This is a genomic window from Moorena sp. SIO3I6 (assembly GCF_010672095.1).
Genome location: NZ_JAAHHU010000038.1, coordinates 1 through 54,231, shown reverse-complemented (window position 1 = coordinate 54,231; position 54,231 = coordinate 1). Strand labels below are relative to the sequence as shown.

The 54,231-nt window shown below is 45.1% G+C and carries 47 protein-coding genes and 1 pseudogene; 28 read left to right on the top strand and 20 right to left on the bottom strand.

Annotated features, from left to right (window positions below):
- The first annotated feature begins 132 nt into the window (after positions 1-132).
- The gene (locus F6K49_RS13935) at positions 133-297 is read left to right on the top strand and encodes a hypothetical protein (RefSeq protein ID WP_293097437.1); all 165 of its coding nucleotides are present in this window, start codon (positions 133-135) and stop codon (positions 295-297) included.
- 380 nt (positions 298-677) lie between these two features.
- Here F6K49_RS13935 and F6K49_RS13930 read toward each other — a convergent pair whose 3' ends face one another.
- On the bottom strand, positions 678-971 hold the full coding sequence (locus F6K49_RS13930; RefSeq protein WP_293097429.1) for a hypothetical protein: 294 nt from the start codon (positions 969-971) through the stop codon (positions 678-680).
- Between the two features lie 52 nt (positions 972-1,023).
- Between F6K49_RS13930 and F6K49_RS13925 the strand changes: the two genes are divergently transcribed.
- The 3 genes from F6K49_RS13925 to F6K49_RS13915 all read left to right on the top strand — a co-directional run bounded on the left by F6K49_RS13925 (position 1,024) and on the right by F6K49_RS13915 (position 2,719).
- Entirely contained in the window at positions 1,024-1,407 is a 384-nt protein-coding gene (locus F6K49_RS13925) for a hypothetical protein (RefSeq protein ID WP_293028862.1), read from the top strand.
- Positions 1,408-1,623: 216 nt separating this feature from the next.
- Positions 1,624-2,559 (top strand): D-alanyl-D-alanine carboxypeptidase/D-alanyl-D-alanine-endopeptidase, encoded by a 936-nt coding sequence (gene dacB, locus F6K49_RS13920; protein WP_293028866.1) that lies wholly within the window; start codon positions 1,624-1,626, stop codon positions 2,557-2,559.
- A 16-nt stretch (positions 2,560-2,575) separates the two neighbouring features.
- A complete protein-coding gene (locus tag F6K49_RS13915) occupies positions 2,576-2,719 on the top strand; it encodes a hypothetical protein (protein ID WP_293028869.1) in 144 nt (47 codons plus the stop codon).
- Positions 2,720-2,768: 49 nt separating this feature from the next.
- On the opposite strand, the gene F6K49_RS13910 is transcribed toward F6K49_RS13915, so the two are convergent.
- The gene (locus tag F6K49_RS13910; RefSeq protein ID WP_293028875.1) at positions 2,769-3,581 is read right to left on the bottom strand and encodes an SDR family oxidoreductase; all 813 of its coding nucleotides are present in this window, start codon (positions 3,579-3,581) and stop codon (positions 2,769-2,771) included.
- 233 nt (positions 3,582-3,814) lie between these two features.
- On the opposite strand from F6K49_RS13910, the gene F6K49_RS13905 reads away from it, so the two are divergent.
- Positions 3,815-3,961, top strand: coding sequence for a hypothetical protein (locus F6K49_RS13905; RefSeq protein WP_293097424.1), 147 nt, complete (start codon positions 3,815-3,817; stop codon positions 3,959-3,961).
- Between the two features lie 71 nt (positions 3,962-4,032).
- Here F6K49_RS13905 and F6K49_RS13900 read toward each other — a convergent pair whose 3' ends face one another.
- Positions 4,033-5,622: a B12-binding domain-containing radical SAM protein gene (locus tag F6K49_RS13900; RefSeq protein WP_293025710.1), complete on the bottom strand. Its 1,590-nt coding sequence runs from the start codon at positions 5,620-5,622 to the stop codon at positions 4,033-4,035.
- 411 nt (positions 5,623-6,033) lie between these two features.
- The gene (locus F6K49_RS13895) at positions 6,034-7,752 is read right to left on the bottom strand and encodes an aminotransferase class I/II-fold pyridoxal phosphate-dependent enzyme (RefSeq protein WP_293025712.1); all 1,719 of its coding nucleotides are present in this window, start codon (positions 7,750-7,752) and stop codon (positions 6,034-6,036) included.
- 427 nt (positions 7,753-8,179) lie between these two features.
- Here F6K49_RS13895 and F6K49_RS13890 point away from each other — a divergent pair, with 427 nt between their 5' ends.
- From F6K49_RS13890 to F6K49_RS13860, 7 genes are all read left to right on the top strand, one after another.
- Positions 8,180-10,000, top strand: coding sequence for a fatty acyl-AMP ligase (locus tag F6K49_RS13890; RefSeq protein ID WP_293069077.1), 1,821 nt, complete (start codon positions 8,180-8,182; stop codon positions 9,998-10,000).
- Between the two features lie 262 nt (positions 10,001-10,262).
- A complete protein-coding gene (locus tag F6K49_RS13885; RefSeq protein ID WP_293069034.1) occupies positions 10,263-11,033 on the top strand; it encodes an aspartyl/asparaginyl beta-hydroxylase domain-containing protein in 771 nt (256 codons plus the stop codon).
- Between the two features lie 222 nt (positions 11,034-11,255).
- Positions 11,256-11,681 (top strand): hypothetical protein, encoded by a 426-nt coding sequence (locus tag F6K49_RS13880; RefSeq protein ID WP_293097417.1) that lies wholly within the window; start codon positions 11,256-11,258, stop codon positions 11,679-11,681.
- Positions 11,659-11,895, top strand: coding sequence for a GMC oxidoreductase (locus F6K49_RS13875; protein WP_293097412.1), 237 nt, complete (start codon positions 11,659-11,661; stop codon positions 11,893-11,895). The genes F6K49_RS13880 and F6K49_RS13875 overlap by 23 nt, the downstream gene beginning before the upstream one ends.
- Before the next feature lies 1 nt (position 11,896).
- On the top strand, positions 11,897-12,673 hold the full coding sequence (locus F6K49_RS13870) for an NAD-dependent epimerase/dehydratase family protein (RefSeq protein WP_293069040.1): 777 nt from the start codon (positions 11,897-11,899) through the stop codon (positions 12,671-12,673).
- A 257-nt stretch (positions 12,674-12,930) separates the two neighbouring features.
- Entirely contained in the window at positions 12,931-14,709 is a 1,779-nt protein-coding gene (locus F6K49_RS13865; protein ID WP_293097408.1) for a fatty acyl-AMP ligase, read from the top strand.
- A gap of 268 nt (positions 14,710-14,977) precedes the next feature.
- Positions 14,978-16,405 (top strand): glycosyltransferase family 2 protein, encoded by a 1,428-nt coding sequence (locus tag F6K49_RS13860; protein WP_293097405.1) that lies wholly within the window; start codon positions 14,978-14,980, stop codon positions 16,403-16,405.
- Positions 16,406-16,525: 120 nt separating this feature from the next.
- Here F6K49_RS13860 and hpsO read toward each other — a convergent pair whose 3' ends face one another.
- From hpsO to F6K49_RS13820, 8 genes are all read right to left on the bottom strand, one after another.
- Positions 16,526-17,701 (bottom strand): hormogonium polysaccharide biosynthesis glycosyltransferase HpsO, encoded by a 1,176-nt coding sequence (gene hpsO, locus F6K49_RS13855; RefSeq protein WP_293042633.1) that lies wholly within the window; start codon positions 17,699-17,701, stop codon positions 16,526-16,528.
- On the bottom strand, positions 17,682-18,116 hold the full coding sequence (locus tag F6K49_RS13850) for a hypothetical protein (RefSeq protein ID WP_293069049.1): 435 nt from the start codon (positions 18,114-18,116) through the stop codon (positions 17,682-17,684). The genes hpsO and F6K49_RS13850 overlap by 20 nt, the downstream gene beginning before the upstream one ends.
- A gap of 356 nt (positions 18,117-18,472) precedes the next feature.
- Positions 18,473-19,453, bottom strand: a complete 981-nt coding sequence (hpsN, locus tag F6K49_RS13845; RefSeq protein WP_293097401.1) for a hormogonium polysaccharide biosynthesis glycosyltransferase HpsN — start codon at positions 19,451-19,453, stop codon at positions 18,473-18,475.
- Positions 19,454-19,620: 167 nt separating this feature from the next.
- Complete coding sequence (gene hpsL, locus F6K49_RS13840) at positions 19,621-21,384, bottom strand: hormogonium polysaccharide biosynthesis protein HpsL (RefSeq protein WP_293097398.1); 1,764 nt, start codon at positions 21,382-21,384, stop codon at positions 19,621-19,623.
- 81 nt (positions 21,385-21,465) lie between these two features.
- Positions 21,466-22,209, bottom strand: a complete 744-nt coding sequence (locus F6K49_RS13835; RefSeq protein WP_293097396.1) for a glycosyltransferase family 2 protein — start codon at positions 22,207-22,209, stop codon at positions 21,466-21,468.
- Positions 22,210-22,644: 435 nt separating this feature from the next.
- Positions 22,645-24,117, bottom strand: a complete 1,473-nt coding sequence (gene glmM, locus F6K49_RS13830) for a phosphoglucosamine mutase (RefSeq protein WP_293097393.1) — start codon at positions 24,115-24,117, stop codon at positions 22,645-22,647.
- 383 nt (positions 24,118-24,500) lie between these two features.
- Positions 24,501-24,800, bottom strand: a complete 300-nt coding sequence (locus F6K49_RS13825) for a hypothetical protein (RefSeq protein WP_293097448.1) — start codon at positions 24,798-24,800, stop codon at positions 24,501-24,503.
- Between the two features lie 108 nt (positions 24,801-24,908).
- Positions 24,909-25,502 (bottom strand): DUF3177 family protein, encoded by a 594-nt coding sequence (locus F6K49_RS13820; protein ID WP_293097390.1) that lies wholly within the window; start codon positions 25,500-25,502, stop codon positions 24,909-24,911.
- Positions 25,503-25,529: 27 nt separating this feature from the next.
- Here F6K49_RS13820 and F6K49_RS13815 point away from each other — a divergent pair, with 27 nt between their 5' ends.
- Entirely contained in the window at positions 25,530-25,685 is a 156-nt protein-coding gene (locus F6K49_RS13815; RefSeq protein WP_293097387.1) for a hypothetical protein, read from the top strand.
- Between the two features lie 3 nt (positions 25,686-25,688).
- On the opposite strand, the gene F6K49_RS13810 is transcribed toward F6K49_RS13815, so the two are convergent.
- Entirely contained in the window at positions 25,689-25,913 is a 225-nt protein-coding gene (locus tag F6K49_RS13810; protein ID WP_293097384.1) for a Calvin cycle protein CP12, read from the bottom strand.
- Between the two features lie 957 nt (positions 25,914-26,870).
- Between F6K49_RS13810 and F6K49_RS13805 the strand changes: the two genes are divergently transcribed.
- The gene (locus F6K49_RS13805; RefSeq protein WP_293097381.1) at positions 26,871-28,139 is read left to right on the top strand and encodes an FIST N-terminal domain-containing protein; all 1,269 of its coding nucleotides are present in this window, start codon (positions 26,871-26,873) and stop codon (positions 28,137-28,139) included.
- A 246-nt stretch (positions 28,140-28,385) separates the two neighbouring features.
- On the opposite strand, the gene hisD is transcribed toward F6K49_RS13805, so the two are convergent.
- Positions 28,386-29,711, bottom strand: coding sequence for a histidinol dehydrogenase (gene hisD, locus F6K49_RS13800; protein WP_293097378.1), 1,326 nt, complete (start codon positions 29,709-29,711; stop codon positions 28,386-28,388).
- Between the two features lie 248 nt (positions 29,712-29,959).
- On the opposite strand from hisD, the gene rpsT reads away from it, so the two are divergent.
- The 8 genes and pseudogenes from rpsT to F6K49_RS13760 all read left to right on the top strand — a co-directional run bounded on the left by rpsT (position 29,960) and on the right by F6K49_RS13760 (position 43,317).
- Positions 29,960-30,283 carry a 30S ribosomal protein S20 gene (gene rpsT / locus F6K49_RS13795; protein ID WP_293097375.1) on the top strand — a complete coding sequence of 108 codons (324 nt, stop codon included), beginning with the start codon at positions 29,960-29,962 and terminating at the stop codon, positions 30,281-30,283.
- Between the two features lie 104 nt (positions 30,284-30,387).
- A complete protein-coding gene (locus F6K49_RS13790; protein WP_293097372.1) occupies positions 30,388-31,218 on the top strand; it encodes a TatD family hydrolase in 831 nt (276 codons plus the stop codon).
- 729 nt (positions 31,219-31,947) lie between these two features.
- Positions 31,948-35,352, top strand: coding sequence for a DNA-directed RNA polymerase subunit beta (locus F6K49_RS13785; protein WP_293097369.1), 3,405 nt, complete (start codon positions 31,948-31,950; stop codon positions 35,350-35,352).
- A gap of 46 nt (positions 35,353-35,398) precedes the next feature.
- Positions 35,399-37,276, top strand: coding sequence for a DNA-directed RNA polymerase subunit gamma (locus tag F6K49_RS13780; RefSeq protein ID WP_293025775.1), 1,878 nt, complete (start codon positions 35,399-35,401; stop codon positions 37,274-37,276).
- Between the two features lie 75 nt (positions 37,277-37,351).
- Positions 37,352-37,939 (top strand): IS607 family transposase, encoded by a 588-nt coding sequence (locus F6K49_RS13775; protein WP_293025773.1) that lies wholly within the window; start codon positions 37,352-37,354, stop codon positions 37,937-37,939.
- Positions 37,923-38,204 (top strand): annotated as a pseudogene (locus tag F6K49_RS13770) (helix-turn-helix domain-containing protein); the annotation flags it as partial. The gene F6K49_RS13775 and the pseudogene F6K49_RS13770, both read left to right, overlap by 17 nt.
- A 453-nt stretch (positions 38,205-38,657) precedes the next feature.
- Positions 38,658-42,608: a DNA-directed RNA polymerase subunit beta' gene (locus F6K49_RS13765; RefSeq protein WP_293097366.1), complete on the top strand. Its 3,951-nt coding sequence runs from the start codon at positions 38,658-38,660 to the stop codon at positions 42,606-42,608.
- Positions 42,609-42,897: 289 nt separating this feature from the next.
- The gene (locus F6K49_RS13760) at positions 42,898-43,317 is read left to right on the top strand and encodes a hypothetical protein (protein WP_293097363.1); all 420 of its coding nucleotides are present in this window, start codon (positions 42,898-42,900) and stop codon (positions 43,315-43,317) included.
- 1,114 nt (positions 43,318-44,431) lie between these two features.
- Here F6K49_RS13760 and F6K49_RS13755 read toward each other — a convergent pair.
- Both F6K49_RS13755 and F6K49_RS13750 read right to left on the bottom strand, forming a co-directional pair.
- Positions 44,432-44,596: a hypothetical protein gene (locus F6K49_RS13755; RefSeq protein WP_198954181.1), complete on the bottom strand. Its 165-nt coding sequence runs from the start codon at positions 44,594-44,596 to the stop codon at positions 44,432-44,434.
- Positions 44,597-44,732: 136 nt separating this feature from the next.
- Positions 44,733-45,851: an NF041680 family putative transposase gene (locus F6K49_RS13750; RefSeq protein WP_293097360.1), complete on the bottom strand. Its 1,119-nt coding sequence runs from the start codon at positions 45,849-45,851 to the stop codon at positions 44,733-44,735.
- A 544-nt stretch (positions 45,852-46,395) separates the two neighbouring features.
- On the opposite strand from F6K49_RS13750, the gene F6K49_RS13745 reads away from it, so the two are divergent.
- From F6K49_RS13745 to F6K49_RS13735, 3 genes are read left to right on the top strand one after another with little or no spacing between them, the layout of a single operon-like run.
- A complete protein-coding gene (locus F6K49_RS13745; RefSeq protein WP_293070661.1) occupies positions 46,396-46,536 on the top strand; it encodes a hypothetical protein in 141 nt (46 codons plus the stop codon).
- 9 nt (positions 46,537-46,545) lie between these two features.
- Positions 46,546-46,773, top strand: coding sequence for a hypothetical protein (locus F6K49_RS13740; protein WP_293044126.1), 228 nt, complete (start codon positions 46,546-46,548; stop codon positions 46,771-46,773).
- Positions 46,774-47,388, top strand: coding sequence for an NB-ARC domain-containing protein (locus tag F6K49_RS13735; RefSeq protein WP_366514177.1), 615 nt, complete (start codon positions 46,774-46,776; stop codon positions 47,386-47,388). It abuts the gene before it with no gap.
- Between the two features lie 649 nt (positions 47,389-48,037).
- On the opposite strand, the gene F6K49_RS13730 is transcribed toward F6K49_RS13735, so the two are convergent.
- Together F6K49_RS13730 and trpS are read right to left on the bottom strand one after the other, a co-directional pair.
- Positions 48,038-48,973: a methylenetetrahydrofolate reductase gene (locus tag F6K49_RS13730; protein ID WP_293025763.1), complete on the bottom strand. Its 936-nt coding sequence runs from the start codon at positions 48,971-48,973 to the stop codon at positions 48,038-48,040.
- A 29-nt stretch (positions 48,974-49,002) separates the two neighbouring features.
- On the bottom strand, positions 49,003-50,013 hold the full coding sequence (gene trpS / locus F6K49_RS13725; protein ID WP_293097355.1) for a tryptophan--tRNA ligase: 1,011 nt from the start codon (positions 50,011-50,013) through the stop codon (positions 49,003-49,005).
- A gap of 208 nt (positions 50,014-50,221) precedes the next feature.
- Here trpS and psb28 point away from each other — a divergent pair, with 208 nt between their 5' ends.
- Positions 50,222-50,560 (top strand): photosystem II reaction center protein Psb28, encoded by a 339-nt coding sequence (gene psb28 / locus F6K49_RS13720; protein ID WP_293025759.1) that lies wholly within the window; start codon positions 50,222-50,224, stop codon positions 50,558-50,560.
- A gap of 289 nt (positions 50,561-50,849) precedes the next feature.
- On the opposite strand, the gene F6K49_RS13715 is transcribed toward psb28, so the two are convergent.
- The gene (locus tag F6K49_RS13715; protein WP_293025757.1) at positions 50,850-51,368 is read right to left on the bottom strand and encodes a hypothetical protein; all 519 of its coding nucleotides are present in this window, start codon (positions 51,366-51,368) and stop codon (positions 50,850-50,852) included.
- A gap of 526 nt (positions 51,369-51,894) precedes the next feature.
- Between F6K49_RS13715 and F6K49_RS13710 the strand changes: the two genes are divergently transcribed.
- Both F6K49_RS13710 and F6K49_RS13705 read left to right on the top strand, forming a co-directional pair.
- Entirely contained in the window at positions 51,895-53,082 is a 1,188-nt protein-coding gene (locus F6K49_RS13710; protein ID WP_293025755.1) for a hypothetical protein, read from the top strand.
- A gap of 409 nt (positions 53,083-53,491) precedes the next feature.
- A complete protein-coding gene (locus F6K49_RS13705) occupies positions 53,492-53,881 on the top strand; it encodes a hypothetical protein (RefSeq protein ID WP_293025753.1) in 390 nt (129 codons plus the stop codon).
- A gap of 133 nt (positions 53,882-54,014) precedes the next feature.
- On the opposite strand, the gene F6K49_RS13700 is transcribed toward F6K49_RS13705, so the two are convergent.
- Positions 54,015-54,231, bottom strand: a 217-nt coding sequence (locus tag F6K49_RS13700; RefSeq protein WP_293097352.1) for a M28 family peptidase, incomplete at its 5' end; no start/stop codon positions are given.

The window sequence follows — 54,231 nt, the reverse complement described above, 5'->3', positions numbered from 1 at the left end:
CCATAGCTCGTAATTTTACACTCAATTTATACCGTGACCAAATGTTTAAAAATATGGCACAAGCTCAACGACTTTGTTCTTTTGGTCTAGACACGCTTAAGCAACTTTTTAGAATGAAATAGCCCTGCATTGGTGGAATATGTCTTAATTAGCCAAGACCATCAGCGCCTAGACTGCTTCCGCCGTAATGCCCAGGGAATTTGGACATTGCAATTTTATGATCCAGGTAGTGAAATTAATTTAGAAAGTGTTGATTTTATTACTAGTATTGAGGCTTTGTATGAAGATGTCACCTAAGCATTCAGCGATCAGCGATCAGCAGTCAGCCTAAGCTGGTTTTAATTTAAATTCTATTGTTATGACAGCAGTACAAAATTGATAATCGTAGGGTGGGCAGTGCCTGGTAATGCGATTGGCCTTTCGGCCACGCTACGCGAACGCTATCTGTTATTATCGGTTTCAAGCACTGCCCACCCTACCTAACTATGAAATTAAATAAAGAGCAAATTATCAGGTAATAGTTAACTGCTAAGCTAACAAAAAAACTAACAATTAATTACACATAATTGAGTTCAAAAGTTGCCAGTAAAGTTAATTGTAAATAAATGTAACAAAGTTTAATCAACCCTTGCATTTTTTCGAGTAGTTATGTATAGTATAGAAAGTACAGACTGAAACTAATAACCGCGCTGGATATGCCCGTTAATCATCCCCAGCGCGGCTTTTCTCCCACCTAAATAGGAGCTACTTCCATAATGGCACCAAAAAATCACAATTATCTCTGTGGAATGGGCATCTGTGGAATGGGCATCTTGCCCGTGACCGGAATGGGCATCTGGTGGAATGGACATCTGTGGAATGGGCATCTTGCCCGTAGCCTTGATGGGCATCTGTGGAATGGGCATCTTGCCCGTTCCTTTTTGGCAGCGGACCCGGTGGGTGCCATGGGCATCTTGTTGTGGAACGGGCATCTTGCCTGTGACAATTTTCGGGCGGGCTGTCCCAAAACTGGCTACCGAGAAAATGAGTGCGAGCCCGTCCCTAACCGGTGCAGATGATTTTTGCTGTTTGACTGTGCGAGGTCTAATCCTGAATGCGATTGGCCTTTCGGCCACGCTACGCGAACAACCTGTAACCTTGGCCTTGGCCTTTGGGCCACGCTACGCGAATGGCCACGCTACGCGAACAACCTGTAACCTTGGCCTTGGCCTTTGGGCCACGCTACGCGAATGGCCACGCTACGCGAACAACCTTGGCCTTGGCCTTTGGGCCACGCTACGCGAATGGCCACGCTACGCGAACAACCTTCAACCTTCAACCTTCCCTACCGCAACCCCTTGGGCGAACAACCTTAAAAAAAAATGGATAAATTCATCTAATATTCATAGAAATTTAATCTATTTTTGAATAAAATTCAGGAATATTGAAAGACTAGTTATAGTCTCTCTCGGTAGTATTATAATGTCGGTATTTTCGGTATGATTATTTTTAATTAAGCAACGAAAAATTCTTCAGTTTTGTCAAAGGTATTGTAGGATGTAGTTTGGGATAAAACCCTAAACTACCAAGGCTTTTTTTGATCTGTTAGTGCTTGTTGAACTGTAGCAACACGACTACCTCACTATGACCCAATTGAATTATTGGTTGAAATCCTTAGGAATGCTAACTGTAGCTGTGCTGACTACGGTATCTCCTATTACGTCTAGAAAAGCTAGCGCTAGAACAGTTGCGGACTTAAGGCAAGAGGGAAAATCTCTGGAAATTTCTGTGGTTCCTCCAGAAATAGCTCCTCCCGATTCCATTAAAATCCCTGTTCCTCCTCCGGAAACGAACAAGAATGGCATTTGTCCGGAGTTTCTGCCACCAGTAATTAACTCGATTATCGATCATCCTTCCTTTGCCAGAGGGAAATGGGGGATTGTGGTTGAATCATTATCGGAAGAGAAGGTTTTCTACAGCCACAATGCTAATCAATACTTTATCCCTGCTTCTAACATCAAACTATTAACTACAGCGGCAGCATTAAACAAGCTTCATCCCAATACTCCGATTCGCTCTAAGTCAATGGAAGAATGGGTGAAGATAACGAATCTAAAAAGCAACAATAGTTATGCTGATACCTTATTGCGCTATATTGGCGGGTCAGAAGTAGTGCAGGATGCTTTGGCGGAATTAGGAGTTAACCCTAATAGTTATCGATTGGTAGATGGGTCTGGCTTATCCCGGAAAAATTTAGCGACTCCGGAGGTATTTGTAACCACTCTCAAAGGGATGAGTGATGCTAATAATAATGAAGTTTTCTTCGCTTCTTTACCAGTTGCGGGAGTGAGCGGTACTCTGAAAAATCGGTTGCGTCATCCCTCTACACAAACCAAAGTTCAAGCCAAAACCGGCACCCTCAGAGGAGTGAAAGCTCTGTCTGGATATCTAGAACATCCCGATTACGGAACTATTGTGTTTAGCATCATGGTTAATCAACCATCCCAGTCAGGCAAAGTCTTAGAAAAGGGAATTGATCAGATCGTTCTGCGCTTAACTCAGCTGATGCCTTGTAGTTGATAGAGAGGCTGGGGAGATGGGGAGATGGGGAGATGGGGAGATGGGGAGATGGGGAGATGGGGAGATGGGGAGATTTTTATTAAGGGTAATTATCCGACTCCCGACTCCCGTTCCCCTCCTGGGAGGGGTTAGGGGTGGGTTCCGACTCCCGACTGTCTAATCCTTCAAACTAGTCTTCCCCCTATTCCCTATTCCCTATTCCCTATTCCCTATTCCCTATTCCCTGCAACAATCCGATCAAAATACCAATTCAATCCCGGAGCGAGCAAGCTATGGAACCGGCCTAGTAATCTCATCTCGAATCCTGGCATGATCCCAAACTGCTTTTTCTCAATACCTCGTACAATCTGATTCGCTACAGCAGTTGCACTCCACATCTGGGCACTGCCAGTAATCATCTTAGTTTCCAGGGGCTTGGTTTTATTTTCTGCTTCCAGTTGTGGGGTATCGGTATCGGGAGGATAGACAATAGAAACATGAATACCTTGGGGCTTTAACTCACCGCGCAAGGATTCCGCTAAACCCCGCAAGGCAAATTTACTGGGACAGTAAGGGGTATAGCCATAAATACCAATCAGTCCAGCACCGGAAGATAGCAGTACAATATGACCCTTTTGTTGCTCTACCATGCTGGGTAGTACTGCTTTAATAGCATAGAGGGAACCAAAATAGTTAACTGCCATGGTTTGTTCAAATACCTCTATGGGCAGCTCTTGGAAGTAACCGGGATGAGCAATACCAGCGCTAGTGATTAATAGGTCAGCCGGACCGATTTGGTCAATTGCTTGCTCAATAGCTGCTTCTACCTGTATCTGCTGGGAAACATCAGCAGAAATAGTGATAATTTTTGCTTGCGGATGCCTTCGCATCCCTTCAAGCTCGACTTTAGCCTGCTCTAGCTTAGCTGTATCCCTAGCAATCAAGGTCAGATTAGCTCCCTTCTGGGCTAATAATTTGGCAGTAGCTTTGCCAATCCCACTGGAACCCCCTGTGATAATAGCGTGCTGTTGATTGAAGGTCATGGTTGAATCTATAGGGAACAGGGAGTCGGGAGTCGGGAATCGGGAGTCGGGAGTCGGGAATCGGGAATCGGGAATCGGGGGCGTTGGGTCAGTCTTGGAATGAATAGGAGTAGAGTGGGCATCCTGCCCGCGCGAAAATATTGATAACGGGCAAGATGCCCATTCCGGTCACGGGCAAGATGCCCATTCCACAGATGCCCATTCCACAGATGCCCATTCCGGTCACGGGCAAGATGCCCATTCCACAGATGCCCATTCCACAGATGCCCATTCCACAGATGCCCATTCCGGTCACGGGCAAGATGCCCATTCCACAGATGCCCATTCCGGTCACGGGCAAGATGCCCATTCCACAGATGCCCATTCTACCTGACTCTTAAAATCATTCCATTATTAAGCAACGCCCCCTACTCCCTACTCCCTACTCCCTATTCCCTAAACTAAAAATGAATTATGCGATCGCGGATTCGCTTACCGCCACTTCCTCATTCTTAGCTGGTAAAGGTGCTGGTTTATTCGTCATAAATTCAGCCAGCTGAGCCTCAATTTGGTCACGAACAATTTGGCGATATTCCAGGAAGTGTTCTGCGTAGGCACAAACCACAAAGAAAGAGCCCACAACTTTCGGTTTCTGCTGAATCAGCTTAAACAGACTATTCCAGAAAGTCCAGCGGGTCTTACGAAGAACCCCTTGTCGCCAGCATATGGTCAGTAGCGCCCGGATAATCACCCAATCGATCGGACGAGATACACCATGCCTTGGTAGACCCAGCTTCATAAAGTAGTTGTAGATGCGGTTTAAAAATCGCTCTGGGTCATACAGAGTCCAAAACGCCTCCACATATTCACGAGCAATTTCTTCCACTGGCCGAGTTGGCACAAAATTGATCAAAGTGGTTTGGTTAATATTAGCCCCACCATCGAGAAGTCGTCCTTCTTTTTCAAGGCGATGCCACAGAGCAGTATTAGGCAATGCCTGCAACATACTAAACAAGGCAATAGGAATCGAGGTTTTCTCAATAAACTGGACAATGCGATCGCCTGCGCCAGGTTTTTCCCCATCAAAGCCCATGATAAACCCTGCCATCACCCTGATACCTGCCTGGGTAATTGCATCCACGGATTCACTCAGAGAATCTCGAGTATTTTGGAACTTTTTTGTCAGGGTAAGGCTGTCTTCATCAGGAGTTTCAATGCCTAAAAAGACCTCTTTAAAATTACAATCGACCATCAGGTCCATCAGTTCTTGGTCTTGAGCCAAATCCACTGAAGCTTCTGTGGTGAAGCTAAAAGGATACTCGTGTTCAGCCATCCAGACTTTCATGGCTTTCAGCAGAATCTTGACATTGCGCTTATTGCCAATAAAGTTGTCATCTACTAGAAAAATCCCCCCTTGGAAATTCAGTTCTAAGAGGCGTTCTAGTTCAGCTAACAACTGCTCGGGAGTTTTGGTGCGGGGTTTGCGACCGTAGAGGACAATAATATCGCAGAATTCGCACTGAAATGGACAGCCCCGAGAGAACTGGATTGCCATGGTGTCATAGGCTTCCAGGTCGAGAAGATCAAAACGGGGGATTGGGGTCTCAGTCACATCCGGCTTCTCACCATTAGCACGGAACACCCCTTTAGTCTCGCCCCGTTCAATCGCTGACACAAACATGGGTAGGGTAATTTCCCCTTCATCCAAAATCAAGTAATCTGCCCCAGCCGCTTCAGGCTCGTGGGGTGAGGTAGTCGGGTAAGGACCACCCACGGCTACCTTTTTCCCACGGCGTTTAGCTTCCTGAATGTGCTCAAGGAAATCTTTTTTCTGGACGATCATACCTGAGATAATCACTATCTCAGCCCAATCCCATTCTGCCTCCGTTACCTCAGATACATTGCGGTCAAGCAGTTTAAAGGACCATGTCTGAGGTAATATCGCCGCTACTGTCACCAAACCTAGGGGTGGCATCAGTGCCTTGTGATTCACCAACTCAATGGTTCTCTCCATTGACCAGAAACTTTTGGGAAACAGAGGATATAGCAGTAAAACTCGCATAAGTAGCACCTGAAACGATAGTTAGGTTTTCCGGAATTGATTTATCCGAATTTATCAATTGATCAAAGCTGGCTTAACTTAACCAGAGTTGGAAAGATGTCGTTGGCGGATTACCTGTCAGCCACTAACTATTAGGTTAGGTAAATATTAGGTAGGTAACGGGGTGGGAGACTATTCCCCAGTTAGTTACTAAGGTTTGCTAATATATATAGTCTGATCCCCGAGTTAATTTCCACTCAATCCGCCAACGGGGTTTGTAATCTGTAAGTTGCCAGTTTTCCCTTAGATTTACCTGTCAGTAGTTATACTTAGCACCGGCCTCAACTGAGAGTTACCCCTTGTTAAGGGATCATCAATAAGCTCAGGTTATGACCGTGTGCAGTATAGTTACTATCAGATAGTTACTCTTAGTTACTCTAAGGGTGATATCTGGGTACTATCGTCCTGCTGGAGCTTTGCTACTTCTTGAGCCAGGGTGTTCACCGTAAAGCGAATTTGCTCCTCCGTATGGTTACAGGTGATAAAGAAGCGCAGGCGGGCAGCATTTTGTGGCACCGACGGGTAGAACATAAACGGGACATTGATACCACGCTTAAACAGATTCTGAGAGAGTTGCACCGACTTCAAGGCATCTCCCACAATAATTGGAATCACCGGAGAATCTTTACTCGTCCCTGTGTTGAGTCCCTGTTTCTGGGCTAATTCCAGGAAAAGTTTAGCTCGCTGGTGCAACAGTGCAACTCGCTCTGGTTCTGCCTTGAGTAGCCTTATGGAAGCCAAGACCGAGGCTGCATTAGGGGGGGCTATGCCAACACTATAGACAAATCCGGGGGAGGTATACTTGAGGTATTCTACCACAGCAGCGCAACCAGCAATATAGCCACCGCAGCTAGCAAATGACTTGCTGAGGGTACCCATCCACAAATCTACATCAGCGGGATCAACCCCACAGAACTCACCAACCCCTCGACCATGTTTGCCCAGTACCCCGATGGAGTGAGCTTCATCTACCATCAGGAAAGCTTTGTGGCGTTTCTTGACTGCAATGAACTGAGGCAAGTCGGGAATGTCACCATCAGTACTGTAAACCCCTTCGATCACAATCAGTACCCGTTGATAGTGGTGACGACGCTCCTGGAGTATTTTCTCCAATGCCTGACAGTCATTATGAGGAAAAGCAATAATGCTCGCTCCCGACAGGATGCATCCCTGTAGAATACTGTTGTGGCTCAGAGAATCATGTAAGATTAGGTCGTTTTTGCCAAATAAGTGACTAATAGTAGTTACGTTAGTAGCATGACCGCCCACATAGACGATACTATCCTCAGTACCAATAAACTCAGCAATTTCTTTTTCGAGCTCTCGATGTAACGGTTTTTCCCCTGACAACAGACGGCTAGCACAGGCGGAGGTACCATAACGATCAATGGCATCCTTTGCTGCTTGAGAAATAACTGGGTCACCACACATCCCCAGATAATTATAAGTGGCATAATTAATCAGTTCTCGGCCACCAATCTGTGTGGTATTGTTTACCACCCGTTCTTGGGGGGTAAAGAAAGGATTGTTGACCCCCAGCGCTTTGATTTCCTCCTGTTGCAATTGCAGTTTGCGGTATTCTGGGTATAGGTGGAAATTATGGTATTCCGGTGGGATATCTTGATTGTCTAGCTTTTCTGCATCTTGATTTGGGATTAGACCGTTTTTGGCCGATAATATATGACCATTCGTTTCCGGTATTGACCTCCTTGACGAGGTTTCTAGGTGAGCTTGTGAGTTTCCTGTTGGTTGTTTAGCAACGTATTCCGCCAAATACTCAGCCAATGCCTCAATATTGTCGTGATCCCATAAAAGGGTTGGGGAAAGCCGATGTCCAAGGAAATTCTCCAGCTCTCCGGATAGGTTGACAGCTTCAATCGAATTCAAACCATAATCGGTAAAATCCCGATGAATATCGATTTCTTGGGCATCCAGCTCAAGTACTTCTGCTAGCTTGGACACTAACCAAGTCGCAATGCTTGATGCTGCTTTAGATAATTTTGGGGAACTGACGGTAGATTTGTGATCACTCGTAACCATAGTGGTCGGTGAGCTTTCTTTCCCGTTCCAGACCTGGTTCAACAATTCCATGTTGCACTCCTTCACCACACTAAAAGATTAGATCACCCAACTCCAGTTACTGGCACTGGGTGATCGTCTGCCCTTACCCCTCCATGACTTTTCGATCATTGAGTCTAGTTGTGAACCTTCAACAGCTAACAATGTTCTAAACAGAGATTATGCCTCTATTTCGGTCTAGTTGTCACTCTTGAAGCCAATGAATTGCTATTTTTGGGGTTGACTTGATGGTTATTTTGCCACGAACTACTAAAACTTGTGAAAAATTCTATCAATCAAGTCAAGTCTACCCTCTTGCGCCGATAGCGTTTGACAGGTAAGCTATTTTTCATCTAAAAATCTGTTTCGTAAGATGCAGATTTTGTTGATTGGGTCTGGTAACTTCGCCTCTAGGCTTGGTATGAGGGGAAACAAAGCAGGGATAATTCGCGATCGCATAATGGCAAACCATAAAGCTAAATACTCCAACTTAGTCGATCTCGTGGTCGATAGAGCGCTAAACCAACCTAACCAAATTGCTTACACTTTCCTAGCAGACGGGGAAACAGAATCTGGTCATCTGACCTATCAACAGTTAGATCAACAAGCCAGAGCCATTGCTGCTCAGCTACAGTCTCTAGTTGCCAGGGGCTCCCGTGCCTTATTAGTCTACCCCTATACCGCTGGTTTAGAGTTCATTGCCGCTTTCTTTGGGTGTCTGTATGCCTCAGTTGTAGCAGTGACCGCTAATCCCCCCCGGTCGAAACAGGCTATTGCCCAATTACAGCAGCGGGTCATTTCTTCCCAAGCCACAGTAGCCCTTACTACCACAGACCTCTGGAAAAGAATCCAGCAGCAGTGTGCCTCGAATCCAGAATTAGCCCCAACCTTAACTGAACTGTCCTGGATAGAAACCAACGAAATTTCCCCGTCTCTAGCATCAGACTGGATTGAAACCGAGCGCCCAGATCAGGATAGCTTAGCCTTTCTACAGTACACCTCAGGGTCTACCGGTAAGCCAAAAGGGGTAATGGTGACCCATGGTAATATTCTGTACAACTCAGCCTTGATCTATCAGTGCTTCGAGCATACCCTTAACAGTCAAGGAGTGATCTGGTTACCCTTGTTTCATGATATGGGCTTGATTGGTGGCGTGATCCAGCCCATCTATGGGAGATTTCCCCTTACACTCATGTCACCAGTAGCCTTGATACAGAAACCCGTTTGCTGGCTCCAAGCCATTTCCCGCTATAAAGCCACCACCAGTGGTGGTCCCAATTTTGCCTATGACCTATTGTGTCGCCAGGTCACTCCGGAACAGATGGAAACTCTAGACCTCAGCAGTTGGGAAGTAGCGTTTTCCGGTGCTGAACCGATTCGAGCCGAAACCCTAGAACGGTTTGCCGAGACCTTTGCACCTTGTGGGTTTAGACCAGAAGCATTTTACCCCTGCTACGGTATGGCTGAAACCACATTATTTATTTCCGGGGGATTGAAAGCTAACCCTCCGGTGATTAAGTATGTTGAGCAAGGTGCCCTAGGAGAAAATCAGGTGGTAGCTGCTACGAAAGACCAACAGGGAACACAAAGGATTGTCGGCTGTGGTCAGCCCTGGTTAGATGATCACGTGGTAATTGTTGACCCGGAAACCCTAATAGAGTGTCCAGAGAATAAAGTCGGCGAAATTTGGGTATCTGGTAATGGTGTCGGCAAGGGCTATTGGAATCAACCAGAGGAAACAGAACGGACATTTGGTGCCTATATAAAAGACACCGGCACTGGACCATTTCTGCGTACTGGAGACTTAGGATTCCTACAAGATGGGGAACTGTTTATCACCGGTCGCCTCAAAGAATTGATGATCCTCTGGGGAAACAACCGCTATCCCCAGCATATTGAAGCAACTGTTGAGAAGAGTCATCCAGCTCTGCGACCCAATGCTAGTGCAGCGTTTTCCGTAGATTTAGAAGGGGAAGAACGATTAGTTATTGCTCAAGAGATAAAGCGGAATTACCTTAGACACTTAGTGGTTGATGAAGTAGTGGCAGCCATTCGTCAAGCAGTAGCCCAAGAGCATATTGCTGATGTTTATGGGATTGTGCTGCTCAAAACCGGAAGTATTCCCAAGACCTCTAGTGGGAAGATTAAACGTCGGGAATGTCGGCTGCGATTTCTTGATGGAACTTTAGAAGCAGTAGGTGAATGGCGACAGAGTCAACAACAGCCCCGTAGTATTACCGATCTGTTGAGTCAGTTGAATGTTGGTGGCTCAGAATCCTAACGTTATTATTGGGATGATTTAGGGATCCGTCTAGGAATTGTCATAATTTTTGATGCCATATTACCTACTCCCAGATCCGCTGCTCCCTATTCCCAGATCCGCTGTTCCCTATTCCCTTTGCTATTAAATGTGTTAAAGATTACTAATTACCAGTTACTAATTGCGACCATCACTAGCAATTTATGAATTTTTTTAGCAACCAGTCAAAAAAATAATTATGTATGGTAAAATATACCTCTAAGCGCAGCTAATTTAATTAACTATGAAACGTTATTTAGAGGCTCTTAGGGAAAAAGCCAGAAATTTCCTGATCTATGGTATTGGGAAAACACTTATCTACAAGTTGGAAAAGCTAATTACTAATTATTCATTAATTGGTAATTCAACCTTCTTTGAGCCTGACCAATTTAATTGGGTGGAAGAGTTAGAATCTCAATCGATGAGGATTCGCCAAGAGCTCGATCAAGTCTTGAAATATAGAGATAGTCTACCCACCTTCCAAGATATTTCCCCAGACCAGGGAGATTATCTCAGCACAGATAATCGCTGGAAAACCTATGGCTTTTATGGCTATGGAATTAAATCTAAACAAAATTGTAAAAACTGTCCGGAAACCACTCGTATTATCGAAAAAATTCCAGGTATGAAAACGGCATTTTTTTCAATCCTATTACCTGGGAAGCATATCCCTGAACACAGGGGACCTTATAAAGGGGTAATCAGATGTCTTCTAGGATTACGTGTTCCTGAACCAAAGGAAAATTGTCGGATTCGTGTTGGTAACGACATTCGCTATTGGGAAGAAGGAAAAGCGATGATATTTGATGATACCTTCCCCCATGAGGTATGGAATGAAACCGATGGAATCCGGGTGGTTTTATTTCTAGATATTGTTAGACCCCTCCGTTTTCCTGCTTCATGGATTAATCTATTATTTATTAAACTAATTGCTTGGTCACCCTACGTTCAAGATGCTATGGCTAATCAGAAAAAATGGGAAAAACGCTTAGATAAGGTGTTTGCTGGCTCTTGAAGAAATAGGGAATAGGGAATAGGGAATAGGGAATAGGGAATAGCGATGCATCGCTTTTATCGTACTTCCTGAATCAAGACTGCAGAGGTAAAAATAATTTTTTACCTTTTCTTTGTTACCTTTTCTTTCTTTCCTGCTCCCTACGAGGTACACAGGTTTTTTCCCCTCTTACCTTTGATATCCTAAATCTTATGTCGTAGTGGTCAGGTTGGCAGAAATTATATGTACCATTTCGGTGCTTTGGCGGCTGGGTTGTTTAGCAAACCTACCGGTGGCGCAGATACCTTCATCAAGCAGTTAGGGTTCACGGATCTTTATTTTGGTTCAGGGGATTTTCCCCATAAGCTCGGGTATTCCCAAACCGTGCCAATCCCTGGGCATCTGAGCATACAAGAAAATTTACCGGTACCAATTCCAGATGCGATCGCAAAATTCCTACTCAAACGGAAGCTGGCGATGACAGGATTTGTCGAAGACTTGCCCCAACCGGAAAATAGGGTAGAGGTTAGCAACACAGGAGCGATCCATCTATTCCACAAATTTCATCCTTACGATATTTACCGCTCCCGTTACTATATGTATGGGCCAGCTCAAGAAAGTGATGGGCCATGCTGGGGTAGTATTCATGTTTGGTGCCACCGGGGATAAAGATGATCGTCACACAGCCCATCAAGTGGGCACCACACGTTTTGGTACCGATTCCAAAACATCAGTGCTTGACCCATACTGCCGTTTGCACGATCATGACAATGTATTTGTTGTGGATGGTGGATTTATGCCAACCTCTTTGGGGGTTAGTCCTGCTTTAACCATAGTAGCTAATGCACTGCGAGTGGCAGATTATATTAACGAGACTTGTTAGCATGAAAACTGTTGTAATCACAGGAATTTCCGGCACCCTCGGCAGTGCGTTAGGTCAAGAGTACATCAATCGTGGTTGGCAAGTAGTTGGTGTAACCCGTCAAGAAACCCTCGAAGGTAACTATTTCAATACATTGTGTGTGTCTCAACAACAAACCCTTGAAGATGCCCAAAAGTTGCTTGAGTATGACCCCGATGTGATTATCCTGAATGCAGGACAAATCGAAACTGAGGTAGGGGATGGAGGAGTGCCACTGGTTGAGATAGTAGAATCGATGAACCGTGTTAACTACAGTTGGCCAGCATTGGTAGCCCTCGAAGCAGCCAAGCTAAAGCGCGAGCGACCCCTAGATGTTGTTGCTATTGGTTCCATCGCAGATGGTAGCCCTTCTTGTTTTGGTCCACTCTATCATTCTGGTAAAATCCCTTTGCACTATTACTGGTCAGGTGTTGGACCAATCGTTTACCACGCCAGCAATCATCAAATTCCCATGAGGCTTTACCGTCCTGGTGTGATCAGCGGTCCCTTGGCTTGGGCACCAGTGAACCGTCTCAATGAAAAAGGTTATAAAATCCGAGCTAACCGAGTCAATTCTGCTCCTCCTGCTGAAAAAGTGGCTAAGACAATCGCCAGCTGGATTGAGAAAAACCAAGAATGGGTGGGAACTTATGATGAGCCTTTTAGCTTGAAAATATTCAAATACGTCTCCTCTTTGCTTTGTTCCCCAATTTATTTAACAAACTACAGTTGTTTGGATGGCATCGGTGCAGCAAATTAGTCTAACTATGAAATAGGTAATTTCGGTAAGAATGTCGGAAGTGTGGGAATGGGAATGATTGTTAATAATTGATGTATTATTTACCAAATGTATGTTAAAAATTAATTCCAGTAAAATAAATTATTGTTACTCGAAGCTCCTAACCTAAAAATCCTAAATTGGAGCATAGTTGGTTATGTCGGAATTAGGCTAAAGTAATGATTTTAAATGTTTTGTGTAAGTTGTTTTGTGTAAGTTGTTGAGTGCAGGGGTAAAAGGTGTCACAAACTATTCTCCAAGCAGCCACATTAGTTGATATCCTGCGCTACAGAGCAGTTAACCAGCCAGATGCGATCGCATATACCTTTTTGGTGGATGGAGAAACCGAACAGGTCACTCTGACTTACCAACAGTTGGAGCAACAAGCCCAAGCGATCGCGTTTCACCTGCAATCAATATATTCCCAAGGAGAAACTGCCCTACTACTGTATCCTCCTGGTCTAGACTATATTTGTGCATTTTTCGGGTGTCTGTACGCTGGGGTTGTAGCTGTCCCCGCTTATCCTCCTAGACCAAACCGCTCCCTTGTCCGTGTTCAGGCAATTGTCAAGGATTCCCTGGCAAGGGTAGCCCTAACTACCCAAGCAATCCTGTCTAATTTAGAGCGACGGTTTACTCAAGCTCCAGAACTGAAGACACTGCACTGGCTAGCCACAGAAAACATCAACGGCAACTTAGCTCAATCATGGCAGCAACCAGCTATAGATGGTAGCACCCTAGCTTTTCTCCAATACACCTCTGGTTCAACCGCTGCCCCGAAGGGAGTGATGATTAGCCACAGCAATCTAGTCCATAATTCAGGTGCTATCTATCAGTATTTTGAGCACACCGACCAGAGCAGTGTGGTGAGTTGGTTGCCGATGTACCATGACATGGGTCTGATTGGTGGCATACTCCAACCTCTATACGGCGGTTTTCCAGCTACTCTCATGTCCCCCTTGATGTTTTTGCAAAGTCCGATCCGCTGGTTAAAAGCAATTTCCAACTATCGAGCCACCAGCAGTGGAGGACCAAACTTTGGTTACGACTTATGCGATCGCAAAATCAAGCCGGAACAACTAACAAACTTGGATTTGAGTAGTTGGGACATTGCCTTTAACGGAGCTGAGCCCATTAACTCGGCCATTTTAGAGCGGTTTGCCACAAAGTTTGATTCCTGTGGCTTCCGCCGAGAAGCATTCTACCCTTGCTATGGCATGGCTGAAGCCACCTTAATGGTTTCTGGTGGTATCAAAAGTGCCCCAATTGTCTTAAAAACAGTTGAGGGGGCAGCACTGGAGCAAAATCAGGTTGTCCCAGCTAGTGTTGATCAAGAAGGTACCCTTACTCTGGTAGGCTGTGGTCAAAGCCTGCCAGACCAGCAGATTGTAATTGTCCATCCTGAAACCTTGACCCCATGTGAACCAGGACAAGTGGGAGAAATTTGGGTATCAGGACCAAGCATTGCCCAAGGTTACTGGAATCAACCGGCAACAACAAAACACAACTTTGGCGTAACCCTAGCACCGATGGGGGAAAAGCCATTTCTACGCACCGGTGACTTGGGATTCATGCTCGATGGTGAATTATTTATTACTGGTCGTCTGAAGGATCTGATTATTATTAATGGTCGTAACCACTATCCCCAAGATATTGAATGGACCGTAGAAAACACCCACTCCTTGCTCAGACCCACGTGTTCGGCAGGATTTTCCGTGAATATTGCTGGTGAGGAACAGTTAGTGGTGATTGCTGAGGTAGAACGTAGCTATTGGAAATCTACTCGGCTAGCCGCTTCTGATCCTGGCAATGGAGCGAAAGGCCATGCCCTTGATACCAAGGAGTTAATCCGGTTAATCAGACGAGCAGTCTTACAACATCACGATTTGCAGGTTCATACTGCTCTGTTGCTCAAACCAGGTACTATTCCCAAGACCTCTAGTGGTAAGATTCAGCGTCATGCCTGTCGCCAGAGTTTTCTAGCGGGAACTCTGGCTGTTATAAATGATGGGGATTAGGCTATTGGCTTTAGGCACCCTTAACCATTAAGATAACACCTTGCCCTAAGCCTCAAAACTTCCTGAACAGACTCGCTTCAGGTGGAATGAGAATTATAGCAGTCGAAGTAAAGGTTAACAGATGTTTATGTTGCCTGTTCCCTTGACACCGGAGATGATATATTATGTCCTAAAGTATACTTTCCTTGAGAGAATTTAACAATTTTGTAACAATTTCGGATAGAATAAGGCATCAGTGGCCTTCGTTGGTAGTTGCAGTAAATAGCTTATGTCGGAGAATTCGTGGTCAGAAAAAGCGCCAAGCCAAGAGCTGAACCAACTTGGCTCTATGCTGTCTAACTTGTCAGAGGAAGAGTTTGAAACTAGCTTATTTTTTCATGGACTAGAAGGACGCCGACGCAAAGCAGCTTTAGTGTTAACCATAGTGTGGTGCATAACCATAGCACTGCATTTGGTGTCTTGGGGGATCTGGGTGAGCTTGGGCTTAACAACGATATTAGGAATTCATTGCCTACGGTTCTTGCTGGCTCGACCGTTAAAAACCCCTCAACCCTTTTTAGATGAGGAGAAAGACGATTTTCCCTTTGTGTCTCTGGTAGTAGCAGCAAAAAATGAAGAAAGTGTCATCAGTAATTTAGTTAAGTCTCTATGTCAATTAGACTACCCGAAAAATCAGTATGAACTGTGGGTAATTGACGATCACAGTACTGACCAAACACCAGAAATCTTAGATAAGTTAGCAGCAACATACGACCAGTTGAAGGTACTGCACCGGAGTGCTAATGCCGGGGGAGGGAAATCAGGAGCACTCAATCAGGTACTTGGTTTAACGAAAGGCGAGATTGTAGCAGTATTTGATGCAGATGCTAAAGTTCCCAAAGATATGCTAAGGCGGGTGTTGCCCTTATTTAATAACCCGCGAGTGGGAGCAGTGCAGGTCAGAAAAGCGATCGCAAATGCAGCACTGAATTTCTGGACACGAGGGCAAATGGCAGAAATGGCTCTCGACAGCTATTTCCAACAGCAACGTATAGCAGTGGGTGGGATTGGTGAATTGCGGGGCAATGGTCAGTTTGTCCGACGTTGCGCACTACAGCGTTGCGGTGCCTGGAATGAAGAAACCATCACCGACGACTTAGATTTAACCATTCGCCTACACCTGGATCAGTGGGATATTGGCTTTCTCAATTACCCGCCAGTAGAAGAAGAAGGAGTCACCAGTGCGATCGCACTCTGGCATCAACGGAACCGTTGGGCAGAAGGAGGGTACCAGCGCTATCTAGATTACTGGCGTTTAATTGTAAGTAACCGCCTAGGTTTGCGGAAAACTCTAGATTTATTTACCTACTTGATCATCCAGTACTTTTTGCCCACTGCTGCTGTACCAGACTGTTTGATGGCTATTGCCCGTAACCGTCTACCTATTTTTAGCCCCATTACTGGGCTAACTGTCACCGTATCAGTGATTGGGATGTTTGTTGGGCTGCGCCGCACCAATCAAAATCGACGATTAGGTGTTTCTAACCTGTTGGTTCCTCTATTGCAGACCTTGAGGGGAAATCTTTATCTATTGCACTGGATGGTGGTGATGGCCGCTACAACCGCTCGGATGTCTGTGCGTCCTAAACGGTTGAAATGGGTGAAAACAGTCCATAGAGGTGGTAGCGAAGAATGGAGAATGAAGAATGAAGAATGAAGAATGGAGAATGGAGAATGGAGAATGGAGAATGGAGAATGGAGAATAGATAATAGAGAATGGATAATTATTAATACTAAAATGGTGAATTCCCAATTCTTAATTCTTAATTCTTAATTCTTAATTCTTAATTCTTAATTCCTCATAAAAATTCAACAGCTGTTTAGCTAACGCCTTATTCGTATACTGCTCCATTGCCCGTGCATAACCCAAATCTCCTAATTTCTCAGCCAAATCTGGTTGCTTGATTAGCTGCTGTAAACAATGTCGTAACTCCGACTCATCCTTTTCAGGAAACACCAACCCAGCATCCCCAATCACATAGGGAATTTCTCCAGAATCCGAACCAATTACTGGTACTTTAGATGCCATCGCCTCAATCAGCACATGACCAAACTGTTCCTTCCAACCTACACTAGTTAAGGTTTTAAACTTATAATTAGTCTCTGATGGTAGCACCAGAGTATTCATCACATTAATATAACGAGGTACCTCGTCATGGGGAACACTCTCAAGCCAAATCAGTTGGTCTTTAATTCCCCACTCTGCCGCCTTTTCCATCAATATCGGCTTGAGGGGACCACGCCCTAGCAGCAGCCACTTCCACTGCATCCCAGATAACCCAGCTAGGGCTTTACCTAAAGTCAGTAATCCCTTCTCCTCTACAAACCGTCCCACAAATCCCACCACAAAGTCATTGGGTTGAATTCCCAACTGCTGTTTTAACTCTGGCTGAGGTTGGGGACGAAACAGGCTTTCATCTACCCCCAATTGGGGCATTACTTTAGCTGGTCCGTTATAACCATGTTGTCGCAGGATTTCTACCCCATCCTGATTCCCACAAATCAATCCATCGGTATGGCGCAGATTATACCCTTCCAACACAGACACCGGAAATTTTACCTGGTAGGGCAGATTCCACCAAGTAAAAAATAGGTTTTTCGCCTTCAGTCCCAATAGCTTATTCAGGGTAATAAATTGAGCATAACCTAATGCCTTAGCTCCCTGTTCCACTTGAATAATATTGGGGCGAAACTGTTTCAATAAAGGGATAATATCTAGCCCAAATGTCAGCAGCCCCTGATTATTTTCACTAAAGTTAGACACTGGTACCACCCGAAATGAACCTTCCTCACGGGGTTGGGTTTCAATGATGCGATTTTGGACACCACCAGGACGCCAGCGCCGGGGAACCACCACAGTTACCTCAATGTTAGGTTCTAAGTGAGCGAGTGTTCGTAACTTCTCGCAGTTAAGGTCAACAATATAGGAGTGGCTAGCAACTAATATTTTCATAGGTAATTTTTTGACAGTTAATGGTGGCAGGTTGTTCGCGTAGCGTGGCCTTTGGCCAAGGTTGTTCGCGTAGCGTGGCCTTTGGCCAAGGTTGTTCGCGTAGCGTGGCCTTTGGCCAAGGTTGTTCGCGTAGCGTGACCGAAAGGCCAAGGTTGTTCGCGTAGCGTGGCCTTTGGCCAAGGTTGTTCGCGTAGCGTGGCCTTTGGCCAAGGTTGTTCGCGTAGCGTGGCCTTTGGCCAAGGTTGTTCGCGTAGCGTGGCCTTTGGCCAAGGTTGGAGGTTGGATGTTGGATGTTGAAGGTTGGATGTTGAAGGTTGGATGTTGAAGGTTGGATGTTGAAGGTTGAAGGTTGCAGGTTGTTCGCCCTTGGCGTTCCCGTAGTATCAATCAGCTTGGTTGATGTAGGATTACTCACAATGGTGCGAGATCTCAGTTAAACTTAGCTATGGAAGCATTACCAAACTACTTAATACTAGTAAATAGGGAATGGTAACCCTGGAAAAAATAGGTATTTTTAGTTAGTTTTTGGCTTCAAATATACTTATAATAATTTTGGTTATTACAACACCATTCACTTGAAATTATTAGGAATTTAATATCCTGACGTATGACTCCTAAATTTTAAAGCTTTTCATTAAAAAGGCAAGAGCTGATTAGGTTTATTTAATCGTAGTTTTAAGTTTTAAAAACTGGATTCAACCGTCTAACCTTCAACCGTATAATCCTATAACCTTCAACCTTTTAACCTTCAACCTTTTAACCTTCAACCTTCTAAGGGTCTAGCCGAGTATAAATTTGACCATCATCCCAGATAGATTTGATGTGTGTACCAAGTGCTTTTAAAAAACCCAACATGTAGAAACCAGCACGGCTAATAATTTTGATCGGGGAACCACTTTTATTACAAGGAGGATTTCCTAAGACGTGGCAATCAAATAGACGACCAAACAGCCGTAGCTGTTCACTAAGGGTAAGATTTTTCATCCCCATCAAGAAATGGTTGTGATAAAAGGTCAACTGATACTCAAGCGATCGCGTACTAATATCATGACACCCCCCAGTTTCTTCCCCTAAATGGACTAAATAAGCATCTGGGTCATACCAAATTTGATAACCAGTACGGCGAAATCGCAAACAAAAATCCGACTCCTCACGAACCGCACTCCCCCGGAACTGTTCATCAAAGTGCAGCCCATACTTCGTAAAAATCTCCCGGCGGAAAGACATATTGCAGCCTCGGGCTGAGATAACCCGTTGGGGCTTAACGGTATGGACTAAGTCTATGTAATACCATGCAATCCCAGGGTCCATCGCCTCCTTAGGCAAGTCCTCAATAGTGTAAGAGGGAGTGGGGGAATCTGCTGCTGCTCCTTTCTCCGCTAGCTTCATCCGGTCAAATACTCGTCCTGCCACTGCCCCAATCTCTGGGGATTGTTCATAGTTACGAGCATGAGCAGTTAAATACCCCGGTGGCATCTTGATATCATCATCGATAAACACAATAATGTCCCCGGATGCCCGCCTTACCCCATAATTTCTTGCCCCAGGTAAACTCGCCCAATCAACCCGGAACCAGCGAATCTTACCAGCATTAGCCAGCTGCTCTAAATAAGATTGAATCTCTGGTTTGTGGGTTCGAGTTTGATCGACAACCAGTACTTCAAAAGCAGGGTAGTCTTGCTTCAGGACATCTTCCAAGGTATCCCGCAAAGGGTCTTCCCGTCCGTAAGTAGGGATAATTACAGAAATCATTGTCGTTGTTTTTAGTACTTTGTCCTTAAGCATTTAACTGCTGATAATGCCGACAATCGATAACAGTTTAAGTGACATGCTATCCTTAGACATCCGTGGTTTTATGGAAAGTTCGAGAATTCTTAAGCTAAAAGGTAAAACCAATACCAGCATAGTACAGGGAACAGTTATCCGTGCAGACCTGTTGAAAAAACCGTTTGTCGTTTGCCTTTGCCCTTTTGCCGTTTTCCTTTTCCCTTTTTCGATGCCTTCATACCTCGTTTCTTTTTAGGTTGAGGCTCGTTTGCCTGTGCTGCCTCTAGTTTCTCTAGTTCCTCTTGTTCTTGGCGATTGATTTCGGGCAACTTGAGCACAACACCAGTAATCAACCAATAATAGACTGCCACTGGATCTACATCCAAGGGATAGTAATAGGTTTGGTAGCTAATAAACAAAATAAGTACCCAATAGCTGGCACCGATACTCCGCAAATCCTTGTTTTTCACTGAGCGGTAAGCCTTGAAGGTAAGTACAGTAATCGCAGTTACAAATACTAGAAAAGTCAGCAGCCCCAGCGGACCAACTTCATGCATCACTTTGGGAAACCAAGTTTCTACCAAACTGGTTTTACCGAAAACACGAGCAGAGTTAGTCGCTCGTCCTAATCCCAGACCAATTAATGAGCCTCTGAGTCTATGCCAGGTAAAAGCAAATTGATTAAGGATAAAATCATCCGCTGGTGCAGCTTCCCAACGACCGATCAAACTATCTATCCGTTCCTGAACTACTTCAGGAAAAGCAGTTGCAGCAATTCCCAATAAAAGTCCTAATCCCCCCAAAATAGGTAAAAATCGTTTAAGGTTAGTGACTTGACCCGTTAAAACCAGCAAGATTAAAGTTACGGTTGGCACCAAAGCCAGAGCAATCCGCTGACCAGAGACTACTGCCAGAACAAAAACCGATGCCATGGCACCTAAACCAACACTTCGCCAACGAGCTGAGGGGTCGCTGAAAGCAGTAGCAAAGCTAAAAAAGGCATTAGAAATCAGGAACCAGCCCCACTGCCAAGGGGCAACAAAGGTTCCCGGTAAGCGGATTTGTCCCACTTGAGGACTATACAATAAAGACCCACCCACAAAACATCTAGCATCTAGGGAAGCTTTGAATAAGGCAGCCCCGTGTCTGAATTGGGTTCCAGCGCATCTACCAGTTTTGAGCATCATGTACTGAATAAAGGCAAGGCTACAGCAAATAATAGCCAGAACTGTGAACATCCTTGAGAGGAATAGTAATTCTTTCTTGCTACGTATCAGGTAGTAGGCACAAAAGATTAAGGGAATGTATCCCAAAAAAACTTTCAAACCCAAAATTCCCATCAGTATCGGCTGTCCATCTTCGCAGGTTATACCTCTACGCATCCCTGGTAGATCTGAACAAGGGGGAAGTAGTTGCTGGGAGCCATTAGCAAACAAAAGTGTCAGCAAACTTGATGCGCACACAATGCCTAAGGGTAGCATTAGGGATTTGGCTACGATGATCGGTTTTCTTTCCTGCTTACACTGCTGTAATAGACCAATCAAAGCAGGGATATAGATACCATCTTTAGCCAGCTGAAGCAGTGGACTATTGCCAATGGAGTAAATGATTGTGCCACTAAAAGGCATATAGATCATGAATGCCCAAAGTGCTTTGCGAGGATATTTATAGGACAGAACCAGACAAGGCAGACCAGCTACTGCAGCTGCACCAGCTTTAGGATCAACCACCAGAGCCAGCAACACCCCGATAATCGCTCCAAAAGCTGCTGTCATAGTAATAATTTGGATGACTTCTTTACGCGCCCGTTGCGCTCGGCGTTTTTGAGCTAACTGTTGCTTCAGATTTAAGGTTGTGGTCTCAGATGGCGTTTTCCCTTTCTTTGATGACTTAGATTTTGACCGACCTTTGACCATGGCAGAACCATCCCATTGTCTATCGATGTTATTATTCCTTAATTTGGCATGATCAAGTTGAAATTGGTGCTTCTAGGACGATTAAGCCAGCTTGTACAAGCCAAATTCATCACAAATTGATTTGCTCAACGCCTTTCGATTGAAGATGTTAAAGGATAATCTGTCTTCATTTGCTGATATATTCTCACCAGTACCAAGGATATAAACACTACCAGAAAAGGGTAATGGTTTTAGAGGGGTTCCCTTGTTGGCTAGAATACTTTTAACTTTCTCATGATCAATATAGAACTTGTAGTAGCCATAACCCCGATTATATTCAGGTTTCTCAGGTAAATCTAGTAAATCCCATCTAAGAATGTTCGCTGTCCCAGACATTCTATAGAATTGTTTTCGTTTTAAATACAAACAATCTTCTCCATCTCGATACTTATAACCTCTATTAATAAACCAGCCATTGTCCTGAGGATTTTTCCTAACAAATTCCGCTAACTGTTTGCTAACACAATCATCGGCATCGACATTCATAACATGAGTTGGGTCAAATCGACGAGCATAGGTTGATCCTGTCAAAACCTTACGCCCTTTGTCTGTCAATCCTATAGCGATGGGGTTTTGCTCTTTCGGAGTAGGATAATCAACCTCAAGATAAATGATATGGGGATGAGTGAATGTAATCTGTGGCTTTTCATTACAAACAACGATTACTCTAAATTCCGATGATGTTTGATTACATACTGATTTGACACAGCGTTCAAATAATTTAGATACATGTTCCCAAGACTTGGAAATATTTCGACTCTTGAGTGGAATTATGAAAACTAACATGATTAACCTATTTTGATAGAAAAACCAGGGAAAAAAACTCCCATGAATTTGACTATTTGAGCCAAAGTAACGGGAGTTTTAATGTTAGGGTGAGGTTGCCATGGCGTTATTGGACCCTTGAAAGTAATCAAGCATTTCGTAAGCTATAAATATCACGAAAATACTGCCAATAGTTTTCGATGCACCCCTATTCAATATTAAGTTCAAGGTTGTTAACCCTTTTCCCTGAAGCTTTCCACCGATCTAGTTTTTGACTGTAGATGGGCAAGGAGTTCCTGAAGAGAGACTCAGATCAGGGTTGATGATTTACCGTCAACCATAAACCGTCAACCATAAACCGTCAACACAACCCGATCACTGAACCGATCTAAGTTAACAAAGATACAAGTTAACTATGCAACTGCTCAGAATAGTTGCTGGAAACATTTTGATCAATCAGTTAGCTAAATATCGCTCAACGACATTAACTAACTCTGATGTCCAGTGGTGAGCAAGTTTAGAATTGGCCGCTTCGACCATCACCCGGATCACGGGTTCAGTACCAGAAGCACGAACCAGAATTCGACCTTGGTCTCCCATGGCAGCTTCCCCTTTTGCGATCGCATTCGTGATGGCCTCACACTCTTGCCATCGACGTCGGCGTTCTCGGTCTTCTACCCTGACATTACGCAGTAGTTGGGGGTAAGTCTGGAAACTTTGGTCTACTAACTCCCCTAAGGTCATCCCAGATTCACGCACCAAAGAAGCTATATGTAAAGCAGTTAACATGCCATCCCCAGTCAAACCATAATGGTGACAGATGATATGTCCCGATTGCTCACCCCCTAGCATAGCTCCAGTTTGGAGCATTTTAGCTTGGACATGCTGATCTCCGACCGCTGTCCGTAGGAATTTACCCCCCAATTGCTTCCAGGCTCGTTCAAATCCTAAATTTGCCATTACCGTTGCTACCATTAGGTCTTCTGGTAGCTTTTGGGCAGCACGTAAGGTTTGACCCCAAAAATAGAGGATGTAATCTCCATTGATCTCGCGACCCTGGGCATCTACTGCCATCAATCGGTCTGCATCACCATCAAACGCAAACCCAAGATCTGCTTGGTATTCTTTTACCGCAGCTTTGAGCGGTTCGAGGTGAGTAGAGCCACAATTGACATTAATGCGATCGCCATCTGCCTGGTCATGTAAGCAAATGACTTGTGCCCCCAACTGCTCAAATACTTGTCCTGAGAGTCGCACTGCTGCCCCCCAAGCCAAATCCAGCACAATCTTCATGCCTTGTAAATTCGTCACTCCTTTCAGAGGACGGTGAAGTGCTGTGGCATAATCGGTGACCAACCCTGGGCGATAGTGATACTTCCCTTGGGTTTTACTAACTACACCCTGATCAGTAAAACCCCTCAATCCAGCTTCTATATGCTTTTGCAGCTCCTGAGATAGCTTAGTGCCTTTCCCGCTAAAAAACTTAATCCCATTATCTTCTGGAGGATTATGACTAGCAGAAATCATCACACCCCCGATGGCACTTGTAGCACTGCATAGGTAGGCAACACCAGGAGTCGGACATAATCCCAGGTGCCACACCTCTAAACCTGCTGTAGTCAGCCCCTTAGCTAAAGCTGTGGCCAACATATCACTAGAATTGCGCGAATCCTGCCCCAAAATCACCGGTCCTGGTACAGCTGAGTATTCCTGTAACACAAGACCAGCCCAGAAACCCACTTGTAAAGCCAAATCTTCACTTAGCAATGTTCCTGCTCGTCCCCGAATGCCATCGGTACCGAATAATGGGGTTGTCGGTAGAGTTAGGGGTTGCCAAGGTAACCTGACATTGGGGCAGTTCATTGGCTGATTCTTGGATGAGAACTCAGCACTATTCCATCCCTGGATACGGACAGGGGATGTAACCATAATTTCAATTTCCTCACATTACACACTCACTGTGGAGAATAACACTTTATTTTGCTTTGGTAGATATTCATCAATACATCCAACCCATAGTTGTGATCCCATACATGCTTGTGATCAGATTATGATCCAAGTACATTCAGATTATGATCCAAGTACATTTAGCCCTGTGAGCGCTTTGGCCAGAGTTTATCAAAGATTTACTCAACCATTGACTAACTAGATCAAACTAGATTTACCCCTGTTAGGCTTCTGGCAAGACTTTATCAAAATTAACTAACTAAATCCAAATACACTTAGCTCCCAAGGGCCTTCGGGCAAAACTTTACCAAAATTTACGTTCCTCCCTCGGAACTTAGCAGCCACCACCTGGCAATGATCCTGAATTAAACACCAGCATTCTCCAACAACTTTTCCATAGTTTCCAAACTCAGTCCTTGGTGAAGATAACGAGGAGACTGTGGATTATAGGGAGCAGCCACTCGATCTATGCTAATTATCTTTGCCTGTGCTGGTAAGACCGCTACATCTGGGTCAAAGGATGTCGGGCGCATTAAAGAACTGGAAAAACCTTTAAAAATAGCAATTTGATCCTGTTCACCAGCTATCTGTGCGGTAACGATCAATACCTCTTTTGGGCGTTTGATGGTGTATTGTTCTAGACGTCTACCAATGGAATCCATCATCTGTGAGTTGTGAGTTTTCATTTGAAGCAAGACTCCCCACGGCGTTTATGCCGGGGGAGTCTCAAATAAGATGCTACTGCTCTAAAAAATCCAAAGCCAAAACCCATTTCATGGTTCAATAGCTGATCGTCCTTGTTTGCCGAGTCGAAACAGAACGAAATAGCTTAAGTAAAGGACATAGAAGAATAATCCCACCATTCCCATAAAACCCAAAAATCCAGGGGTATAACCAGCATGGAAATACTGTTTGAATAACAAAGGCGGCTGCCTCAACACCTGACAAAATCCAGATGTGATTGCTCCTGGGACAAAGGCACAACGTAGAAATGGAATACTGGTAATTGTCCCCAGAGTACAGTAAATAGTCATTGCCCAACGCCAAGATGTCAGTGCTAGCTTCAAGGGAGTAGCTGGTCTATCATCAATCTCCTCATTCAAGTCAATCCAAAACCACAGGGAGATCGGGATTAGAATACGGGAGCTCAAAGCAGACACATAACCAATCGGCCAACCGACAATCAACAAGTAAACTGTAATCGCTAGGAGACTGGAAACACGCCAATAGATAATCAACAGCCGTACCATCGCATCTGCTTTCTGGAAAAATGCCCAAATTAGCAGCATCAAGGGGATAAATACTGTGAACAGAACTGCCAAACGGTAGTCCATCCAAACCAGTAATTGAATAATTTCATCTTGCATTGCTTGTTGCCGAAATGACCTTGATCTATGTTATTGCACCAATGCCCATACTGGAAATCTAGAAACAAAGCCAAGGAAAGCATCAGGCCAGGAACGCCACCAAAAAGGGTAGCAGGAGCAAATCCTAATCGGGGATTTACTCCTGCTACCCTTTTTGCTGAGTATTTAGCAGAACAATCCTAAAGTCTAGTCGTCATATACCCGGCACTCAGCTGCGTCAGGATTATCATCACAGTACTGCTCAAGGGAGTTTTTGGGCTCGGTATTTTGCCGCTGATGGGAAGCCTCTGCTTGTAGTTCTTCTACGTTATCCCAAGCTACTGCACATTCTGCTGAAGACGAACCTTCAGCATCACAAACGGCTCTAGCTTGTTCACGCTCTTGGTCTATTTTCTCTTGTAATTCGCTCATCTGTCTTTCGCTTTTATAACTTGATTATGTCTATTTTTATTTTGCTGATAGGATGGGTAGTAGTCACCAACCCCGCTTAGCAAAATATTTAACGATAGGAGGCTTAATAACTAGTAATTTCGTTGAAAAGACGACCTAGTTGGTTAGGCGCGTGTGCAACTCCTATCAGGGGTAATGTTTGTCAGACTTTGTCCCGCTTCCGGGAACGGTGATGTTGTAAAGGCTGGTTGGGCTAGCAGCACATGTTTCCCTGACCTTAACTACTAGCGACAGGTCTACGAACTTGCGGTCATTCGTAGGTGTCGTGACCACTACAACTATCGGACTAATGTCCATTACCTGCATCTTAGCTAGGAAATTCCAGATTAACCAGAAATTACCAGGGAATTAACTAAGAGCACTACAATTAGCTACTCTAATTTCTTAGGTTAAAGCAAAAGACATGCTTTAACACAAATTTGTTCTTTATTTTTTAAGGTTCTCCCAATTTTCCCTTACCCCCTAGTCGCTTACACCACTTCTAGAAGTCTTAACCCATTTCCCTTTTAATCGACAGATCTTGACATAGCGGTGCGACAATCATGGGAATTTAATTCTTAATGGGTCAAGCGCACCGGGCTAACTTAATAGGGTTGTTGGGGTGGAAGTTACCTTTAGCCATTACCCTTCTTACCATGGCTGACTTGAGGAAGGACTTCGAGTTAGAGGAACTGGGAATTTAAGGGAGGCCGCGCGCCTTAATAAAAACAGTTTCGTTCCCGCGCTAACGCGCTTCTTTTGATAAACACTAACTTAGATTAAGTTATATTAATATAAGTGTCCCACAGCAAATCCTCTGCTCATTATCAGGTAAGGCTTAGTGGAAGTCTGTGGTAGTTCACCGTTATCATAAAACCTTGAGGAGTGGCCAATCCCCTCCATAGGGAATGGTATCGGGAGTGAAATAGGTAGATATAGATGGCTAATGTGATCAAGTGGGCAAATGCTCTATCAACCCGTGCATCATTAGAAGCGGCAGTGGCCGAAGTGGCAGACTGCCTTGAACAGTCCTTGCCTTCAAGAGCAGATTTGGGTCTGGTGTTCATCTCATCTGCCTATGCCAGTGAGTATGCTCGCCTCATCCCCCTGCTCCAGGAACGATTGTCTTTACCCGTGTTGATTGGTTGTGGTGGGAGTGGCATCATTGGGATGAACACCAATGGTCAGCCTGTGGAAGTTGAGGGAGGACCAGCCCTAAGCCTCAGCCTAGCCTGTTTGCCTGATGTTAGTGTCCATAGCTTTCATATCCCTGGAGACACCTTGCCAGATTTGGATAGTTCTCCTGATGCTTGGGTGGACTTGATTGGCATTTCCCCCCAAGAGCAGCCCCAGTTTATTTTATTCTCTGACCCCTCGTCATCTAAAATTAATGATTTGCTCCAAGGGTTGGATTATGCTTATCCAGGGTCAGTCAAGGTAGGAGGAGTGGCTAGTGGTAGCTCTATGATGGTTAAGAATGGCTTGTTTTGCCTGAAAGACCAGACCCAAGTCGCAAAGTCTCTTTACCATGAAGGAACTGTGGGGGTTGCTCTAAGCGGCAATGTTGTATTAGAAACCATTGTTGCTCAAGGCTGTCGTCCTATCGGTCAAACCTATCAGGTGACTAAAGCAGACCAGAATATCCTGCTGGAATTGACAGCCCTCGATCAAGGCAAGATCACCAGCGGTGAGCCAGCATCCCATCCCCCATTAATGGTGTTGCGCGAGTTAATCCAAAGTATGGATGAGGCAGACCGTAAGCTGGCACAACATTCACTCTTTGTCGGAGTTGCCCGAGATGAGTTTAAACAACAGCTGGATCCCGGAGACTTTCTGATCCGCACTCTGTTAGGTGTAGATCCGAGGATTGGTGCGATCGCTATTGCTGATCGGATTCGACCCGGTCAACGTATTCAGTTCCACCTCAGAGATGCTCAAACTTCAGAGGAAGACTTGGCACTTCTGCTTGAGGACTATCAAAAGCAAACTAAAACCACTCAAGCTGCTGGTGCTTTGATGTTTTCCTGTCTGGGGCGAGGAGAAGGGCTTTACGGTAAACTAAATTTTGATTCCCAAATGTTCCACCGTTACATCAAAGATATTCAGCTGGCGGGCTTCTTCTGTAACGGGGAAATTGGGCCAGTAGGCAGTAGTACGTTTTTGCACGGTTTCACCTCAGTTTTTGGGATTTTCCGTGCTAAAGAGTAACAATACAGAATGAAGAATGAAGAATGAAGAATGAAGAATGAAGAATGAAGAATGAAGAATGAAGAATGAAGAATGAAGAATGAAGAATGAAGAATGAAGAATGGATAAATTCTCAATTCTCAATTCTCAATTCTCAATTCTCAATTCTCAATTCTCAATTCTCAATTCTCAATTCTCAATTCGCGCATTATGGGCAATCAGTAACTACCTGACTACTGACAGAGCTTTAACTAGATGATTGTTATATTATTGTTCTACTCCCTTTGACCCCCCAGCATCAAGCTGAGTTCGTAAGCGCACAGAGTCAGCGTGAGATGGTAGACCTTCTGCTTCAGCAAGAGTCTCAATAGCACCAGCCACTTTATGGAGGGCTCGGTCGGAATACTGAATCAAACTGGAGTGCTTCATAAAGGTTTCCACACCTAAGGCAGAAGCATAACGAGCAGCACCTGAAGTTGGTAGGGTGTGATTGGGTCCAGCCAAGTAATCACCTACTGCTTCAGGGGTTGAGTTACCCAGGAAAATTGCCCCAGCGTGGTGGATATAATCTAGTAAGTCCCAAGGTTGGGTAATTTCTAGTTCTAAGTGTTCTGGAGCAAACTCATCAGACAGTTGTGCTGCCACTTCTAAAGAATCAACAACAACTATTAGACCATAGTGAGCGATCGCTTTTTCTGTCAACAGGCGTCGTGGATGGTCTTTGAGTTGCTGCTGGACTTGCCCCTGCACTTGTTTGGCTAATTGAGCATCAGTGGTCAGGAGAATCGCTGCTGCCATTGGGTCATGTTCTGCCTGAGCCAATAGATCGACAGCCACATGAACTGGATGAGCTGCCTCATCGGCAATAATTAATACCTCAGAAGGACCAGCCAGGGAGTCAATCCCTACAATACCGTAAACCAGTTTCTTAGCCAGGGTTACGTAAATGTTCCCCGGACCGCTAATCACATCCACGTTGGGAATGGTTTCGGTCCCAAAGGCTAAGGCGGCAATTGCTTGGGCTCCACCTACCCGGTAAATCTCATCAATACCGGCTTCCTGAGCAGCCACAAGCACAGCTGGATTAATGCTTTGATCAGGTCTTGGTGGAGTAACCATTACAATTTGGTTAACCTGAGCTACCTTGGCTGGAATAGCATTCATTAACACAGTACTGGGATAGGACGCCCTACCTCCAGGAACATATAGTCCAGCCTTATCTACAGGAGTGTAGCGCTTGCCTAAAACCACATCATCTTCACCAAATTGCACCCAGGATTTGGGAACTCGTTGTCGATGAAATGCCTCGATTTGTCTGGCGGCTAATTGAATTGCATCGAGTAATTCCTTGGAGACCTGTTGGTAAGCCGCATCTAGTTCCGAACCGCTGACTCGCAGTTGTTCTCGACTCAATTTCAGCTGATCAAATTCCTCAGTGTAGTGCAGGAGCGCTACGTCTCCTTGGCGCTTCACTGCCTGTAAAACTTCCCTTACAGTTGCCTCTTTGTTCAGCATTTGGTCAGAAGCCGTGCGATCGCGGATACGTCGCAGTTCAGTTTGTGCCTCAGCCTGCTCAGTTATGATTCGCAGCATGGAGTCGGAGTACCCATCACGCTAGTGTTGCTCGTCCTAGACCAGGTTTATACACTTATTCCTGATCAAAGGTGTCTATGTTTTCTGGACTTACTTTAAGAATATAGCTTAAAGAGGGTGATGCTTGGGTTACGCTATCCGTGTTGATACTAGTTTAATATGATATGTGGTATAATATTATTTCTGGTATCATACCATTTTCTACTGGACGTAACTCCTAAACTAAATTAAGTTAAGTAAACACTGCTGTGGCTAATAACAAGTCTGCCCTCAAACGCATAACAATAGCCGAACGGAACCGAGTTCGGAACAAAGCCTACAAATCAGCGGTGAAAACGCTGACAAAGAACTACTGTGCTGCCTTAGAAGAGTACGAACGCCAACCAAGTCCAGAGGGCTTGGAAGAAGTAAAACGCCGAATGTCAGAAGCATACAGCAAAATTGACAAGGCTGTCAAGCGTAAGGTACTTCATCGTAATAATGGCGCTCGGAAAAAAGCAAATCTTGCCAAAAAGCTCAAAGCTATAGAGGTTAAACTTAACGCTAGTGTGACCGAATCACCTGCTGTATGATCAAATTGCCTCACTCAGCTGGCGGAGCGCTAAGTGGTGATGAGTTGAGCAAAAACCGCTGTAAATTAAACTAAAAATAGATAAATAGATTAAAAACTGTATTGATGCAGTTGATTGATACCCACGTCCATATCAACTTCGATGTCTTTGAGTCGGAGTTAGAGCAATTACGGCACCGATGGCTAGAAGCTGGTGTGGTTCGTCTAGTTCACTCTTGCGTAGAACCGTCTGAGTTTACAGGCATCCAAGCTCTAGCAGAGCGATTTCCCGAAATCTCCTTCGCGGTAGGCTTGCACCCCTTAGATACCGAAAAATGGACTTCCGAAACGGAAAATCAGATTTTGACCCTAGCGCGCTCTGATGCTAGGGTCGTAGCTATCGGAGAAACCGGTTTGGATTTCTATAAAGCAAAGAACCAACAACACCAAATAGAAGTGTTCAAAGCCCAACTAGGGATTGCCCACCAACTCGGCTTGCCACTGATTATCCACTGCCGTGATGCTGCTTCAGAAATGAGGGGCATACTGCAAGAATTTTGGGAAAGTACCGGCTCAATCAGAGGTGTGATGCACTGTTGGGGAGGTAATCCTCAACAGACACAGTGGTTTTTGGATTTGGGGTTTTACATAAGCTTCAGTGGCATTGTGACCTTTAAGAATGCCACTCAGGTAAAAGAATCAGCCACCATGGTACCTAGCGATCGCTTACTCATCGAAACAGATTGTCCGTTCCTTGCACCAGTCCCCAAGCGAGGCAAACGAAATGAACCAGCCTATGTCCGCTATGTAGCCGAGTGCATTGCCGGATTACGAGGGATATCTATAGAAGAGTTGGCGGCTATTACCACCCAAAATGCCTGTCAGCTTTTTGGTCTTAGCCTATCAACAGAAACTCAAGCGCCAAATAGGGATTGGGTAAATCTCAACCAGACCTGAAAGGGGAAAACCATTAGGTAGGTTCTTGATAATTTCAACTCCCTTACTCTGCTATGGTTCAGTAGAAAGAGAATAATGCGGAGACTCCTAGGCTTGCGGTGAACACCTATAAGAGGAAATAACAGGAAATAATCCGACTCTCCGACTCTTTGAATAGTACTTTTGGAAGAGGCTTACCGAGGGATGGTTGACAAAAGTGGAATCAGATGCTACCCTAGGTATTCTGAAGACAACTAACCCAACGATAAGCCCCACAACGGTTTTAGTCTCCAGCTAAGCACACCCTAAGCACAACCCATGTGTAGGGCAGGGCACATCGACGGTGACAAGTGTAACAACAACTAGCACTGGGAGCAATTACTCCAAGTCCAGTATAGTCCAGTATAGTGTTTTTGTTGTTTTCCTGATGCCTGAGTTTCTGTCAATCTAGTAATAGACATGGTTTAAAATCCCACAGATGGATGCGCGAGAAGTTGAAGATTAAAGGCACTCTAAGCCATTTGATTCAAAACTATGAACATCCTATACCTAGAGTAGGGTTACCTGAGGTCGCAGGTGTTCAGCTTAAGAATTCCACGTTTACTTTATCTGTGGGAGTGTCAATTCTAACAGTTGATCTAGTATCTATTAGCTCGAACCCAAGTTTTAAGCAATTGTTCAAGTACAAGTACTGCCTTGGGAAGGGAATCAAAATCGGCGCTGACTTAAAAAGAGTGAAGAACAGACCCCATGACTAATCAGACTTACACAACAGCTACCTATATGTTGCCAGACTTAGTTGAAATTCAGCGTGCTAGCTTTCGCTGGTTCTTGGAGGAGGGGCTAATTGAAGAACTCAATAGCTTCTCGCCGATTACCGACTACACTGGCAAAATGGAGCTGCACTTCTTGGGTAAAAACTACAGGCTTAAGTCTCCTAAATATGATGTGGATGAAGCCAAGCGGCGAGACAGTACCTATGCCGTACAAATGTACGTTCATACCCGCCTGATTAATAAAGAAACTGGGGAGATCAAGGAACAAGAAGTCTTCATCGGTGATTTGCCTCTGATGACAGACCGAGGCACATTTATCATTAACGGTGCTGAGCGAGTCATTGTTAACCAAATTGTTCGCTCTCCTGGAGTTTACTACAAGTCTGAAACTGATAAAAACGGACGTCGTACCTACTCAGCCTCCTTGATTCCCAACCGGGGTGCTTGGTTGAAGTTTGAAACCGATAAAAATAACTTAGTGTGGGTGCGCATCGACAAAACCCGTAAACTCTCTGCACAAGTGCTTTTAAAAGCTTTGGGGCTTGGTGATAGTGAAATTATAGATGCTATGCGCCACCCAGACTACTATCAAAAAACCCTTGACAAAGAAGGGAACCCCAGTGAAGAAGAAGCCCTGCTGGAGCTGTACCGCAAGCTGCGTCCTGGGGAACCTCCCACTGTTAGTGGTGGTCAGCAGTTATTGGAATCCCGTTTCTTTGACCAGAAGCGTTATGACCTAGGTCGGGTGGGTCGCTACAAAATCAATAAAAAACTACGACTGAATATTTCTGACACCGTAAGGGTATTGACCCCCCAAGACATACTCGGGGCAATTGATTACCTAATCAACCTGGAATTTGACATTGGTAGCACAGACGATATTGACCACCTAGGAAATAGGCGAGTGCGCTCTGTTGGTGAACTGTTGCAAAACCAAGTGCGGGTGGGACTAAATCGCCTAGAGCGGATTATTCGGGAACGGATGACCGTTTCAGAATCCGATACCCTTACCCCAGCCTCATTGGTAAACCCCAAACCCCTAGTAGCAGCGATTAAGGAATTTTTTGGCTCCTCTCAGCTTTCCCAGTTTATGGATCAGACCAATCCATTAGCTGAATTGACCCATAAACGGCGTCTGTCTGCCCTAGGTCCTGGGGGGTTAACTCGCGAACGGGCAGGTTTTGCAGTGCGGGATATTCATCCATCTCACTATGGCAGAATTTGCCCTATTGAAACTCCAGAAGGTCCCAATGCGGGTCTGATTGGCTCCTTGGCAACCCACGCTCGGGTGAATAATTATGGTTTTATTGAAACTCCTTCTTACCCAGTAGAAAATGGGCGAGTCCTAAAAGACCGACCGCCCTTGTACATGACCGCAGATGAAGAAGATGACCTGAGGGTAGCACCAGGAGATATTGCCTTAGATCAGGAAGGTTACATCCTGGGAGAGTCTGTACCAGTCCGATATCGACAAGAATTCACCACCACCACCCCTGACCAAGTGGACTATGTGGCGGTATCACCAGTGCAAATTATCTCCGTTGCGACCTCTCTAATTCCCTTCTTAGAACATGATGATGCTAACCGAGCTCTGATGGGCTCAAATATGCAGCGGCAAGCTGTGCCATTGCTTCGACCTGAGCGCCCCTTAGTGGGAACAGGATTGGAAGCCCAGGCTGCTAGAGACTCAGGTATGGTCGTGGTGGCTGCCTGTGATGGTGAGGTGGTGTATGTCGATGCCAACACAATTCGGTTACAGCCTTATCAAACCACCATCAAAGATACCCCAGCTACAGATACCCCAGCCCTGCCAGGGGAAAAGGGAAATGAGAATGAGTTAGAATTTCCTAGCCCTATCCAACCAAAAGAAACCCCAGCAATTATTGAATACTCCCTCCAAAAGTATCAGCGCTCTAACCAAGATACCTGCTTAAATCAACGACCCTTGGTGTATGTAGGAGATGAAGTGGTGGCCGGTCAGGTACTGGCAGATGGCTCTGCTACAGAAGGGGGTGAAATCGCCCTCGGACAAAATATTCTAGTCGCTTATATGCCTTGGGAAGGCTATAACTACGAAGATGCCATCCTGGTTAGTGAACGGCTAGTTTACGATGATGTCTACACCAGTATTCACGTTGAAAAGTATGAAATAGAAGCGCGACAGACTAAACTAGGTCCGGAGGAAATAACCCGAGAAATTCCCAATGTGGGGGAAGATGCCCTGCGTCAGTTAGATGAAACCGGGATCATTCGGATTGGAGCCTGGGTAGAAGCTGGGGATATCTTGGTGGGGAAAGTTACTCCCAAGGGGGAATCAGACCAGCCACCAGAAGAAAAACTCTTGCGAGCTATATTTGGGGAAAAAGCTAGGGATGTACGGGACAATTCTCTGCGAGTCCCCAATGGTGAAAAAGGGCGTGTGGTAGATGTGCGGGTATTTACCAGAGAGCAAGGGGATGAACTGCCACCGGGAGCCAACATGGTAGTGCGTGTATATGTGGCTCAGAAACGGAAAATCCAGGTTGGTGACAAAATGGCAGGTCGTCACGGCAATAAAGGAATTATTTCCCGGATTTTGCCCATCGAAGATATGCCCTACCTGCCGGATGGTACACCTGTAGATATTGTACTCAACCCCCTGGGAGTACCCAGTCGGATGAATGTGGGTCAGGTATTTGAATGTCTATTAGGATGGGCTGGGGAACACCTGAATGCCCGATTTAAGCTTACTCCCTTCGACGAAATGTACGGCGCAGAAGCATCCCGCCTCACAGTCCATAACAAGCTTAAAGAAGCCAGTGATCAACCTGGTAAAGAGTGGGTATTTAATCCCGAGCATGCGGGAAAAATTACTGTCTACGATGGTCGCACCGGAGAAGCCTTTGACCAACCAGTCACAGTGGGGCAAGCCTATATGCTCAAGCTAGTCCACTTGGTAGATGATAAAATTCATGCTCGCTCCACCGGACCGTACTCCCTAGTCACCCAGCAACCCTTGGGGGGTAAAGCCCAACAAGGTGGTCAGCGGTTTGGGGAAATGGAAGTCTGGGCATTAGAAGCATTTGGAGCATCTTACACCCTCCAAGAATTGCTCACTGTCAAATCAGACGATATGCAAGGCCGCAACGAAGCTCTCAATGCCATTGTGAAAGGAAAAGCTATTCCCAGACCTGGTACTCCCGAATCCTTCAAGGTACTGATGCGAGAACTCCAATCCTTAGGACTCGACATAGCTGTTCACAAAGTGGAAACCACAGAAGATGGTAGTAGCAATGATATGGAAGTGGATTTAATGACCGATTCAGAACGCCATCGCACACCACGCTCACCAACTTATGAATCCCTCAACCAGGAAGAGTTGGAAGAAGAACAAGCCTAAAAGGTGGCTCTATAGGAGTGTCTGTGAATAGGGAAATGACAAAATTATGAAAAGCCAAATAGAACAGCGGTTTGACTACGTAAAAATTGGTATTGCCTCTCCTGAGAGAATTCGTCAATGGGGAGAAAGGACTCTTCCCAACGGTCAAATGGTAGGTGAAGTGACTAAGCCAGAAACCATTAACTATCGCACCCTCAAACCGGAGATGGATGGGCTGTTCTGTGAGCGCATCTTTGGTCCAGCTAAAGACTGGGAATGCCATTGTGGTAAGTACAAGCGGGTGCGCCACCGAGGTATTGTCTGTGAACGCTGTGGTGTGGAAGTGACCGAGTCCCGGGTAAGGCGTCACCGTATGGGATACATTAAACTAGCCGCACCCGTGGCTCACGTCTGGTATCTCAAAGGTATTCCTAGCTACCTCAGTATTTTGCTTGATATGCCCCTGCGGGATGTAGAACAGATTGTCTACTTCAACGCCTACGTAGTACTAAACCCAGGTAATGCGGAAAACCTCAGCTATAAACAGCTGCTCACCGAAGACCAATGGCTGGAAATCGAGGAGCAGCTCTATAGCGAAGACTCAGATCTATCTGGGGTAGACGTGGGGATTGGGGCTGAGGCTCTGCAACGACTCCTACAGGATTTGGATTTAGACGCGATCGCAGAAAAGCTGCGAGAAGAAATTGCGGCTTCTAAAGGTCAAAAGCGAGCTAAGCTCATCAAACGGTTGCGAGTGATTGACAACTTTATTGGCACCGGGGCTCAGCCAGATTGGATGGTGCTGAGTGTCATCCCTGTCATTCCCCCCGACCTGCGACCGATGGTGCAACTGGATGGGGGTCGCTTTGCTACCTCTGACTTGAATGACCTCTATCGAAGAGTCATCAACCGCAACAATCGACTAGCCCGGTTGCAGGAAATTCTGGCACCTGAAATCATTGTCCGCAATGAAAAGCGGATGCTTCAGGAAGCTGTGGATGCCCTGATTGACAATGGCAGGCGAGGACGGACAGTCGTAGGGGCAAACAATCGACCCCTGAAGTCCCTCTCTGACATTATCGAAGGTAAACAGGGTCGCTTCCGGCAAAACCTGCTAGGAAAACGGGTGGATTACTCCGGACGCTCAGTGATTGTAGTCGGCCCAAACCTGCATATCCACCAGTGTGGTTTGCCCAGAGAGATGGCGATTGAGCTGTTTCAACCTTTTGTGATTCACCGCCTGATTCGTCAGGGTTTGGTGAATAACATCAAAGCAGCTAAAAAATTGATTCAACGGGGAGATCCCACTGTGTGGGACGTACTCGAAGAAGTGATTGCAGGTCACCCGGTGATGCTAAATCGAGCCCCAACTCTACACCGACTAGGAATTCAAGCCTTTGAACCTATTTTGGTAGAAGGTCGTGCCATTCAACTGCACCCCTTAGTCTGTCCAGCGTTTAATGCGGACTTTGATGGCGACCAGATGGCAGTACATGTGCCTCTATCCCTAGAATCCCAAGCAGAGGCTAGGTTGTTAATGCTGGCATCGAACAATATTCTCTCACCAGCAACAGGTCGCCCCATTATAGCACCGAGTCAAGATATGGTCTTGGGATGCTATTATCTAACCGCCAAAAATCCCAATGCAACCAAGGGAGCAGGTCGTTACTTTGCTAACCTCGAGGATGCAATCAAAGCCTACGAACAAAAGCAAGTACACCTCCATGCCTATATTTGGGTGCGCTATGACGGCATAGTTGACACAGACGAACCAGACAAGGAGATGATTTCTGAAGAATCTTCACCCGATGGTATGGTGACCAAAGTCTACAAAAACCGGCGAGTGAGGGAAACAGCCGATGGTGAACTTATTTCCCAGTACATCCGCACCACCGCAGGTCGGATCATCTACAACAAAACTATTCAAGAAGCCCTATGGGGCTAGGTAAAAGGATTGTGACAGTTAACCAAAGTGTCCACTAATTTACCAAAATATTCCACTATTTGGTAGATTATAAGGATGGCACTCGTACCACTTCGTAAGGCGGTCGAACTTACGGGACTATCTAGGAACACTCTGAGGAAATATGCGGACGATGGAACGATCAAATGCGAAAAAACTCCAGGAGGAACAAGGTTTTTTGACACAGAAAGCCTGCTCAGTCTGGGGCGAAGACAACCAAGACAGCCAGCTACCATCTGTTACTGCCGAGTCAGCAGTAGCAAACAATTTGACGACCTCGCCAGGCAAATTGCCTACATGCACTCCCTCTTCCCGGAAGCGGAAATCATCAAAGACATCGGATCAGGTCTCAACTATAAACGCAAAGGTCTTAGAACCATACTGGAACGGCTTGTGCGAGGAGATCAGCTCACGATTGCTGTTGCCTGTCGAGACAGACTTACCAGATTTGGATTTGAACTCATTGAGTACTTGGTCAGTCTCAACGGTGGAAAAATCCTGGTTCTCGACCAACCTGAAAGTTGCCCCGAGGCTGAACTCACGGCAGATCTTCTCTCCATCATTCACGTCTTCTCCTGTAGAGTCCACGGACTCAGAAAGTACGGGACAAAAATCAAAGAAGATAAGAGTGTTCCTAAACTCTGAACAGCGTGCAATTATCCGCCACTGGTTTGGAGTGTCCCGTTATGTTTTTAATAAAACTGTAAAAATACTAGAAAATGGCGAAAACAAAGCTAACTGGTTTGCCATTAAAACTGAAATACTAAACAACCTTCCCGAGTGGTGCAAGACAGTACCTTATCAAATTAAATCCATAGCGATTAAGGATGCTTGCACGGCTGTCAGGGAAGCCAAGAAGAAGTATAAAAATACTGGCCAAATTAATCGGGTTAGGTTTAGGTCTCGAAGGTAGATTTTGGTAGCTAAAAAGTATCGGTAAGCATTTAGAATGCGCGAATTTAGAATGCGCGAATTTAGAATTAGGAAATTCAAGAGAATGTATAATTTAGAATGTATAATTTAGAATGTAAGATGTTCAAGCTGAGGGGGTGACATGAGCCCATAAAAGCTTACTATATAAGGCTTTGATGCCAATGATATCAGGGAATATACAGTCGTCAATTGACCCTCTTTTCATTTTATGGAAGCTCAAACCCTGATAACTGCATCCAAGGTCGCGCCCAAAACAGCATGTATCTTTTGATAACTGATGGGATTAAATTATTACCCAGTAAGGTTTTAAGCTTGCATGTACCCCCCCCCAGATTCTAAATTAACCCATTCTAAATTCTAAATTAATCCATTCTAAATTCTAAATTAACCCATTCTAAATTATTAATTAGTCATCCCCTTTAAAAGCATCATGGCAGATAAAAAAGCTCAAAAAGAATTAATTTTTTATAACCGGATTGTTGATAAAGGCCGGTTAAAAAAGCTGATATCTTGGGCCTATACCAAATACGGCAGTGCCCGGACAGCCCAAATGGCAGACAAACTCAAAGATCTGGGGTTCCGCTATGCTACCCAGGCGGGGGTTTCTATCAGTGTAGATGACCTGCAAGTGCCACCAGCTAAACGCCAGATGTTAGATGAGGCGGAAGCTATGATTCGTGCCACAGAAGGCCGGTTCACTAGGGGTGAAATTACTGAAGTTGAACGGTTTCAAAAAGTTATCGATACCTGGAACGGAACCTCTGAGGCTCTCAAAGATGAGGTCGTCCGTAACTTCAAAGACACAAACCCCCTAAATTCAGTGTACATGATGGCTTTTTCCGGAGCACGGGGTAACTTGTCTCAGGTGCGGCAATTGGTAGGTATGCGGGGTCTGATGGCTAATCCCCAAGGTGAAATTATTGACCTACCCATTAAGACTAACTTCCGGGAAGGCTTAACAGTAACGGAATACATTATCTCATCCTACGGAGCCCGCAAAGGCTTGGTGGATACTGCCCTGAGAACGGCTGACTCCGGTTACCTCACCCGTCGTCTGGTAGATGTTTCCCAGGACGTGATTGTACGAGACCTTGATTGTGGCACCACTCGGGGCATCAAAATCACACCCATGACCGATGGCGATCGCGTTTTAATTTCCCTAGCGGATAAGCTCTTAGGTCGAATTGTAGCAGAGGAATTGGTTCATCCAAAAACCGGGAAAGTAATTGCTAAACAAAACCAAGATGTATCTGATGAACTAGCCAAAGAGATTGAATCGTCTGGTATTAAAGAGGTAATGGTGCGATCGCCTCTAACCTGTGAAGCCCAGCGGTCAGTTTGCCAGAGATGCTATGGTTGGAGCTTAGCTCATGGGCACATGGTGGATTTGGGCGAAGCGGTGGGGATTATTGCTGCCCAGTCTATTGGGGAACCAGGAACTCAGTTGACTATGCGGACCTTCCACACGGGGGGTGTGTTTACCGGGGAAGTGGCACGCCAGCTCTCTGCTCCCATGAAGGGTGTCGTAAGCTTTGGCAAAGGCCTACGTACCCGCCAAGTTAGGACTCGCCACGGTGACGACCGTCAACAAGTGGAACTAGCTGGGGATCTGATTTTGCAACCCACCAATGGCTCTGGCAAAACCTTTCCTTTAACAGCGGGCTCCTTGGTCTTAGTCAGTGATGGGCAAACAGTCAGCAAGGGTGATCTCTTAGCAGAAGTAGCCCTGAGTAAAAGCCGTCCTTCCACAGAAAAAGCGGCTAAGGATGTGGCATCGGACTTAGCCGGGGAAGTGCTATTTGCGGACTTAGTCCCTGAGGAAAAAACAGATCGACAGGGTAATACAACTCGGATTGCCCAACGTAGCGGTTTACTCTGGATTTTATCTGGGGACGTCTATAACCTACCCCCTGGTGCGGAACCAGTGGTGAAAAATGGGGATAGTGTAGAGATTGGGACAGTGCTGGCGGAAACTAAATTAGTCACACTCAACGGTGGTGTGGTGCGACTGACCCCAGGCAAAAGAGAAATTGACATTATCACCGCTTCCGTCCGCTTGGATCAATCACAGGTGAGAATGGAAAGCACGGGGGGTCGGGAACAATATGTGATTCACACCGCCAATAATCAGCACTTTTCCCTGAAGGCAACCCCTGGCACAAAGGTAGTCAACCACCAGGTGGTGGCGGAACTGATTGATGACCAATACTACACTAAAACCGGTGGCATTATTAAATATGCTGGTGTAGAGGTGGCTAAACGGGGTAAAGCCAAGCAAGGTTACGAAGTTACCAAAGGCGGTACCTTACTCTGGATTCCGGAAGAATGCCATGAGGTCAACAAGGATATTTCCTTGCTGCTTGTGGAAGACGGTCAATATGTGGAAGCAGGCACAGAAGTGGTTAAGGATATCTTCTGTCAGTCCTCCGGTGTGGTGGAAGTTGTCCAAAAAAATGACATCCTCCGGGAAATTGTGGTTAAGCCTGGAGAATTTCATCTGGTGGAAAACCTACCAGAGACCATGACTAGTGAGGGTCAGCTAATCTATCCCGGCTCGGAGGATTTGCCAGGGATAACGGTAGACAACCTTTGTTATGGAGAAGCAGTTGACACACCTGATGGTATGGGACTGTTGCTGCGGCCAGTAACGGAGTTTGCTGTACCAGATGAGCCAGCGGTTCCCTCTCAGGCGTCCATTAATACCCAAGATTCCAACGAAGCTACCCAAGGAACCCAGATTGAATTGCGAGCCATCCAACGCATTCCCTATAAGGATGGAGAACGGGTCAAGTCTGTAGATGGGGTGGAATTACTCCGCACCCAGTTGGTATTGGAAATGAGCAACCCCGATGGTAGCAGTGACCATACTAGTAGTTCATCCCAGCTGAGTGCTGACATTGAGTTAGTTGCTACTGAGGAGGAGGAAGCCTCTGAGGATATGCGATTACAACTGGTGATCCTGGAGTCGTTGGTGCTTCGCCGGGATACCAATGCAGATCCGTTAGGGGGCAATACCAAAACCCGGGTTTTAGTCAAAGATGGGGACGAAATTCCTCCAGGTGCGGTAGTGGCTCGAACAGAAATTCAGTGCAAGGAAGCTGGTGAAATCCGGGGGATTCAAGAAGGATTGGAAGCCATTCGCCGAGTACTGGTGGTCAGGGATGCTGACCGAGTGACAATGCCGATTACCTCTCCTGCCACAGTTAAAGTAGGGGATTTGGTCGTTGGTACCAACACCTTAGCTGAAGGGACACCTGCTCAAGAATCAGGTCAGGTGGTTCAGGTAAGGGATGATGCCGTTATCCTGCGACTGGCTCGTCCATACCGAGTTTCTGCGGGGGCAATTTTGCAAATTGACAAGGGAGATTTGGTGCAGCGGGGTGATAACCTGGTGCTACTGGTGTTTGAACGGGCCAAGACAGGGGATATTATCCAAGGTTTGCCCAGGATTGAAGAACTACTAGAAGCTCGCAAACCCAAAGAAGCCTGTATCTTGGCCAGACGTCCTGGAGAAGCCCAGGTGATTTATGAAGAAGGCGAAACCGTTGATATCAAGGTCATTGAGTCAGACGGAGTCGTGACCGATTACCCGATTTCCCCTGGGCAAAATGCTATTGTTTCCGATGGTCAGCAAGTCGGTACCGCTGAACCCATCACCGATGGCCCAGCCAATCCCCATGAAATTTTAGAGATTTTCTTCAACTACTGTCTCGAAAAGAGAGGTGTCTACGAAGCGGCTTTAAAGGGATTGCAACAGGCACAGGCATTTTTGGTCAATGAAGTTCAGTCGGTGTATCAGTCTCAAGGCATTGATATTGCTGATAAGCATATTGAGGTGATTGTTCGTCAGATGACCTCTAAAGTGAGGGTAGACGATGGTGGTGATACCACTATGCTACCAGGAGAACTCGTGGAGTTGCGGCAGATTGAGACAGTGAATGAAGCAATGGCGATCACTGGTGGTGCCCCAGCTCAGTATACACCTGTACTACTGGGAATTACCAAAGCATCCCTTAATACCGATTCATTTATCTCTGCTGCCAGCTTCCAAGAAACTACTCGTGTGCTGACAGAAGCAGCGATCGAAGGTAAATCTGACTGGCTCAGGGGTCTGAAGGAGAATGTCATCATTGGACGTCTGATTCCCGCAGGGACTGGCTTCAATGCTTACCAAGAGAGCAATCTTGGTAGTCCAGAACCAGAATTCGACCATGGGAGTAGCATGGTCTATGGCTATGGTGAACCCGCCGATAGTGCTGAATTACAGCAAGGCAACCTGCTTGATGATAACACAGCCCGTGTTTACAGCTTAGATGAGGAGAGTGATTTGGCTGCTGATCCTAGCAACTTAGACCTCTTGAATGGAAATTTTCCAGAATAAGATTGAACTTACCCCTGGATAAATCCTGGGAAAAACAAGGGCGTCTGATCATGAGCTTTTTAAAAGCTTTTCATCAGACGCCCTTACGGTATTATTTAGTATGATTCATTCCTATCACCAGACTTCAAGCTAGCTGTATGCTTAGGTCTGGATGCAGCCGCTCATCGGGTTTCCACGGGGATTACAAGGTGCGGAGGCAACCCTGGGCACACAGCCCCCAATGATTTATAATACACCGGTGCTGGACTAACGTAGTGTCATATTAAAATAAGAAGAAGGGGTTATAAACATGACAACTGTCAGTAAAAGTGAAAAACTCAAGGAAATACAGGAAGCCTATAAAAATAGTAATAAAATGGCTTATGAGTTGTGTAGAGTATTTGAACAGGTCTGGCAAGTTGCTCCAGATGAATCAGCCTTAGCAATAGCCAATAAGATTATGTCAAAAGACATATCTTATTTTATGTTTGTGTTTGATTTGGACACCGAGGAAGGTTATAGCGAAAAGCTCAAACAGGCTAGCAAGGAATCATTTAGAAGTCGTAGAGAATGGCGTCAAAAATTAGAAGACTTAGAAGAAAAAAAACAGCTGGAAGCAGAAGAAGAGGAAGTTAAGGAAAATTTGTTAAAGTTACTAAGTGATTCTAGCGCTGATACTGATAGCAAGATCAGAGAAAATTTATTAGATATAGTAAAAGCTTGTCTTTGATTAAACCAGACCATTACCCGGCTCTATACATTTTCGGTTTTAGGGATTGCTGTTCCCTTTGCTATAGAACAGGTATGTAAGCATTCAGCTGTCAGTAGTCAGCCGTGAGCTAAAGGCTCACGCTACTTGAGGTGCTTTGTGGCACAGGCTTCGACCCTGGGACTTTCCGTTTTATTCAAAAGCTGTTCGGTGTAGCTCGCCCATAACTACCTCAAGTAGCACCTCAAGTAGCGCATAAGCTGATAGCTGATAGCTGAATGCTTACGAATTAATCGGGCGTTGCGTCAGTCTTTGAATGAATATTCGTAGAGTGGGCATCCTGCCCGCCCCAAAATAAGCATGAAACTGGCAAGATGCCAGTTCCACCAAGATGCCTATTCCACAGGTGCGCGCCCGAACGCGCCCCACGTCGGCTTTGCCGATAGGTGCGACCCAAGGGCGAGTAAATCGCCCTTGGGTCGCACCAAAGCGCGAATTTAATAATTAGATGCGGAAAGCGCACCTAAACACTCTTAAAATCATTCCATTATTAAGCAACGCCATTAATCGTGGGTTGTATCGCTCCAAAGATGGCCATTTAATTAATGCCGACCGTAATTGGTGCATGGAATATTGGTCGCAAAAGTAAGCACAATGGTTTTACCGGAGTGTCTAGAGGTTGCTTGGCACAACCAACAAAACTTTATGTTCTGTGAATCCCCGTCCTTCAGGTCCCGGAGCTGTCAACCCTTGGCTTAACGACTGCAATCAGAAAAGCGATCGCTTTTCTGAAACCTCAACTAAACAAGATTAGCCACTCATTAGCTTGAGTATTAGCAGTGATTGTGATCCCCTTTGCTGCCCAGTGTTGCGTCAGTGCTGACTCCTAAATGTAAACTTTTGTAAATATCTGCATAATTTCCTGAGCTTGACTTGATAGTTACTTGGATGGTGTAGTTGTAAACTTTTGTAAAGAAATTATGGAATTTGCTGGATTCTCTGTTGAGTCTTTGATACAACTTACAGCCCTTGTAAGTTTTCGATGGTGCTGATCAAACTGGAGTTTAGACTATGACAAAATAGCCCAGTCTTCTTTTTGGGCTGAGAGTTGAGTAAATTGACTCAAAATAAGTGTCTAAGTCTTCTTGTTTTTAGCTTTTTTGTCGTTACTTTTTCCTTTTTTAACTACTGGATAACGGGTTCGTTTGTTTCTTTTTTTACCAGTTTTCCATCCCGTTGATTTTCCACGGGGTTTGGGAGATTGTGCTGGAGTTCCAATCTCAACTAAAAGTCCTAACATCGACTGTGCAACTCTTCCAGGCGTTAGATTTGACTGGGGCTTTTGCCGGAGACGAAACCTTAGAATAGTGGAGCCTTACTGCAAGAGATTTAACCCTGATACCCATAGCCGATCAACTATAAAGGCTCCACTATTCTTACGGTAACTTCAAAGGAAGATGGTGTTCTTTCACTATATCCCTAGCTAACCATAGCTGCCAAGTCATTAATGGCATCAAATCACTCCATCTTTCACATTGCTGTGGTGTACTTAGGGAGGGTAATGTCCAATGTAATCTTTGTTTAATGAACCGATACCAATGGTCAACGGCAAAACGTCTTAAATATTTGTTCCATATCATTTCTAATGTCGGCCTTTTTTGACCAATGAAAACTAACCACAATGGTTTTTGTAAGATGCCTTGTTTATTGGGTTTAAGCCTCTCAACTAAAATCAACTCCATTGACACAGATGAAGAGTTACGAAAGTGTAATTTTGACCACTTTCGGATTCTTATGAGACCTAATTTTGGGTCATTTACCTCGATAGTTTCCTTGGCTGACCACCAAGTATTTTCATCATTTAACTTAAATTTATCACCATGTTTTTTGGGTCGCCCTCGACCACTATACTTTCCTGGTAACCCATATAAGCAACAGTTTGAGCGAATTCTGATCAAGCAATCCGCTTCGATATCTTTTGTTGTGTTGACCCAAGAGGCATTGCCATATTCACTGTCTAATAGGGCTAAAATTGGTTGTTTTGAATTTTTTGCTACTTGTTTTAGTTGCCACGCTGCCTTACTAATTGGAGTTTCAAAACTTGTTATTCTCTCGTGTCTTAACGGCAGTGCCCAACTGCCTTTTTCTTCTGGTATCCATGCTATAGTACTATAACTATGTCCTGTCGTGACTTTTTTCTCTGCCGATGGCGAGTGATGGTAACCTCGGTCTTTCAATGTTGGGGAGTCTACTCTCGGACTCGATGTATGGTCAATTGCTACCATCAAATAGGATGATTCATCTGTATCTTTTCCTACTTCTTCTAGATACCTCTTCATTAACTTTTGTCGTAATGGACGACAATCTTGTAATGATTTATAGGTAGAAGACCATTCTCTTCTAAATACTGGAGACAGAGAAAAGTCAGCCAAAGAATTGGCAGTTCTTGTAGTTAAAACTGCATCAATCAAATCCATTGTAGCATCGGATGCCCGACCCAGTAAATTATAACTATCAATTCTAAATTGTTGCAGTCTACTTATGCTAGTATTCATAAGTGAGGGAGTAACTTTATTGTTTTAGCTTTTCAATTTTCTCCCTTTTTACAATGGGTGTTTTTATGAATATTTGTAACGGATAAGGCTCCGATAGTCGTGACTCACTCCAGCCTCTGGCGATCAGGTGACCCAAAGAGTGAGCACGCTGTTGCTAAGCTCAGCGATCAGCGGAAGCTGGTGCCGTAGGCAATCACGTTTCTGAATTAGCGATCGCATTTCTGGATTAGTGATCGCGTTGGCCACGATTAGCGATCAGCGGAAGCTGGTGCGGTAGGCAATCGCAGTCTTGGGAAACCTCAGTTACTCTGAACTCCAGACTAAACTCTCAGCCCAAAAAGAAGACTGGGCTATTTTGTCATAGTCTAAACTCCAGATCAAACCAGGTCTAAGCTAATACACATTTACTTGGCATTAGCTGATTGGTTGCAATGTGATTGACGGTGAACAGTCAACGGTTGACTGTCAACGATCAACTGTAACGTTGATGCTTTAGCCACAGTCTGTAAGGGTTTACAAGTTTTATATCAAGGAAGGCAAGCAAATGGCGCAGGGTGCGTTTTATCAAGAAGATGAACTTTTATTAGAAGCAGTAAAGCTCTGGGATTTAGACAATTTATATATAGATATAGGCGAACAAAAACAGAGGGAAACCCAGAATAAAACCACACTTACACCAGTATAAAAAGTGTGCTTGAGAGGATTGCTTTGTGGCTACTCCCCAAAAAAAATAGCTGAGACTCTCCATCGGAGCTCTAACTCAATCGCTGTTGCCTTGACTAGGGGATTGTATCGATATGTCGAAGCACTAACTAATCGAGAATTAAATAGCCTCACTAACTGGAAAGACGTCCCTAACTGGCTAGAAGTTGCAGGATATAAAATGCCTCATTACCACCACGATTGGGGGGAAGCACCATAAATTTCTGCTTTCTATGGACGCACTAATCAACTCAATCAACTGCAGCAATGGATTAGTAAAAAGCAATACTCACTAGTAGCCATTCTCGGTATAGGAGGGATTGGTAAAACCACTCTGGCTGTCAAACTTGCAAACAACCTTCAGGGGGAATTTGAGTATATTATTTGGCGTAATCTGCGCCATGCTCCACCCCTGAAACAACTGCTAGTAGAGCTGATTCAATTCCTATCTCACCAGCAATCATTCAATTTACCAGAAGACATAAACGCTCTTATTTCTAGCTTGATAAAATGTTTACAAGAGCATCGGTGTCTGATCATACTGGATGACGCAGAGCAGATTCTAAGTCCTGGCGCTATAGCTGGATACTATCAAGCCAACTATGAGGATTATGGTCAGCTATTGAGACGAGTAGCCCAGGAAAAACACCAAAGTGCTTTGCTGCTTATCAGTTGGGAAAAATTTTTACAACTAGAGTTACTGGAGCAAAAAAATAACACTACTGCTTCATTAACCCTGAAGGGTTTACCTACAGAAGAAGCTGAAAAAATTTTAGTAGATAACGGTTTGTTTGGAAATACGGAAGAATGGGAAACCTTGATTACACGTTATTGAGGCAATCCCTTAGCATTAAATCTAGTAGCGACAACAATTGACAAATATTTTAATGGCAGTGTCTCGAAGTTTTTAAGCTTGAAGGAAGTATTTCCGAGCCAATGAGGTTAATTATAATTGCACAGTTAAATCGCTTAGATAAGTCAGAAAGAGAAGTGATCAGGTATCTAGGGATAAGTACCAAACCCGTTTCCCGGGAACAATTGCGGCAGGATATGACCATTAGCTCGGATTCAAAACTAATCAATGTTTTACAATCCCTCCAGAGGCGCTCACTGATTGAGACATTCACCGACATTAGTCAAACTTTTTTCACCCTATCCCCTGTAGTTAGTTCCGTGATTCTTAGTATTAAGTAGTCGGACAAAATTAGGTTTAACTGTCAAGATAGGGAACAGGGAACAGGGAACAGGGAACAGGGAACAGTATTAACTTTTGGTGGGTTTATAAAAGTTAATACTGTTCCGTTTATTTATTTCCAGGTACTTACTTGAAAGGGCAAAAGGCAACAGGAGAGAGGGAAGAGTGTGGAAAGTCTGGGAAGTGTGGGGAGGGTGGGGAGAGAAGAAGGTATATTTACCCTATTCCCTATTCCCTATTGCCTATTCCCTATTCCCTGGTCGCAGCGCTATAACAATTGACCTGAAATTTACTTACAAACTAAGTCATTAATAGCAGAGGATTTCTGCAATGGCGAAATTCCAGCCAAATCCAAAATCTGGGGAATCAAGTCTTCTCGCCGGACTGCCATCATGTGAACACCCTGGCACAGTTGCTGTGCGAGCTTAACTTGTTCAGCGGCAATTTTTATCCCTTCTTGTAACTGATTATCTGCTGCTGCTAGCCGATCAATAATTTCGTCAGGGATATTAACCCCTGGAACTTTTTTATTAATAAACTTAGCATTTTTAGCGGATTTGAGCAAAAATATCCCTGCTAAAATTGGCTTATTAGTACCAGCCGCAATCTGATCCATAAACTTCTCTAGGCGATCAAAATCGCAAATGAGCTGGCTTTGGAAAAACTCTGCTCCCGCTTCCAGTTTCTTTTCAAACCGACTTTGTAAGCCTGACCAACTCTTGAGCTGGGGGTCTACTGCTGCACCAGTAAATAAATCAGTTGCTTGATCAGTAAGGGGCTTATCATTGAAATCAACCCCTTGATTTAGCTTAGTAATTAGTTGCAATAGGCGTACTGATTCTAAGTCAAATACACTTTTAGCATCAGGATGATCACCTGCTTTGACTGGATCACCAGTTAGGGCGAGAATATTACCGATACCTAAAGCGTTAATACCCATCAAGTCAGCTTGCAAGGCGATGCGGTTGCGATCTCGACAAGCTACCTGACAAATTGGTTCAATTCCCTGCTGGCGTAAAATCACCGAGGCTGCCCAAGACGACATCCGCATGACTGCCCTAGAGCCATCAGTAATATTGATAGCATGGACTCTATCTTTGAGGGTTTGAGCCATTTTGACCATGTGAGCTGGGTTACCCCCCTTGGGTGGTGCCACTTCTGCAGTAATCAAAAATTCACCGGACTCAACGGCAGTGCGAAACGAATTCTTAGTGGGGTTAGTCATTGGTTATAGTATTTACTTATCTCCAGGAATTAGGTTACAGCAATGAACCCTAATGCAGTTTTCACCCTGGACAAGGTCTGGTTTGCGATCGCTTCCGCTTTTTGTCGCCCCTCTCGCAACACGCCCTCAAGATAGCCCTGCTCTGACCTAACATCGTGATACTTCTGTTGAATCGGCTTGAGCGCTTCAATTGTTATTTCTGTCAGTAAGGGCTTGAATTTACCCCAACCCATATCCCGACATTCTGTAGCCACCTCTTCCTTTGTTTTCCCAGAAAGCAGGGTATACAACGTTAGTAGATTATCACATTCCGGGCGTTCTGGGTCATCAAACCATAAGCCTCTAGTTGGGTCAGTTTTACAGCGCTTGATTTTCTTTTGGATCTCCTCAGGGGAGTCAAGCACGTTAATCCTGCTCAACTCGGATGGATCAGACTTAGACATTTTGCGCCTGCCATCAGTGAGACTCATGACACGAGCACCAGTTTTTCGGATCATAGGCTCTGGCAACTTTAGCACAAGTTTCTCCTGAGTGCCAAACTTGTCATTAACTCGGATAGCGATATTACGAGTCAGTTCGATGTGTTGCTTTTGGTCCTCTCCCACTGGAACTTGATCGGCATCATAAAGTAGAATATCCGCTGCCATCAACACCGGGTAGTCCAGTAAGCCAGTACTGACATTTTCCCCTTGTTTAACTGCTTTTTCCTTGAACTGGATCATTCGCTCTAGCCAGTTGAGAGGGGTAATGCAGTTGAGCAGCCAAGCTAGTTCACTGTGGGCAGGGATATGGGATTGTACGAAGATGGTAGAGTATTCTAAATCAATCCCGCAGGCTAAGTAGAGGGAAGCAATGCTTAAGGTATCTTCTGCTAGAGTGGCTGGGTTATGGGGTACAGTAATAGCGTGTAAATCAACTACACAAAATAGATTATCATACTGACTTTGACCTTCGACCCAGTTGCGGATAGCTCCAAGATAGTTACCCAGGTGAAGATTGCCAGTTGGTTGAACTCCAGATAGAACGCGCTGTTTACCCATGTATGATCTAGTGATTGCTTAAATCGGTTTGCCGAAACGGTATCAGTGTAATCCCATTTTCCCACTGGTTAGGCTAAATTTGGATTATTTTCGCCATTGCTAGGTCGTGAACCTAGGCATCAGTTAAAATTTTTTGCCATTTATTGCAGCTTGGATGAGAAGATAGTGGTGTAAAGATTCTTAATATTTTCTTAATCGGACTTATAGCATGGCAGAAATTCAGTTCTCTAGAGGCATCAAAGAAGAAGTTGTACCCGATATACGTATAACTCGCTCGAAAACTGGTCAGACTGGCACTGCAACCTTTTATTTTAACAAGCCTCAAGCTATCGATAAAGACTTTAAGGAAGATATCACCGGAATGTACATGGTTGACGAAGAAGGTGAGATTTCTACCAGTAAGGTTAATGGCAAATTTGTTAATGGTGAACCAATGGCTATAGAAGCAACTTACATAATGAAATCTCGAGAGCAGTGGGATCGTTTCATTCGTTTTATAGAACGGTATAGTGAAGAAAATGGACTTACTAAATCCAAACAGGATTAAGCTGAGTCTTGAGTGCTGGGTACTAAGTCTGGTTTACAGGGTCTGGTTTACAGCTAACCGTCAACCGTCAAAAACGCTTAAGCATATGCGCGAAGCGCACGCGTGCGCGTTCAGCCGTGTCACGGCTGAACGCGAACAGCGGTCAGCCGTAAGCAGACTTAACTCAGATTAAACGAAGGCTTACCTCTTTCATTCAAAAGCTGTTCGCGTAGGGTGCCCGTAGCGCATTAGCTGATAGCTGATAGCTGATAGCTTACAAAAAAGCTTAGTACTCAGCACTATACCCAAGTCAGATGTCGCTGATTTCCTTAGTAATTACATTAATCGGAGGAGAACAATACACACAAAGCTCATTAGCAATCGCTACCGCTTCTTCAGGGGTTTTATCTAAATACATTGCGGTCAGAGCATAATCTTGTCCAGCACCAATGGCACCAAATTCATTAATTTTATCCACGAGATAGCCATCACTGATACAAAAAATATCCCTTTCTACTGCTAACAAATATTCATTTCTGCGACCAAAGGTATCGTCTTTATCCTTTGCCCAAGCATAAAATTCCACAATAAAATCCAGAACAGCCTCAACGGTAGGAGCTGCTGGAGAATGGTTTCTGGCAAATATTTGCATGAAACTCAGTTCCATGGTATATCCCACGCCGCCAATAATCATGTTATTGATTTCAAATAGCTTGCCCCACTCATCCCCAGTGACCCGGTGAGTTTGCTTGAGGTATCCTGACAGCCGAATGCTGTCGGAGGCAAAAACTAGTTTATCAGGGTATTTTCTGGCAGCCACAACGCTCATAAGTTGCTCCTAATGGTTTTAGTGGATGATTACGATCAAACAGGCACCGATATAGCAGTCATTAACAACCCAGTTTAGACCTTATCCATGGTAACCAGTTCATTTATTGAAATAGGGAACTTCGGATCCCAGAACAGAAAACAGAAGGACTTTTCGCAACTTTACACAAGTTAATACAGCAATGTTGATTTTTGTCGAGGTACTTATGGATCACAGCTGCCCAAGAAAAATACCTGGCAGCTGATCGCTGGAGTTCGATTCATGAGCAACCGCGACCCTGAGCCAGCTAAGGCATCACCCAAGCCACAGGACGGAGCGATCGCCGAGAGTTCAAAGTACTGACTAACCAATATGCACCTGAATCAGTAAAGTCAGTCAACTAAAAAAAAGTACCCTTTTGGGTACCGTCATCCTCTAAGAGGATTTCTTAGAGTGTTATTAACGAAGCCGGAGCAATGGCTCAAAGGATTTTTACTCCTGAGAAATTGTTCCTGTTCCGTTAGTTTAAGTTTAGAACAATACTAGCATGAGCAATAGTAATAGTGAACTTGAGCAAGGATTTGAGAATCCTCCCGAACTAGAAAACTCTGGGATGAGTGAGGATGAATACGAAGAATCCGCTGATTATCTTGAGGAACCTGAGAACTTAGGTGACTTTGAGAGCGCCTCGACAGAAGCTGAGGAAAGCGAGTATATGGAGTTCGATGAGACCTTGTTGCAAATCAAGGCTGATGTTGAGACCCAGCTTTCCCAGGCAGTGGCGCAAACTAGCGACGCTGTCCAGGCAGAAAATGTCTTTGAAGGTGCTGGAAACATTCAGGGTATTGGCTTAGGGATATCTGAAGATCCCAGCCAGAGCTTAGCTCCTGGCGCTGCCAGCCTGAATTTATATGTTGCTGAACCGGTTTCAGTGGATGAAGCGAAGGCTGCCCTAGTGGATTCAATGGGGATTTCAGCAGCTAGCAGTGACGATATACCGGTGAATGTAATTGTCACCGGAATCATTGATGCTCAGCCCCATCGCTTCAAAATACGTCCTGCACCAGGAGGAGTTTCAGTGGGTCACACCCGGGTAACAGCTGGCACTTTAGGTTGTCTGGCTCGTGGCCGTCGTGCTCCTCGAAACGGGCGTCTTTTGATGCTCAGCAATAACCATGTGATTGCCAACTCCAACAATGCCAGCTTTCGAGATCCAATCATCCAACCTGGTCGCTTAGATGGTGGTCGTAGCCCTCGGGATCAAATCGCGATTCTAGAGCGCTTTGTCCCCATCAACTTCCGAGGTGGAAGGAACTATGTGGACGCTGCTACCGGTTGGTGCTGGCCATCTCGTGTGCGGAAAGAACTTGTCTATGTGTCCGGGGGCAGTCCTCGTTATTTCCGCGTGAGCAGCCGGATTGTTGCTTGCCGTCGCGGGATGATAGTTGGTAAGTCAGGTCGTACCACGCAACTAACCCGTGGACAAGTTACTGATTGTAACGCCACTATCCGCGTTAATTATGGCGGCGGCCGGGTGGCGCTGTTTGCCGATCAGATTACCATTCGCGGCACTAGCGGCAACTTCAGTGCAGGGGGTGATTCTGGCTCTCTGATTTGGACTTACGACAGTCGCCGTAATCCAGTCGGTTTACTCTTTGCTGGTGGCGGTGGTTTGACCTTTGCCAACAAGATAACTCGAGTTATGGCAGCATTAGATATTAATCTATACACCTAACACTTGAGTGGGCTTGGCTGGGACTCTGCCCTCACCTGAGCCTCAGCTAACCTTCTGTCCACCATGGCTTCTAAGCTGTTAGGCATTTTTAATGCCTAACAGCAAAACAGAAGGCATTTGGCATTTGGCAGAAGTAAGGAGGACAAAGGATATACTCCAATCCTCCAAAAATCTCTGAAACCTATAGCGCTGCGCTCTCGTCTCTTTACACTATGATGGGGATTTTAGCTAACAGCTAAAACTCCACAGTGATTTGTAAATACGAGAGCGCTGATTGCTATATCGATAGCAATCAACTAGATCAATCCAAGTCAAAGCATTACTAGGTATCGGTTTTAGCTTTTGTCGGCTCGACAAATGTCTCCGTACCCCTAAGCACCTCTTAGTTATGTCCGATGGAGAAGTGAACATGAATATTACAGAGAAATCTGACAAAATAAAAGTATTAGTTCTATTACTGACGGCCAGTTTAACGGTCATGAGTTGCACTATGTCTAATGGTTCAGACTTCGGCTCCCCCCCTACTGACAAGGCCTCACCGGTTGAAGAGGCTGCGGTGGATTACATTGGAGAGGATCAAGAAGTGGCTAATTCAGAAATCGAGAAGGTTAAGCAATCCCACGAGCAGCGCTTATTAGCGATAGATGGGGTGACAGGGGTTGGCATTGGACAAGACCCTCAGGGCAATCAGGTAATTACTGTTTATGTCCTCAATGCCGAAGTGCAAAAAAAAGTCCCCCAAGAGCTTGATGGATTTATGGTGCAAACCGAAATCACCGGTGAAATTAAGGCATTCTAAATCGGGGTTGACAACCGCCTCAGCTTTGGAGATAGTGCTGGCTAGGGTCAAATAGCTTCCTGGTGGAGGGATTTGTGTGGCGGGGTTTCCGAGTTCCCGATTCCCGATTCCCGATTCCCGATTCCCGATTCCCCTACACAAGATTTCCAAGACCAGCGATTAAGCCGCGACAGACACTAGTCATAAAATCTAAGTCCAGGGTATCAATGCGATCGCTTGGTTTATGGTAATGGGGATTGCGCAGAAATGCTGTATCGGTTACCATCAAAGCTGGATAACCTTGGTCCCAAAATGGAGCGTGGTCACTGAGTCTGGTCTGAGGAACGATTACCCCTCGTAATGGTACTGGT

What these genes read in the sequence shown, in the direction of transcription:
- F6K49_RS13910 (WP_293028875.1), bottom strand. Translation starts at nt 3,581, where the DNA reads ATGACCTTCAATCAACAGCACGCTATTATCACAGGGGGTTCCAGTGGG.
- F6K49_RS13915 (WP_293028869.1), top strand. Translation starts at nt 2,576, where the DNA reads ATGGGGAGATGGGGAGATGGGGAGATGGGGAGATGGGGAGATGGGGAG.
- F6K49_RS13820 (WP_293097390.1), bottom strand. Translation starts at nt 25,502, where the DNA reads ATGCAAGATGAAATTATTCAATTACTGGTTTGGATGGACTACCGTTTG.
- F6K49_RS13885 (WP_293069034.1), top strand. Translation starts at nt 10,263, where the DNA reads ATGAAACGTTATTTAGAGGCTCTTAGGGAAAAAGCCAGAAATTTCCTG.
- F6K49_RS13790 (WP_293097372.1), top strand. Translation starts at nt 30,388, where the DNA reads ATGCAGTTGATTGATACCCACGTCCATATCAACTTCGATGTCTTTGAG.
- F6K49_RS13900 (WP_293025710.1), bottom strand. Translation starts at nt 5,622, where the DNA reads ATGCGAGTTTTACTGCTATATCCTCTGTTTCCCAAAAGTTTCTGGTCA.
- F6K49_RS13780 (WP_293025775.1), top strand. Translation starts at nt 35,399, where the DNA reads ATGAAAAGCCAAATAGAACAGCGGTTTGACTACGTAAAAATTGGTATT.
- F6K49_RS13905 (WP_293097424.1), top strand. Translation starts at nt 3,815, where the DNA reads ATGCCCATTCCACAGATGCCCATTCCACAGATGCCCATTCCACAGATG.
- F6K49_RS13890 (WP_293069077.1), top strand. Translation starts at nt 8,180, where the DNA reads ATGGCAAACCATAAAGCTAAATACTCCAACTTAGTCGATCTCGTGGTC.
- hpsL (WP_293097398.1), bottom strand. Translation starts at nt 21,384, where the DNA reads ATGGTCAAAGGTCGGTCAAAATCTAAGTCATCAAAGAAAGGGAAAACG.
- F6K49_RS13925 (WP_293028862.1), top strand. Translation starts at nt 1,024, where the DNA reads ATGAGTGCGAGCCCGTCCCTAACCGGTGCAGATGATTTTTGCTGTTTG.
- F6K49_RS13750 (WP_293097360.1), bottom strand. Translation starts at nt 45,851, where the DNA reads ATGAATACTAGCATAAGTAGACTGCAACAATTTAGAATTGATAGTTAT.
- F6K49_RS13860 (WP_293097405.1), top strand. Translation starts at nt 14,978, where the DNA reads ATGTCGGAGAATTCGTGGTCAGAAAAAGCGCCAAGCCAAGAGCTGAAC.
- F6K49_RS13765 (WP_293097366.1), top strand. Translation starts at nt 38,658, where the DNA reads ATGGCAGATAAAAAAGCTCAAAAAGAATTAATTTTTTATAACCGGATT.
- F6K49_RS13870 (WP_293069040.1), top strand. Translation starts at nt 11,897, where the DNA reads ATGAAAACTGTTGTAATCACAGGAATTTCCGGCACCCTCGGCAGTGCG.
- hisD (WP_293097378.1), bottom strand. Translation starts at nt 29,711, where the DNA reads ATGCTGCGAATCATAACTGAGCAGGCTGAGGCACAAACTGAACTGCGA.
- F6K49_RS13815 (WP_293097387.1), top strand. Translation starts at nt 25,530, where the DNA reads ATGTTATTGCACCAATGCCCATACTGGAAATCTAGAAACAAAGCCAAG.
- F6K49_RS13705 (WP_293025753.1), top strand. Translation starts at nt 53,492, where the DNA reads ATGAATATTACAGAGAAATCTGACAAAATAAAAGTATTAGTTCTATTA.
- F6K49_RS13715 (WP_293025757.1), bottom strand. Translation starts at nt 51,368, where the DNA reads ATGAGCGTTGTGGCTGCCAGAAAATACCCTGATAAACTAGTTTTTGCC.
- F6K49_RS13880 (WP_293097417.1), top strand. Translation starts at nt 11,256, where the DNA reads ATGTACCATTTCGGTGCTTTGGCGGCTGGGTTGTTTAGCAAACCTACC.
- F6K49_RS13835 (WP_293097396.1), bottom strand. Translation starts at nt 22,209, where the DNA reads ATGTTAGTTTTCATAATTCCACTCAAGAGTCGAAATATTTCCAAGTCT.
- F6K49_RS13810 (WP_293097384.1), bottom strand. Translation starts at nt 25,913, where the DNA reads ATGAGCGAATTACAAGAGAAAATAGACCAAGAGCGTGAACAAGCTAGA.
- F6K49_RS13930 (WP_293097429.1), bottom strand. Translation starts at nt 971, where the DNA reads ATGCCCGTTCCACAACAAGATGCCCATGGCACCCACCGGGTCCGCTGC.
- dacB (WP_293028866.1), top strand. Translation starts at nt 1,624, where the DNA reads ATGACCCAATTGAATTATTGGTTGAAATCCTTAGGAATGCTAACTGTA.
- F6K49_RS13775 (WP_293025773.1), top strand. Translation starts at nt 37,352, where the DNA reads ATGGCACTCGTACCACTTCGTAAGGCGGTCGAACTTACGGGACTATCT.
- F6K49_RS13730 (WP_293025763.1), bottom strand. Translation starts at nt 48,973, where the DNA reads ATGACTAACCCCACTAAGAATTCGTTTCGCACTGCCGTTGAGTCCGGT.
- hpsN (WP_293097401.1), bottom strand. Translation starts at nt 19,453, where the DNA reads ATGATTTCTGTAATTATCCCTACTTACGGACGGGAAGACCCTTTGCGG.
- hpsO (WP_293042633.1), bottom strand. Translation starts at nt 17,701, where the DNA reads ATGAAAATATTAGTTGCTAGCCACTCCTATATTGTTGACCTTAACTGC.
- F6K49_RS13875 (WP_293097412.1), top strand. Translation starts at nt 11,659, where the DNA reads ATGTTTGGTGCCACCGGGGATAAAGATGATCGTCACACAGCCCATCAA.
- F6K49_RS13755 (WP_198954181.1), bottom strand. Translation starts at nt 44,596, where the DNA reads ATGTTAGGACTTTTAGTTGAGATTGGAACTCCAGCACAATCTCCCAAA.
- trpS (WP_293097355.1), bottom strand. Translation starts at nt 50,013, where the DNA reads ATGGGTAAACAGCGCGTTCTATCTGGAGTTCAACCAACTGGCAATCTT.
- F6K49_RS13760 (WP_293097363.1), top strand. Translation starts at nt 42,898, where the DNA reads ATGACAACTGTCAGTAAAAGTGAAAAACTCAAGGAAATACAGGAAGCC.
- F6K49_RS13785 (WP_293097369.1), top strand. Translation starts at nt 31,948, where the DNA reads ATGACTAATCAGACTTACACAACAGCTACCTATATGTTGCCAGACTTA.
- psb28 (WP_293025759.1), top strand. Translation starts at nt 50,222, where the DNA reads ATGGCAGAAATTCAGTTCTCTAGAGGCATCAAAGAAGAAGTTGTACCC.
- F6K49_RS13825 (WP_293097448.1), bottom strand. Translation starts at nt 24,800, where the DNA reads ATGATGGATTCCATTGGTAGACGTCTAGAACAATACACCATCAAACGC.
- F6K49_RS13710 (WP_293025755.1), top strand. Translation starts at nt 51,895, where the DNA reads ATGAGCAATAGTAATAGTGAACTTGAGCAAGGATTTGAGAATCCTCCC.
- F6K49_RS13895 (WP_293025712.1), bottom strand. Translation starts at nt 7,752, where the DNA reads ATGGAATTGTTGAACCAGGTCTGGAACGGGAAAGAAAGCTCACCGACC.
- glmM (WP_293097393.1), bottom strand. Translation starts at nt 24,117, where the DNA reads ATGGTTACATCCCCTGTCCGTATCCAGGGATGGAATAGTGCTGAGTTC.
- F6K49_RS13805 (WP_293097381.1), top strand. Translation starts at nt 26,871, where the DNA reads ATGGCTAATGTGATCAAGTGGGCAAATGCTCTATCAACCCGTGCATCA.
- F6K49_RS13745 (WP_293070661.1), top strand. Translation starts at nt 46,396, where the DNA reads ATGGCGCAGGGTGCGTTTTATCAAGAAGATGAACTTTTATTAGAAGCA.